The sequence below is a fragment of the Promicromonospora sp. NPDC023987 genome (assembly GCF_040639055.1).
Lineage (GTDB): Bacteria > Actinomycetota > Actinomycetes > Actinomycetales > Cellulomonadaceae > Promicromonospora.
In genome coordinates this window covers 1-41166 of sequence record NZ_JBEZZF010000054.1, presented here as the reverse complement: position 1 = coordinate 41166, position 41166 = coordinate 1, and the positions used below count along the sequence as shown (strand labels likewise).

Annotated in this window: 33 protein-coding genes; 21 read left to right on the top strand and 12 right to left on the bottom strand. The window is 70.2% G+C overall.

The genetic code is table 11. From position 1 onward, the window contains the following. Nucleotides 1–209 precede the first annotated feature (209 nt). The 7 genes from AB0F40_RS20505 to AB0F40_RS20475 all read left to right on the top strand — a co-directional run bounded on the left by AB0F40_RS20505 (nt 210) and on the right by AB0F40_RS20475 (nt 10851). Complete coding sequence (locus AB0F40_RS20505) at nt 210–914, top strand: hypothetical protein (RefSeq protein WP_357471770.1); 705 nt, start codon at nt 210–212, stop codon at nt 912–914. After that, a complete protein-coding gene (locus tag AB0F40_RS20500; protein WP_357471767.1) occupies nt 911–1804 on the top strand; it encodes a neutral zinc metallopeptidase in 894 nt (297 codons plus the stop codon). The genes AB0F40_RS20505 and AB0F40_RS20500 overlap by 4 nt, the downstream gene beginning before the upstream one ends. A gap of 163 nt (nt 1805–1967) precedes the next feature. Further along, on the top strand, nt 1968–3407 hold the full coding sequence (locus tag AB0F40_RS20495) for a threonine--tRNA ligase (RefSeq protein ID WP_357471764.1): 1440 nt from the start codon (nt 1968–1970) through the stop codon (nt 3405–3407). Nucleotides 3408–3613: 206 nt separating this feature from the next. Next, nucleotides 3614–4450, top strand: coding sequence for an ABC transporter ATP-binding protein (locus AB0F40_RS20490; protein ID WP_357471761.1), 837 nt, complete (start codon nt 3614–3616; stop codon nt 4448–4450). Continuing rightward, a complete protein-coding gene (locus tag AB0F40_RS20485) occupies nt 4450–7071 on the top strand; it encodes an FtsX-like permease family protein (protein ID WP_357471759.1) in 2622 nt (873 codons plus the stop codon). Before AB0F40_RS20490 ends, AB0F40_RS20485 begins: the two co-directional genes overlap by 1 nt. 307 nt (nt 7072–7378) lie before the next feature. Next, a complete protein-coding gene (locus tag AB0F40_RS20480; RefSeq protein WP_357471756.1) occupies nt 7379–8227 on the top strand; it encodes an ABC transporter ATP-binding protein in 849 nt (282 codons plus the stop codon). Continuing rightward, a complete protein-coding gene (locus tag AB0F40_RS20475; RefSeq protein WP_357471753.1) occupies nt 8227–10851 on the top strand; it encodes an FtsX-like permease family protein in 2625 nt (874 codons plus the stop codon). Before AB0F40_RS20480 ends, AB0F40_RS20475 begins: the two co-directional genes overlap by 1 nt. A 123-nt stretch (nt 10852–10974) precedes the next feature. On the opposite strand, the gene AB0F40_RS20470 is transcribed toward AB0F40_RS20475, so the two are convergent. Next, nucleotides 10975–12396 (bottom strand): serine hydrolase domain-containing protein, encoded by a 1422-nt coding sequence (locus AB0F40_RS20470; protein WP_357471750.1) that lies wholly within the window; start codon nt 12394–12396, stop codon nt 10975–10977. A gap of 47 nt (nt 12397–12443) precedes the next feature. Here AB0F40_RS20470 and AB0F40_RS20465 point away from each other — a divergent pair, with 47 nt between their 5' ends. After that, entirely contained in the window at nt 12444–12806 is a 363-nt protein-coding gene (locus AB0F40_RS20465; RefSeq protein ID WP_357471747.1) for a hypothetical protein, read from the top strand. 5 nt (nt 12807–12811) lie between these two features. On the opposite strand, the gene AB0F40_RS20460 is transcribed toward AB0F40_RS20465, so the two are convergent. From AB0F40_RS20460 to AB0F40_RS20440, 5 genes are read right to left on the bottom strand one after another with little or no spacing between them, the layout of a single operon-like run. After that, a complete protein-coding gene (locus AB0F40_RS20460) occupies nt 12812–14281 on the bottom strand; it encodes a TIGR02679 family protein (RefSeq protein WP_357471744.1) in 1470 nt (489 codons plus the stop codon). Continuing rightward, nucleotides 14278–18477, bottom strand: coding sequence for a TIGR02680 family protein (locus AB0F40_RS20455; RefSeq protein ID WP_357471741.1), 4200 nt, complete (start codon nt 18475–18477; stop codon nt 14278–14280). Before AB0F40_RS20455 ends, AB0F40_RS20460 begins: the two co-directional genes overlap by 4 nt. Beyond that, a complete protein-coding gene (locus AB0F40_RS20450; protein ID WP_357471738.1) occupies nt 18474–19751 on the bottom strand; it encodes a TIGR02678 family protein in 1278 nt (425 codons plus the stop codon). The genes AB0F40_RS20455 and AB0F40_RS20450 overlap by 4 nt, the downstream gene beginning before the upstream one ends. Then, nucleotides 19748–21481: a TIGR02677 family protein gene (locus AB0F40_RS20445; RefSeq protein WP_357471735.1), complete on the bottom strand. Its 1734-nt coding sequence runs from the start codon at nt 21479–21481 to the stop codon at nt 19748–19750. Before AB0F40_RS20445 ends, AB0F40_RS20450 begins: the two co-directional genes overlap by 4 nt. A gap of 49 nt (nt 21482–21530) precedes the next feature. Further along, on the bottom strand, nt 21531–22184 hold the full coding sequence (locus AB0F40_RS20440; RefSeq protein ID WP_357471733.1) for a DedA family protein: 654 nt from the start codon (nt 22182–22184) through the stop codon (nt 21531–21533). A gap of 129 nt (nt 22185–22313) precedes the next feature. Here AB0F40_RS20440 and AB0F40_RS20435 point away from each other — a divergent pair, with 129 nt between their 5' ends. The 3 genes from AB0F40_RS20435 to yidD all read left to right on the top strand — a co-directional run bounded on the left by AB0F40_RS20435 (nt 22314) and on the right by yidD (nt 24549). After that, the gene (locus AB0F40_RS20435; RefSeq protein ID WP_357471730.1) at nt 22314–23555 is read left to right on the top strand and encodes a histidine kinase; all 1242 of its coding nucleotides are present in this window, start codon (nt 22314–22316) and stop codon (nt 23553–23555) included. Then, nucleotides 23546–24184, top strand: a complete 639-nt coding sequence (locus tag AB0F40_RS20430) for a response regulator transcription factor (protein ID WP_357471727.1) — start codon at nt 23546–23548, stop codon at nt 24182–24184. Before AB0F40_RS20435 ends, AB0F40_RS20430 begins: the two co-directional genes overlap by 10 nt. 68 nt (nt 24185–24252) lie before the next feature. After that, on the top strand, nt 24253–24549 hold the full coding sequence (gene yidD / locus AB0F40_RS20425; protein ID WP_357471724.1) for a membrane protein insertion efficiency factor YidD: 297 nt from the start codon (nt 24253–24255) through the stop codon (nt 24547–24549). Nucleotides 24550–24610: 61 nt separating this feature from the next. On the opposite strand, the gene AB0F40_RS20420 is transcribed toward yidD, so the two are convergent. Beyond that, nucleotides 24611–25744: a serine hydrolase domain-containing protein gene (locus tag AB0F40_RS20420; RefSeq protein ID WP_357471721.1), complete on the bottom strand. Its 1134-nt coding sequence runs from the start codon at nt 25742–25744 to the stop codon at nt 24611–24613. A gap of 136 nt (nt 25745–25880) precedes the next feature. After that, nucleotides 25881–26927: a nuclease-related domain-containing protein gene (locus AB0F40_RS20415; RefSeq protein WP_357471719.1), complete on the bottom strand. Its 1047-nt coding sequence runs from the start codon at nt 26925–26927 to the stop codon at nt 25881–25883. Between the two features lie 93 nt (nt 26928–27020). Here AB0F40_RS20415 and AB0F40_RS20410 point away from each other — a divergent pair, with 93 nt between their 5' ends. Further along, nucleotides 27021–27353 (top strand): hypothetical protein, encoded by a 333-nt coding sequence (locus tag AB0F40_RS20410; protein WP_357471717.1) that lies wholly within the window; start codon nt 27021–27023, stop codon nt 27351–27353. A gap of 85 nt (nt 27354–27438) precedes the next feature. On the opposite strand, the gene AB0F40_RS20405 is transcribed toward AB0F40_RS20410, so the two are convergent. Beyond that, on the bottom strand, nt 27439–27951 hold the full coding sequence (locus AB0F40_RS20405) for a hypothetical protein (protein ID WP_357471714.1): 513 nt from the start codon (nt 27949–27951) through the stop codon (nt 27439–27441). A gap of 626 nt (nt 27952–28577) precedes the next feature. Between AB0F40_RS20405 and AB0F40_RS20400 the strand changes: the two genes are divergently transcribed. From AB0F40_RS20400 to AB0F40_RS20390, 3 genes are all read left to right on the top strand, one after another. Then, nucleotides 28578–31910 carry a helicase-related protein gene (locus AB0F40_RS20400; RefSeq protein WP_357471711.1) on the top strand — a complete coding sequence of 1111 codons (3333 nt, stop codon included), beginning with the start codon at nt 28578–28580 and terminating at the stop codon, nt 31908–31910. A gap of 41 nt (nt 31911–31951) precedes the next feature. Next, a complete protein-coding gene (locus AB0F40_RS20395) occupies nt 31952–33928 on the top strand; it encodes an AAA family ATPase (RefSeq protein ID WP_357471708.1) in 1977 nt (658 codons plus the stop codon). A 90-nt stretch (nt 33929–34018) separates the two neighbouring features. Continuing rightward, the gene (locus AB0F40_RS20390; protein ID WP_357471705.1) at nt 34019–34285 is read left to right on the top strand and encodes a hypothetical protein; all 267 of its coding nucleotides are present in this window, start codon (nt 34019–34021) and stop codon (nt 34283–34285) included. A 42-nt stretch (nt 34286–34327) separates the two neighbouring features. On the opposite strand, the gene AB0F40_RS20385 is transcribed toward AB0F40_RS20390, so the two are convergent. Continuing rightward, a complete protein-coding gene (locus tag AB0F40_RS20385) occupies nt 34328–35737 on the bottom strand; it encodes a hypothetical protein (protein ID WP_357471702.1) in 1410 nt (469 codons plus the stop codon). A 428-nt stretch (nt 35738–36165) separates the two neighbouring features. Here AB0F40_RS20385 and AB0F40_RS20380 point away from each other — a divergent pair, with 428 nt between their 5' ends. The 5 genes from AB0F40_RS20380 (at nt 36166) to AB0F40_RS20360 (ending at nt 39100) form a co-directional block, all read left to right on the top strand. Then, nucleotides 36166–36579 (top strand): hypothetical protein, encoded by a 414-nt coding sequence (locus tag AB0F40_RS20380; protein ID WP_357471700.1) that lies wholly within the window; start codon nt 36166–36168, stop codon nt 36577–36579. A gap of 28 nt (nt 36580–36607) precedes the next feature. Next, entirely contained in the window at nt 36608–37198 is a 591-nt protein-coding gene (locus tag AB0F40_RS20375; RefSeq protein ID WP_357471697.1) for a hypothetical protein, read from the top strand. A gap of 97 nt (nt 37199–37295) precedes the next feature. Further along, on the top strand, nt 37296–38120 hold the full coding sequence (locus tag AB0F40_RS20370; protein WP_357471694.1) for a hypothetical protein: 825 nt from the start codon (nt 37296–37298) through the stop codon (nt 38118–38120). A 191-nt stretch (nt 38121–38311) separates the two neighbouring features. Beyond that, nucleotides 38312–38923, top strand: a complete 612-nt coding sequence (locus AB0F40_RS20365) for a hypothetical protein (RefSeq protein WP_357471691.1) — start codon at nt 38312–38314, stop codon at nt 38921–38923. A 36-nt stretch (nt 38924–38959) separates the two neighbouring features. After that, entirely contained in the window at nt 38960–39100 is a 141-nt protein-coding gene (locus AB0F40_RS20360) for a hypothetical protein (RefSeq protein WP_357471688.1), read from the top strand. Between the two features lie 23 nt (nt 39101–39123). Here the strand turns inward: AB0F40_RS20360 and AB0F40_RS20355 are convergent, their stop codons facing one another. Beyond that, nucleotides 39124–39414 carry a helix-turn-helix transcriptional regulator gene (locus AB0F40_RS20355; RefSeq protein WP_357471685.1) on the bottom strand — a complete coding sequence of 97 codons (291 nt, stop codon included), beginning with the start codon at nt 39412–39414 and terminating at the stop codon, nt 39124–39126. Nucleotides 39415–39737: 323 nt separating this feature from the next. Then, nucleotides 39738–40583: an HAD family hydrolase gene (locus tag AB0F40_RS20350; protein WP_357471682.1), complete on the bottom strand. Its 846-nt coding sequence runs from the start codon at nt 40581–40583 to the stop codon at nt 39738–39740. 205 nt (nt 40584–40788) lie between these two features. Here AB0F40_RS20350 and AB0F40_RS20345 point away from each other — a divergent pair. Further along, nucleotides 40789–41166: hypothetical protein (locus AB0F40_RS20345; protein ID WP_357471679.1), on the top strand; the 378-nt coding region annotated here is incomplete at its 3' end.

Sequence of the window (41166 nt, the reverse complement as noted above, 5' to 3'; positions counted from 1 at the left end):
TCCTCCCTCCCCCCCCCGGGGCGCCCGGGCCCCGGGGGCCCCCCCCCCCCCCCCCCCGCCGGCGCGGCCGCCGCCCGCTCGGGCGCCGCCAGCTCGGGCCCGGTGTCGGCGGGCCCCGCGCGGTGTGGGCAGGCCCGGCGCGGGCGGAACCGACCGGCACTTCACCCGCAGAACGCGCGGACCCGCCATCTCGGACGTACCGTCCGGTCATGGGCACTGACTCCCCGAGCGTCCCCGTCACCGTCTCCGACGCACTGCCGAACCTCCGCACCGGCCGCCTGGCCCGGGGAGACGACCTGACCAACAACCGGCCGGCGAAACACCTGATCGCCCGCCGGCGGGCGTACCGGCGGCAGCACCTCGGTTCGCTGGTGCGGGGGCGGCTGCGCGGGCAGTACGACCCGAAGCACCGCGCGCTGAGCCGCCGCATCGTCGGCGTGCGGGCCGTCGCCGGCGAGCTCTGGGACCTCGTGGCCCAGCGGCCGATCTGGCGCGTCATCCAGTCGATCCAGGTTCCCTCGTCGGGCTCGGGACACCTGCGCGGGCCGGGTTCGGCGCACCACGGCGGAGCCCTGGAGCTCGACCAGCTGGTGATCGGGCCCTCCGGCGTCTACACCATCGAGTCCGTCTTCCGGCCCGTCCAGGACGTCACCGCCGACGCCGCCCGGAACGCCGCGCGCCGCACCCAGGAGATCCTGGGCCGAGCGACGCGGGTGCCCGTGACCGTGCAGGCACTGATCGTGTTCGTGCGGTCGGACCAGCCGCGGGTCGAGGGCCCGCGCGACGGCGTCGAGGTGCTCACCGTGGACGAGCTGGTGCCCTGGCTCGAGAGCCGGCGGGCGACCCTCACCGACCGCGAGCTGGAGATCGTGCATCTCGCGGCCCGCGACCGGCGCACCTGGGCCGGCGCGTGACCTTCAGCGAGGGCGGCCAGTTCGAGGGCGGCCGGGTCCGCAAGGGCGGTGGCGGACGCCGAGGCGCCGTCATCGCGGGCGGTGGCGGCGGCGTGGCGATCGTCGTGGCGCTGCTCTACATGCTGGTGACCGGCAACAGCCCGGCCGACATCCTCGGTGGGACCACCTCGGACTCCGGGGGCACCGGCGAGCAGGGCTACGTCGGCGAGTGCACGGCGGAGCAGGCCAACGCCGACGCCGAGTGCCGGCTCAGCGGCGCCGTCGACTCGCTGGACGTGTACTGGGCAGCGACCCTCCCCGAGCAGGGCGGGGTCGAGTACGAGCTGCCGGAGGTCGTCAGCTTCACCGACGCCGTCGACACCGCCTGCGGGTCGGCGACGTCGGCCACCGGGCCGTTCTACTGCCCCGCCGACACGACCGTGTACGAGGACCTCGCGTTCTACGAGCAGCTCTCCAGCCAGTTCGGCGCGGAGGGCGGGCCGCTGGCGGAGATGTACGTGACGGCCCACGAGTTCGGGCACCACATCGAGAACCAGCTCGGCCTGTTCGAGCGGGCCGACCGGTCGGGCACCGGCCCGGAGTCCGACTCCGTGCGCATCGAGCTGATGGCCGACTGCCTCGCCGGGATGTGGGCGGGCAACGCCGCGACGACGAAGGACCCGGACACCGGCGTGACGTTCCTCGAGCCGATCACGAAGGACGAGCTGAACCAGGCGCTGTCCGCTGCCGCCGCCGTGGGCGACGACAACATCCAGCGCCGGTCCGGCGGCGACGTACGCCCCGAGGCGTTCTCGCACGGCAGCTCGGAGCAGCGCGTCAGGTGGTTCACCATCGGCTACGAGGGCGGAACCATCCAGGACTGCAACGCGCTGGACGCGTCGTCCCTCTGACATTACGGTGGGCAGCATGCACCTCAGCGCACGCACGACGACGCCGGACCCCTCCGGCGCGCGCTGACCCTGCACTCAGCAACCCAGGCCCCGGAGCTCGCTCCGGGGCCTTTGTCATGCACGACGGCGGACCGGGCGGCTCCCTCATCGAAGGAGCACCACCATGACCGCACCTGTCCGCTCAGATCACCGCGACCTCGGCCGTGACATGCGGATCTTCGCCTCCAGCCCCCTGGTCGGGCCCGGCCTGCCCCTGTGGCTGCCCGCCGGCGCCGCCGTGCGGTACGAGCTGGAGCAGTACGCGCGGGAGGTCGCGCTGCGCACCGGGTGCGAGCCCGTGTACTCGCCGGTGCTCGGCAAGCGCTCGCTGTTCGAACGCTCGGGACACTGGGCCAAGTTCGCGGACGACATGTTCCCACCCCTGGACGTCAGCAGGTCCGGACCGGCCGCGAGCGACGGTTCCGGCTCGCGCCGACCGGACGGCCTGGACGGCCCGGACGGCTCGCGCGGCCCGGACGGCGGTCCGCACGAGGAGGCCGCCGACGTCGACCCGCTGGTGCTGCGGCCCGCCAACTGCCCGCACCACGCGCAGATCTACGCGTCGGAGCCGCGGTCCTACCGCGACCTGCCGGTGCGGTACTCGGAGCTTGCCCCGATGTTCCGCGCCGAGCGGTCCGGGGTCCTGTCGGGACTGAGCCGGGTGCGGCAGATCAACCTGGACGACGCGCACGTCTTCTGCCGCCCCGACCAGGTAGGGGCAGAGGTGCGGACCGCGCTGGACGCGATCCTCGAGGTGCTCGCCACCCTGGGGATCGAGGTGTCCCACCTGCGGCTGTCCGGGCGGGACGCCTCCGACAGGTGGCTGGGGTCGCCCGAGCAGTGGGCTGCCGCGGAGCAGGTGCTGGCCGAGGTGCTGGATGCGGTGCTCGACCCGGCGCCGGACGCGGCGTCGGCCGGTGTGCGCTGGCAGGCCGAGCCGGGCGAGGCCGCGTTCTACGGGCCCAAGATCGACGTCCAGGTGCTCGACGCCGGCGGTCATGAGGAGACCCTCGCGACCGTGCAGCTCGACTTCAACCAGCCGGAACGGTTCGACCTGACCTACATCGCGGCGTCCGGCGAGCGGGAACGGGTGGTCATGATCCACCGCGGCACCGTCGGCGCGATGGAGCGCATGGTCGCGTTCCTCCTGGAGCGGCACGACGGACGCCTGCCGTTCTGGCTCGCGCCCGTGCAGGTCTGCCTGCTCCCGGTGACCGGCCCCAGGTCCGGGGCCGACGGCAGTGGCGCGGCGGACGACGGCGGTGGCGCGGCGGACGACGGCGGGCACGACGTCGACGACGAGGTGGACCGGCTGGCGGCCATCCTGCGCTCCCGCGGCATCCGGGTCCGCGTGGAGCGGGACGGGTCGCTGGGTAACCGGATCCGCCTGGCCCGACGTCGGCGCGACGCCCTGCTCGGCGTGCTCGGCCCGCGCGAGGCCGAGGCGGGCGAGGTCGCGGTGACCGATCCGGGATCGGGCGCCAAGGCGTCCGTGCCGCTCGCCGAGCTGGCGGACCGGCTCGCGGAGGCCGCGAAGAACCGGGTGCCGCGCGTCCTGCTCTGAGCCCGGCAGCCGGCGAACCAGTACGACCAGGGGATGACGCCCGCGCCAAGAATCAGGCCACGGCCTGATGCCCCGGCCCTCGCCGAGTCCATAGGTTGAGGACTGCCGGCCCGCTGGCCCGCCCACCTGCCGTCCTCGGCGGCAGGGGCGGAACCAGTGGCCGGACCACTTTCAGAACCCACAGCATCGACTCGAGGAGCAATCTCGTGGACACCACCGTGTACGTCCCGGCGGACCAACCGGCCCCGGCGCAGGGCGAAGCCGCCCGCGCAGTACGGGCCCGGAGCCTGACGAAGACGTATGGCAAGGGTGAGGCCACCGTGCGGGCGCTGGACGGTGTGGACGTCGACTTCGAGCAGGGCCGCTTCACCGCGATCATGGGCCCGTCCGGGTCCGGCAAGTCGACCCTGATGCACCTGCTCGCGGGACTGGACTCCGCGACCAGCGGTCAGGCGTTCCTCGGTTCCACGGAGATCACGGGGCTGAACGACAAGGCCCTCACGAGGCTGCGCCGCGACCGGGTCGGGTTCGTGTTCCAGCAGTTCAACCTCCTGCCGATGTTCACCGCCGAGCAGAACATCACCCTGCCCGTCGAGCTCGCCGGCGGCACGGTGGACAGGGCCTGGTTCACCACCCTGGTCGAGACCCTCGGGCTGGCCGGGCGGCTGACGCACCGCCCCGGCGAGCTGTCCGGTGGGCAGCAGCAGCGTGTCGCGATCGCCCGGGCCCTGATCGCGCAGCCCGACGTCGTGTTCGCCGACGAACCGACAGGCAACCTCGACTCCCGCTCCGGGGCCGAGGTCCTGTCCTTCCTGCGCCGCTCCGTCCGCGAGCTGGGCCGCACGATCATCATGGTCACCCACGACCCGTCGGCCGCCGCGTACGCCGACCGTGCCGTCCTGATCGCCGACGGCCGCATCGCCGGCGACATCACCGACCCCACCCCCGAGTCCGCGATGGCCGGCCTCGACGCCCTGCGCACCCTCGAGCCCGCCGTCACCACGGGTTCCGCCGCCGGCACGGCCACCGGGACCGGTGCCTGATGGCCGTCTCCTTCCCCGCCGCACGTCTCACCCTCGGGCAGATGCGCCGCAGCGCGGGCCGCCTCGCGTCCGCCGGCGTCGCCATCCTGATCAGCACGGCGTTCGTGACCGTGACGCTGCTGGCCGGGACCGTCATCCAGGAGACGACCCGCGACGTCGTCGCGGCGGGATACGCCGACTCCGACCTCGTCGTGTCCGCATCGGACGAGTCCGCCGAGGAGTCGGACAGCTCGTTCACCGACGAGGACGTCACGGCCGTCGGCTCGGTCGACGGCGTCACGGCCGTCCAGCCCGTCACCAGCTGGTCGGGCAACCTGCGCAACGGCGGCAAGGGTGGCCGCCAGATGTTCACCCCCGTCCCCGAGGACCCGCGGCTCTCGCCGCTCGAGCTGACCGACGGCGCCTGGCCGGCCGCCGACGACGAGGTGGCGCTGACCACCCAGGTCGCCGAGCGCCTCGAGGTCGGCCTCGGCGACACGCTGAAGCTCTCCCGCACCGTGTACCCGGAGGGCTGGGCCGAGAGCGAGGCGGAGGACCCGGCGGACGAGCTCGGCGAGCCGGAACGGGTCGTCGAGACCCTGACCGTGACCGGCCTCGCCGCCGACCCCTACGGCGCCTACACGATCTCCGGCGGGGTCGCCGCGGTCCCGTCCGCCACGCTCAGCGCCTGGACCGCCGCCGAGCCCTTCCCGACGTCGGTCAGCCAGCTGCTCGTCACGCTCGACACCCCGCCCACCGGCACCAGCGTCCCCGCGGCGCTGCGCACCGCGATCCAGGACGCCGTCGGCGCGGATGCCGCCCAGGTGTCCGTCGAGACCACTGAGGCGGCGGCGACAGCGAAGGCCTCCGGACTGACCGGTGGTGAGGACCTCATCTTCATCGTGTTCGTCATGGCGTTCGCCGCCATCGCGCTGCTCATCGCCGCCATGGTCATCACGAACACGTTCCAGGTGCTCGTCGCCCAGCGGACCAGGACGCTCGCGCTCCTGCGGTGCATCGGAGCGGGGACCGGCCAGGTCTACCGCAGCGTCCTGCTGGAGGCCGCGATCCTCGGCCTCATCGCGTCCGCGGTGGGCACCCTGACCGGCGCGCTGCTCGCCCAGGCCGCGCTGCTGATCGTCCCGAGCTTCGACCTCGGGGTGCCGATCCCGACGACGATCACGCCGACCGTGCAGTCGATAGTGCTGCCGCTCGCCGTCGGCACGGTCGTGACCGTCCTGGCCGCGCTCGCCCCGGCCCGTTCGGCGACCCGGGTCGCCCCGCTGGCCGCGCTGCGGCCGTCCGACGCCCCGACGCTCCGCGCCCGCACCGGCCGGGTCCGGCTCGTGTTCGCGATCCTCTCCCTCCTCGGCGGCATCGCGCTGCTCGGCCTCGGCGTCGCCCTCGGGAGTGCGAGCTCCCTGGGACCCGGTGTCGCCGCAGCGGTCGGCGGCATCGCCTTCACGTTCTTCGGCGTCGTGCTGAGCGCGGTGCTCTGGCTGCCCCGCGTCGCGGCCGGCCTGGGCGCCCTGGTGGCCCGCACCGGTCCCGCCTCCCGCCTCGCGGTCGCCAACACGCTGCGCAACCCGCGCCGCACGGCGGCGACCTCCACGGCGCTGCTCATCGGCGTCACCCTCGTCACCATGATGTCCACCGGCGCAGCCAGCGCCCGCGCGACCTCGGAGCGCGGCCTCGACGGGGCCTTCCCGTACGACGTGAGCGTGTCCACCACCGCACCCGAGTACGTCGAGGGCCTGCGCGACGCCGTCGCCGGAACCTCCGGCGTCTCCAGCGTCACGGTCGTCACCACGACGACGGGCACGATCGCCGACGACAAGGAGACCTGGCTCAATGCCGCGGACCCGGACGAGCTGGTCGCCGTGGTGAACGTGCCGGAGGAGGCGGAAGGGCTCGCGGAGGGCTCGATCCTGCTGACCCAGGACACGGCGGACTGGTTGTCCCTCGACGCGGGCGACAGCACCCCCGTCTCGGGCCCGAACGGCTCGGTCGACCTGAAGGTCGTCATCACGGGCTCCACGCAGCTCGACCGGACCGTCACGCCCGCGGACCTCGCCCGCGTCGCCGACGCCGATCCCTGGACCGAGATCTGGGGGGACATCTCGGGTGCCGACACCGGGGCGGTGCTGACGGCCGTCCGGGACGCCGCCGCACAGGTCGACCTCGACGCCAGGGTCGTGGGCCCCGCCGCTCAGGCCGAGCAGTTCCGGCAGATCGTCGACGTCGTCCTCGGCATCATGGTGGGGCTGCTCGCTGTCGCCGTGGTGATCGCCCTGGTCGGCGTGACGAACACGCTGTCGCTCTCGGTCATCGAGCGGACCAGGGAGTCCGCGACCCTGCGGGCCATCGGCCTCAGCACGGGCCAGCTGCGCGGCATGCTCGCCGTCGAGGGTGTCCTCATCGCCGGCGTCGGGGCGGTCGTCGGCATCGTGCTCGGGCTGATCTTCGGCTGGGCCGGTGCCGCCACCACGCTGTCCCTCATGGGCGACGTGCAGTACGCCGTCCCGTGGGCGGAGCTCGCGATGTGCCTCGGTGTCGCGCTCGTCGCCGGACTCCTCGCGTCGGTCATGCCGGCGCGCACCGCGGCCCGCACCTCGCCGGTGGCGGCGCTCGGGGCGGAGTGAGGGGTGTGGGGGTGGCGCTGAGTCGCTGAGGCGGCGCCGAAGACGCTCGTGAGCGGGCTGTGTCGCGGATAGTAGACGTTGTCTACTGTCCGCGACACAGGCCGCGGCTCGGGATCTGAGCGGGCCACCCCGGGCCGGTCGAACGCCGTGACCTGCACGGTTGCAGATACAGATCCGTACAACCGTGGGATGACACGTCCGGAGAATGATCAGGCCCTGGCCTGACGCCCCGCCGCCCTCGAATCCGTAGGTTCGTTCTTGCCAGCCTGAACGGGTCTCGGCAACAGCGATTCGAGGAGCAATTTTCGTGGACACCACCGTGTACGTCCCGGCGGACCAGCCGGCCCCTGTGCCGGGCGGCGCCGCCCGCGCCGTGCGGGCCCGGGGCCTGACCAAGACCTACGGTAAGGGCGAGGCGACCGTGCGGGCCCTGGACGGTGTGGACGTCGACTTCGAGCAGGGCCGGTTCACCGCGATCATGGGCCCGTCCGGCTCCGGCAAGTCGACCCTGATGCACCTGCTGGCGGGTCTGGACTCCGCGACCGGTGGTCAGTCGTTCCTCGGTACCACCGAGACCACCGGTCTGAACGACAAGGCGCTGACCCGGTTGCGGCGTGACCGGGTCGGGTTCGTGTTCCAGCAGTTCAACCTGCTGCCGATGTTCACCGCCGAGCAGAACATCACCCTGCCCGTCGAGCTCGCCAGCGGCACCGTCGACCGCGCATGGTTCAACACCCTGGTAGAGACCCTGGGCCTGAAAGGAAGGCTGACGCACCGCCCCGGAGAGCTCTCCGGCGGACAACAGCAACGCGTCGCCATCGCCCGCGCCCTGATCGCCCAGCCCGACGTCGTCTTCGCCGACGAACCCACCGGCAACCTCGACTCCCGCTCCGGCGCCGAGGTCCTGTCCTTCCTACGCCGCTCCGTGCGCGAGCTCGGCCGCACCATCATCATGGTCACCCACGACCCCTCCGCAGCCGCCTACGCCGACCGCGCCGTCCTGATCGCCGACGGCCGCATCGCCGGAGACATCAGCGACCCGACACCGGAGTCCGCCATGGCCGGCCTGGACGCCCTGCGCACCATCGAACCCGATGTCACCACCGGAACGTCCGGCACCACCGGTACCGCCTCCACTCCCGGGACCGGTGCGTGATGGCTACCTCCCTCCCCACCGCGCGCTTCACCCTCGGGCAGATGCGCCACAGCACCGGGCGCCTCGCGTCAGCCGGCATCGCCATCCTGATCAGCACGGTGTTCGTCACCGTGACGCTGCTCGCCGGCGCCATCATCGAGGAGACGGCCCACGACGTCGTGGCGGCGAGCTACGCGGATTCCGACGTCATCGTGTCCGCAGAGCAGGCCGAGGGACAGTACCCCGACGAGGAGAGCTCGTTCTCCACCGATGACGTCGAGGCGGTCGCTGCCGTTGACGGCGTCGGGACCGTCCAGCCTCTCATCAGCTGGTCGGGCACCCTGCGCAACGGCGGCAAGGGTGGCAGCCAGCTGTTCGCCCCGGTCCCGACGGACCCGCGGCTCTCACCTCTCGAGCTGAGCGACGGTGCCTGGCCGGCCGCCGCCGACGAGGTGGCGCTGACACCCCAGGTCGCCGAGCGGCTCGAGGCCGACATCGGCGACGAGCTGAGGATCTCCCGCACCCTGTACCCGGAGGGCTGGGCCGAGAGCGAGGCGGAGAACCCGGCAGCCGAGCTCGGCGAGCCGGAGGAGATCTTCGAGTCACTGACCGTGACCGGCCTCGCCGACGACCCCTACGGGGTCTACACGGCCTCCGGCGGGGCCGCCGCGGTCCCGTCCGCCACGCTCAGCGCCTGGAACGCCGTCGAGGTCTACCCGTCGTACGTCACCGATCTGCTCGTCACGCTCGACAGCCCGCCCGCCGACAACAGCGTCCCTGCGGCACTGAGCACCGCGATCCAGGACGTCGTCGGCACCGGTGTTCAGGCGTCCGTCGAGACCACCGAGACGATGGCGACGACGAAGACCTCGGGACTGACCGGTGGCGACAACATCATCTTCTTGGTGTTCGTCATGGCGTTCGCCGCGATCGCGCTGATGATCGCCGCGATGGTCATCACCAACACGTTCCAGGTACTCATCGCCCAGCGGACCCGGGCGCTCGCCCTCCTACGTTGCATCGGCGCGGGGGCCGACCAGGTCTACCGCAGCGTCCTGCTGGAGGCTGCGATCCTCGGCGTCGTCGCCTCCGCGCTGGGCACCCTGATCGGCGCGCTGCTCACCCAGGCCGCGCTGATGGTGGCGCCCAACTTCGGCCTCGGGGTGCCGATCCCGGAGACGATCACGCTGACCCCGCAGTCGATCGTGCTGCCGCTCGCCGTCGGCACGGTCGTGACGTTCCTGGCCGCGCTCGCTCCGGCCCGCTCGGCGACCCGGGTCGCACCGCTCGCCGCGCTGCGGCCGTCCGACGCCCCGACGCTCCGCGCCCGCACCGGCCGCGCCCGCCTCGTGATCTCGGTCCTCTGCATTCTTGGCGGCATCGCGCTGCTCGGCATCGGCACCTCCCTCGGGAATTCCGGTTCGCTGGAGGTCGGTATGGTCGCGGCCGTCGGCGGCGTCGCCCTCACGTTCTTCGGCGTCGTGCTGAGCGCGGTCCTCTGGCTGCCGCGCGTCGCGGCAGGCCTGGGCGCCCTCGTGACCCGCTCCGGCCCGGCCCCCCGCCTCGCGGTCGCCAACACGCTGCGCAACCCGCGCCGTACGACGGCGACCTCCACGGCGCTGCTCATCGGCGTCACCCTCGTCACCATGATGTCCACCGGCGCCGCGAGCGCCCGTGCGACCTCGGAGCACAGGCTCAACGAGGCCTTCCCGTACGACCTGAGCGTGTCCGTCACCGTGCCCGAGTACGTCGAGGACATGCGCGACGCCGTCGCCGAGGCGTCGGGCGTCTCGGCCGCCGCGGCCGTCACCCACGCGTCGGCCGCCATCGGTGACACGGAGGACATACAGCTCAAGGCCGCCGACCCCGACAGGCTGGTCGCCGTGGTGAACGTGCCGGACCAGGCGGAGGAGCTCGTGGAGGGCTCGATCCTGCTGTCCCAGGGCACGGCGGACTCGCTGTCCCTCGGCGCAGGCGACAGCACCCCCGTCTCGGGCCCGAGCGGCACGGTCGACCTGACGGTCGTCATCACGGGCTCCATGGCGCTCGACCAGACCGTCACGCCCGAGGATCTCGCCCGCGTCACCGACACCCATACCGGGACCGATATCTGGGGCCACATCTCGGGCGACGACGCAGAGGTGGTGCTCGGGGACGTCCAGGAGATCGCCACGCAGGTCGACATCGACGCCCTGGTCGTGGGCCAGGCCGCGCAGGCCGCGTCGTTCCGGGAGGTCGTGGACGTCGTCCTCGGCATCATGGTGGGGCTGCTCGCCGTCGCCGTGGTGATCGCCCTGGTCGGCGTGACCAACACGCTGTCCCTCTCGGTGATCGAGCGGACCCGGGAGTCCGCGACCCTGCGGGCCATCGGCATGAGCAAGGAGCAGCTGCGCGGCATGCTCGCCGTGGAGGGCGTTCTCATCGCGGGCGTCGGTGCGCTCGTCGGCATCGTGCTCGGCCTCGGGTTCGGCTGGTCCGGGTCGGCCACCGCCCTGTCCATGATGGGCACCGTGCAGTTTGCCGTCCCGTGGACGGAGCTCGCGCTGATCCTCGGTGTCGCCCTCGTCGCCGGCCTTCTCGCGTCGGTGCTCCCGGCTCGGGCCGCGGCCCGCACCTCGCCGGTGGCGGCGCTCGGGGCGGAGTGACGGCGCTCCGTCGCTGAGGCGGCGCCGGGAAGGTCACGTGAGCGGGCTGTGTCCGCGGAGAGCTGGTCTGCTCTCCGCGGCGCAGCCCGCTCATGCTGTGTCTGTGCGGCGTCTACGTGCGGCTCAGCGGCTCGGCCGGGCTGTCGCCCGCGCCCGGAACTCGTCGATCGGCCACGACGTCAGGGCGCCGACCCGGACGGCGGTGACCGCGCCGGCGTCGTCCCGCTCGACCTGGACCGGCTCGCCGACCGTGGTGAACCCGGCCACGGGCTCCTGCACCAGGCGGCCGTCGACCACGACCAGGCGTACCGCTACCTCGTCCGGCCGCGGGAAGCGCGGGTTGATCGAGTGCAGGATCCCGCCGAGGTCCACGACGTCGGCCACTCCCCACAGGTTGGCGAAGCGTCCCACGGGGGCGTCGTCGGGGACGGGCGGCACGGGTGCGCCCCCGGCGGCGGACGCCGCGACGTCGTCCGCCGCGGCGAGCGCCAGGTTGATCAGGTGGATGACGCCGGTCGCGATCTGGTCGGCGATCCCGTCGACGGCGTTGGTCAGCGAGGACACGACGAGCCCGTCGTCCGGGTCGATCCAGGTGCGCGTGATGTGCCCGGGGTAGCCGCCGGAGTGCCCGACGACCTCGCGGTCGCCGATCTTGCCGAGCGCCATGCCGACGCCGTACCGGCCGCGCTCCGCTCCCCGGACCACGACGCGGGACTCCTCGCGCTGGACGAGGCGCTTGCTCTTGTCGGTGAGCAGCGTGGTGTCGCCGAACACGTGGGTGGCGCCGTAGCGGACCATCTCGAGCGCGGTGGAGTACCAGCCGGTCGCCGCGGCCATGGCGCGGGTGTCGACGTGCGGGACGACGCGCCGCGCGTCGCCGTGCGTGATCCGGCCGGTGTGCCCTGCGGCGTACTCGGCGGCGCGGGCGGGGTCCAGCTCGGTGCCGGTCCGGGTCAGCCCGAGCGGTTCGACGACGGCGGCGCGCGCCATCTCGTCGTACGTCTTGCCGGTGACCTCCTCGATGATGATGCCGAGCACGCTGTAGCCGATGTTCGTGTACTTGAAGTGCTCGTTGGGCTCGAACACGATGCCCTCGGTGCGCACGCACTCCAGCACCTGCGCGCGGTCGAGGAAGGGCCGCTCGTGCTGCCAGAAGTCGCCGTCGGACGAGTCGCGGATGATGCCCGCCTGGTGACCGAGCAGCTCGCGGACGGTGATGTCGGCGGCCCGCGACCCGGCGAGCTCCGGGACGAGCTCGCCCACGGTGTCGTCCAGGCGGAGCTTGCCGTGCTCGACGAGCCGCATCACGATGACGGCGGTGAACGTCTTGGAGTGGGAGGCGACGCGGAACAGGTGGTCGCTGGTGAGGTCCTCCCCCGTCTCGAGGTTCGCCTTGCCCCAGGCGAGGTCGACGAAGACCTCCCCGCGGCGGCCGACAGCCAGCTGCAGGCCGGGCAGGCCGTGGTAGGCGGCCTGGAACGAAGCCCAGTCGGCGAGGTAGGGGGCGATCGAGCGGAGGGTCGTGGCGGTGCGGTCGTCGGTCACGGGTTTCCAATCGGATCGGTAGCGTCAGGCAGCATCATGCCTGCGCGGTGACCCGCGAGGGCAAGTGGTGGATCGGTGAGGTTGCGGCCGTCCCCGGTGCCACTACCGAGGTCACCCGCCTCGCCGACCTGCAGACCGAGGTACGCGACCTGCTCGGCGGGCTGCTCGACATGGACGACGACGCGTTCGAGCTGACCTGGGACATGTCTGCGGTACTCGGCCCCGAGGGGCAGGCGATGTGGGAGAAGTACCTCACAGAGCGTGCCGAGCTCGCCGAGCGTCGTGCCCGGTTCGAAGCGGACCGGGCCGACACCGTACGCCTCCTGCACGATGCCGGTGTGTCGGTGCGAGATTCCGCAGCGTTGGTCGAGCTGTCCCACCAGCGCGTATCACAGCTGCTGAACTCGTAGCTCGTTCACGGTCGGGATCCGGTCAGGTTGGAGGCCAGCAGGTCCACTACCGCTTCTTCCTCGATCGACTGTCCCCGGTCGAGCATCGCCGCGCTGAGCGCCTCGTCCCACGGCGACGCCGCCGGTGTGCCGGACAGCTTGAGCGACGGTCCGCCGTCGCGCACCGCGGCCTCGTAGTCGGCAGCCGTGTACCGCCACGGCACCCATGGCGCCCTTGGCGCCCTGCGCCGGAGCCCGTCGGCGATGCGGAGGCCCGCCCAGTCGAAGTCGCCGTGGTACTTCAGCAGCGCGCCGTCCTGCGTGAGCACCTGCACCAGCTCCACGACAGCCGTGCTCGGCTGCCCCGAGGTGCACACGAGCACGAGCCCCGGCCGCGTACCAGAATCCTCGACAGCCGCCCACCTCGCCGCGACCACCTCGACGACGGTCGGGTTCTCGCAGACGTGCACTACCCCGCCCGGCCCGAGCGGGTCGACACCGCCCGAGCGGACCTGGTCCAGCGTGAGGACCACCGGCATACGGGCACCGCGCGCCTCCTCCAGGATGCGCGCCGTCGCGGTTCCGCCGATGCCGCTACCGCGAGTGCCTGCCGCCCCAGGCACACCCAGGGACAGCACGGTCGACGCGACGTTCGACATGACGACGCCGGCATACGCCCACGCCGCGCGCTCCGAGGTTCGTTCCTGCGCACCGTTCGGGGGCGCCGACGGACCGAAGGCCGCACCCACCACGGCGGCCGCCGTCCGGCCGAGCGGCCGGGAGGCGTCCAGCCCGTGCGCGTCGCCCACCGTCCGACGCGCGAGGACGGCGATCGGCTCGTCGGAGACGGGCAGCGCCTCCAGCACGGTGCGCACGCGACCGACGAGGCCGACGGCGACGTCGGCCGCGTCTGGTCCGCCGCTCGCACCGACCGGCACGGGCCGGTCAGCAAGTCGTGCCAGCTCCGCGCGGGTGGCACGCTTGAGGTTTCCGGCGGCACACCAGCCCGCCCACCAGGCAGCGAGCCCGTCGAAGCGCGCGAGCGCCGGCTCCAGCTCCGACCGAGCCCGGTCCCATGCCTCGGCCGCACGAATCCGGTCCCCGCGCCGGTCCGTCAGCGGGCCGGTCAGCGTGATCACGGCGTCGGCGAGCCCGGCGGGCCACGGCCCTCTGCGCAGGATCTGCTCCACCACCGCGAGGTCGATGGTCACCCCGGCACCGGCCTGGCGCGGGCGACCGACCAGCCGCACCACCGCGTCCCGCTGCTCGGCCGTTGGACCGGCCAGACGCACCGACCCCGACAGGACCGGGAGCTCACCGGTCTCCGGGCCCGCGCCGGCCGAACCCCCACTGTCGCGCTGCCCTGAGCCTGTCGAAGGCTCGGACTCCAGCCGGCGGCGAACCCGCTCCACGATCCATCGTGCACCTGGACCGCCGAGGAGTGACTCGATGGCACCCCGGTTGCCCTGTTCCTCCTCATGGGCCGGGACCGTCATGCGTCGAACAGGCTGCGCTCGGTCTCCGCACCACCATCCGCGCCGCCCGCGCCGTCCGTCGCTGGGGCCGCAGCCGACGCATCGTCGCCGACCTCGGCCTGCTTGTTCCGGCGCCGCCCGTCCCACCGCCACCTCGTGATGCCCACGGCGTCGATGCCCTCGACCCGCGAGAGCTGGGCGATCGCCAGCCCCGGCACCTGCGGGTAGCAGCCCCACTCGCGCTCGCTGGTCATGACCACGTCGAGATCGAAGGTGGCGAGCAGGCCCAGCGACTTGGCGCGGGAGTCGTCGTCCACGCCGGCGAACGCCTCGTCCAGGAGGATCAGACGCGGCGCCTGCGGGCTCGCGGAGTTGTAGTGCGAGGAGGCAGCGGCGAACAGCGGGACGGACATCGCCAGCACCCGCTCGCCGCCCGACGCCGGACCGGTCGCCGACCGCCACTGCCCGTTCTGCCGACGCTCCACCCCGAAGGTGTGCCACTGGCGGTAGTCGAGGGCGCGCTCAAGGTGTTCCTGCCAGCCCGCCGTCGGGTCCGCCTCCCGCACCTCCGCGATGCGGGCCTGCAGGAACTCACCGATCGCCGCCCGGTCCCGCTTGGTCCAGGTCGCGTCGGCCCGGGTCATCAGGTCGCGTGCACCGGCCAGGCCGGCCGGTCCGTCCGCCCGTTCGCGCCAGACCACCCGGAGCTGCATCCCGGTGGAGGTCTTGCGGTCGGCCAGCTCCCGATTCATCCGCTCGATCTGGCCCTGCGCGGTCAGCAGTAGCTCGTGCAGGTGCCCTGCCACCTCGTTGACCAGGTGGTTCTCCAGGATCTCCCGCTCCCGGGCGCTGAGCAGCCGCTCGCGCTCGACGATGTCGTCCTCAAGCCGCACGGCGAGCTGGTCCACGTCCAGGTCATCCGTCACGTAGCGCACGCGCGCGACCAGCACGTCGCCGTGCTGCTCCACATACGCGTTGTGCCCGTGCCGGCTCATCTGGGCGGACAGCTCGTTGGACGCGCTCGACACGTGCTGCTGCGCGCGGCGCCAGGCCTCGTCGGACTCGTCGACCGACGCGAACTCCTGCTCCACCGTGCGCGCGAGGGTGAGCGTCGAGGTGACGGTCCAGGCCTCCGGCTCCTCGGGGCTGGGCGCCGTGACGTCCCGCAACGCGACGCGGAGCAGGCCCGTCGCCGCGAAGACCCGCAACGCCTCGATCGCCGCCGACCGGGCGACGCCGGCCTCGTCGCGCCGGGCGGCGAGATCAAGCTTGCGCTCCTCCAGCCGGCCGTGCGTCGCCGCGGCCTCGAGCTGCGCCTTCGTGACTGCCTTGAGCTCGCGCACCAGCTTGGTCTTAGCCTCACCGATCGCGGCCAGCCGCCCCTGCAGCTCCGCCACCGAAGCACCGACGGTGTTCTGCAGGGCATTCGCAGTGGCCCGGAGCCGGGTTGCCTCTCCACGCTGGTCACGCAGCGCGGAATCGCGCGCCTCAAGCACAGACCGCGCCTCGGCAACCCGCTCCACGGCAGCGACGTGCGCCTGTGCGAGACCCGTCACCGCACGGGCCGACGTCCGCACCTCGACGAGGGCCTCGGCGTAGGCGCCCACGGCCGTCAGGTCCTGGTCCAGCCCCTCAGCGGTAGCCCGCACCCCGAGCTGCCCAGCGGTCTCGGCGAGCTCGGCCTCGGCTTCCCTCGCATCGCCGTCGGCCCACTCCCAGTCGGTGCGCAGGCGCGTCAGGATCTCGCGAGCCTGCTCCAGCTCCCGGACCGCCTCGGTGACCCGCGCGTGCAGGGCGGCGAGCGCTCGTTCGGCCGAGGTCGGGTAGGCGTCCCGCTCGGCAGCGACCTGGTCGGCCTGCCGTTCGGCCTCCCGCATCTCCGCCCGCGCCGCCTCGACGCCACGCGTCAGGTCCGCAGCCTCGGCGGCGAGCCGAGCGAGCACCGCCCGGCGGTTCGCCTCCCGCGCCCCGGCCCCGATGTAGGCGGCGGTGTCCTTGGCCCACGACCCTCGTGCGGGTCCGGCGCCCCAGCGCCCCGAGGGGTCCACCCAGAGCACGGCCCCGGACGCCTCGCCCAGTCCGATCCCACCCAGCACCGCCGCAACGGCCGCTTCGGGAACCTCGGCATCCGGCCCGACGGCGGGCACCAGCACCTCGGCCAGCGTCGGTCCCCCCGCCGTCGAGCCTCGATTCCTGCCGGCGGCTCCGCTCAGGACCACGTCGCCGTCCGCCTGGACCGTGCCGTCCGGGAACACCCACGCGTCCAGCAGCCCGGCCGACTGCAGCGCGGCCTCGATGCCGGCCCGCCCCTCGTCGACCACCCCGGGGACGAAGTCCGTCAGGCGCCACAGGGGCGCGCCGGAAGCCGACACCCGCACGCCCGCCTCCCGCCCGGGCGCGGCAGGCGGCAACGGGTCCCGCCCGGACTCCAGCTCCGCGATCCGGTTCCGGACCCCCGCCAGCTCCTCGGACAGCAGTGACGCCTCGTGCTCAGCCTGGGCTCTGCTGCGCTCCAGGTCAGCGAGCCGCGCCCCTGCCGCGGCGTCGACGGCGACCTTGGCGGGCGGCTCGCCCTCCAGGGTCCGCGCCCAGTCCTCCGCGCGCACGGCCTGTTCGTCGAGGTCACCCGCCAGCTCGATCGCGCGCAGCCCGCCCAGGTAGGCCCGCACGTAGTCGCGGTACTGCCCGACCCGCGTATCGACGTCCAGCTGCGCCTGTCCGGCGGACTCCTGCCGGCCAGCCTCGGCCGTCGCGGCGTTGTCGACGGCCTCGCTCGCCCGGTCGGCCCGCCTGCGCACGTCGTCGGCCTGCTTGAGCAGGCCCCGGACGTGCGAGATCTGCTCCCGCCGGCGGTCCACGGCCCGGCGCGCTGCCGTCTCGTCGCTCGCGTGCGCCTCGAAGTCGAGGCCGGCGGCGGCGGCAAGGCGGGCGGCTCGCGTCGCGTACCGGTCCGCCTCCTGCGCCGCCGCGTCGTGCGCGTCGGCAGCCCTCTCCTGCGCCGCGGCTTCCCGGTCGGCGCGCTCGCGGGCGGAGGTCGCCTCGGCCTCCGCGGCTCCCGCCCGCCCCTCGGCGTCGGCCGCGGCCTGGCTCGCCTGGTCGAGCCGCTGGGCGTTCCGCATCTCGGGGCTCTCGCGCAGCGCCGACTCCTCGCCGGCCAGCGCACCCTGCTGGTCCTCGGCCAGCACCTGGCGCTCGGCAAGGTGCTCGACGTCGGCCACGGCGGCCGTGAGGTCCGCCTCGACCTCACGCTGGTCGCGCCCCACGTGCTCATAGTCGCTGTTGGTCAGGCGTACCGACGTCGTCGCCCGGCGGGTGGCCACGCGGGCATAGCCGCGGTAGTGGTCGAGGAACCTGTTGGCCGCGGCGAGAGTCGCGTTCTGGGCGGCGATCCCCTCGCGTTCCTCCTCCAGGGATCGGAACGACTCCGCGACGTCGGACACCACTGCCTGGTCCAGCGGCGCCAGCGCCTCGGTGAGCGCCGCCGACAGAGCCTTTTCGTCCGGCCGCTTGGACAGCTGCGGCTGCCGCAGCTGGATGAGCAAGTCCACCAGCGCCGCGTACCGCTCCTCGCCGAGCCGGAACAGCTTCTCGTCGACGGCACGCCGGTAGGACTCCTGCGTGCTGAACACGTGTCCGGCACCCGTCGGCTCGATCGCGTCGCGCAGCCGCTCCTGGCTCAGGACGGTCCGCGACTGGTCCATCAGGCGCAGGTCGCCGATCCGCTGCTCGGTGACGAAGTACCACGACTTGGCGATCGCCCGCCCGGTGGCCGCCTTGAGCCCGATCCCGAGCGTGCAGTAGTGCTCGGTGCCGTCGGCGTCGAGGCGCCCGAACTCGACCCACGAGTACCCGGTGCGTTCGTGGTGCGGGTGGGCGCCGCCCAGGAGCAGGTTCCACTCCATCCGCTTCTTGGGGTCGGCGTCGGGCTCCACACGGCGCGGGAGGATCGACCCGTCCAGCAGGAACGGCAGCGTGAGTGCCAGCACCTTGGACTTGCCGGTGCCGTTGTTGCCGCGCAGCAGCAGCCGGCCGTCGTGGAACCAGAACTGCTCGTCGTCGTAGTAGAAGAGGTCGACCAGCCCGAGCCGCAGCGGCTGCCAGCGCGGTGTCGTGGGCCGGGGCAGGTCATCGGACGGCGTAGTCCGGCCGGGGCGCTGCCACTCGGGGTGTGGTCCCCCGGGGTGCTGCGCCGGGGTGTCGTCGGTAGCCGTGGTCATCGGGTCTTCCTCTCACGAATGGTGGGGGCCGCCACGGCGAACCGTCGCAGCGCGGGCAGCGGGTGCACGACGGCGTCCGCCGGGTCGCCGCCCGCGGGCGGCCCGGCAACGTGGGCCAGGCCTAGCCCGACGAGCCGGTCGAGCGCGGCGTCGACGATGGCGTTCTCCGCACCGGGCTCGCGCGTCGTCTTGCGCCAGTAGGACGCGTGCTCCTTCGCCAGACCACGCACGAGTCGCCGCAGGCTTGCAACGGAGGCAGGGCCCGACGACGCCAGCTTCTCGGCCAGCAGCAACGTCGCGTGCCCGTCGGTGCCGGACTCGGGCATCCGCACGTCGGTGAGCTGGTCGTCCGGGTCCACGAGGGCGACGCCCTCCGCGCGCAGCTCCGGAACCAGCCCGGTCGCCTCGGCGAGGCGAGCTGTCACGTTCACCCGCTGACGTGTGAGGTAGACCCGCTCGTCCTCGTCGAGCTCGTCGTAATAGACCACCGGGTCCAGCAGCAACCGGCGCGAGACCCGCTGACGCAGGCGCAGATTGGTCTCGTCCTCGGTGTAGGCAGGTGGCTCCTCGTGCAGCGCGGCCTCGATGTCCCCGATCTGGATATCCCGGGTTGCGGGCTCCGCACCCAGACGGCCGGCGGCCAGCCCGGGCGCGTGCGCCGTGGACAGCATCGTGGACAGCACGCGCCGGTCGACGTCGTACAGCGCGTCGCCGCCTGAGGACACGTAGGACTCCTCGTCGCCGGCCACCCGGGCCAGCACGCCGTACCCGAGCAGCAGGCGGATCGCGGCCACCAGGTCCGACCGCTCCTCCCGGCCGGTCAACGTGAACTCGACGCTCGCCAGGCCTGGCTGGCGAGCGATGAGCACTATCGAGTCGGCCAGACGGTCAAGCGACACCTGCGGCTCGGACCGTTCGAGGACCGCGAGCGCCAGGCAGAACAGCACGTACCGGCGGCGGGTGAACGGCGGGTCGCCCTTGCGGGCACGCGCCGGGTGGCGCTCGGCCACCGCGGTCGCCGTGGGGCCCTGCGGAACGTGCGAGACCAGGAGCCGGACCGTCTGCGACTCGACCACCAGCCGCCACCCGGTCTCCTTGTCGAACCAATGGCGCAGCTCGTCGGCGTGGCGGCGAGCCAGGCGGAACAGCTCGCCGTCGGTCTGCGCGCGCAGGACGGGTCGGACCAGCAGGGCCCGCACGGCGCGCCGCCGACCTTCCGCTCCCTGGTGTTCCAGCGCGCCCGAGATGTGTGGGGCCAGGTCAACGCGGCTCATGCGGACACCTCCGCGACGAGCGCGGAAAGGAGCACGCGGTCGCCGGCGCTCTCGTCGTCCCGGTCGGCGGCTCGTTCGACCCCGTCGGTGGGTTCGCCCGGCTCGGCGGGTCCGCCCGACTCCCGCGGGCCGGCGTCCGCCCGGACCGGCTCCGCGACGGCCGAAGCGATGTCGACGAGGTGATCGGGACCGGACAGCTCGCCGTCCGGGGTACGGAGCACGGCGATACCCGCGCCGGGGACCTGGGTGAGGATCACGGTCAGCTCGCCGTCGGAGGTGTGGATCTGCGCCGTGGTCGCCTGCGGGCCCATGGCGGCAAGGCCGTCCCCGAGCAGACCCAGGAACAGGCGGAACGCCTGCGGGTCGAGCTCGCCGAACGCCGACAGCGGCTGCGGGCCAGTGGTCAGGATGCGGCGTCGGGCGGCCGCCGTCTGCTCCGTCTCCTGGCGGGCCTGCGCGACCAGGACGGCCTTGGCCGCGCGACGGTCCTGCACGCGGTTCGCCTTGCCGCGCCGCTCGTACGAACCGGTCCGGCGTAGCTGCGGGCTGATCTCCAGCGGCGGTGCGTCCGCCCACGGGGTGGAGTTGCCCAGCTCCGTCGCGTCCCAGGCATCCATGGTCTCTCCGGTCACGGTCAGGTGCCGTGCCGACGACAGCCCGAACGCGGAGCGCCAGAGGCGGTGCCGCGCGCCGTCGTCCGGCAGGTCGGCGAACCACCGGGCCAGCGTGAGGAAGTCCTGCGTGCGGTCGGTGCGCCCGCCGGCCCGGTCGTGCAGCGCACGCACCACCGCGAGGAGCGCAGGGATCGCCGCACGAGCGCGGGAGCGCAACAGTTTGGCCTCGCTCTCGCGCTCGGGCGAGCTGACGAACCAGTCCGCGAGCCCCGCCCACTGTCGCAGCCACGTCTCCCTTGCTGCCGTCGCCGCACGCTCGGCCTCGCCCGGCGCGGCATCCCGCGCCTCACGTCCGGCGGCGACCGTCGCCAGGAGCTCGACGGCGTCCGCCGGGATCTCGGCCAGCAGCGCGGCGATGTGCGCGCCCCGGGTGACGAGGTCGTCGATGAACCGCTCCAGGTACTCGATGAGCTGTTCCTTGTATGCCAGGAAGGCGTCGACGTCGGCGTCGTGCAGGTCGATGGTGCGCTGGATCGACCCCATGAAGGCCACCGCGTTCTCGGCGAGCTCCGTGAACCGGTCACGCAGGCTGCGCATCGCCTGGTGGGTGCTGGCGGCGTCGACCTCGCCGGGCGAACCTACGTGCTTGCGCGCGGTGTCCCGGAGGTGCGTCAGGAGAACCACGATGTCCTCCAGCGCGACTGCCTGGAGGGCGCCCCGGGTGCCGAGCGCGGCGTCGTACTGGGTCAGCGCGCGCTCCGCGGCCTCGCCCTCGCGGGACAGTTGGAACAGCATCCGCCGCCGGTAGAAGTCCTCCAGCGCGGTGACCCGGCTGGAGTCCGGGAACGCGAGCAGGTTGCCCCACGAGGGCTGCGCGAGCCGCTCCAGCGCCTCGGCCACAGCCTCCTCGGTGACCGGCTCCCCGCCGTCCGACCGCAGTTCCGCGTGCACCTGCTCAGGACGGACGTGGACCGTGAACCGCTCCTTCTGCGCCATGAGCGCGCGCATGGCCCGCCGGTACAGGGGCGCGTTGGGCGTGCTCAGGTAGGCGAACGGGGCGTAGGCGCCGGGATCCGCTTCCCGCGCTGTGTCGGGCTCTGGGGCAGGGCTGGTCACAGCGCCTTATCTTTCCACGGCACACTGACACACGTGGCCCCGCTCGTGGTCAGCGCTTCCGCACGTGCCGGGGGGTGTCCTGGTCCTGGCGCCGTCGCACGATCTTGACCACCCACCACACGAGCAGCAGGGCGACGACCACGATGACGACCTTCTGGAACACGCCGACGCTCTCCTCGACGACGTGCCACTGGTCGCCCAGCAGGTAGCCCGCACCGACCAGGAGGGTGTTCCACACGCCGGAACCCAGCGTCGTGAACGCGAGGAAGCGCCAGATCGACATGCGCTCCACGCCCGCGGGGATGGAGATGAGGCTGCGCACGATCGGGATGAGCCGGCCGATGAGCACCGCCCAGTCGCCGTGCCGGGTGAACCAGCTCTCCGCCTTGTCCACGTCCTCCAGCGACACGAGCGGCATCCGGTCGACGATCGCGCGCAGGCGGTCGCGGCCGAGCCACGCGCCGAGCCCGTAAAGGAGGATCGCGCCGACCACGGAGCCCACCGTCGTCCAGATCAGGACCTGCCACAGGATCAGGGAGCCCTGTGAGGCCGTGAACCCGGCCAGCGGCAGGATCACCTCGCTGGGCAGGGGCGGGAAGAGGTTCTCGAGGGCGATCGCAACGCCTGCACCCGGTGCGCCGAGGGTTTCCATCAGCCCGATGGCCCAGTCGGCGACGGTCGAGGCGAAGCTGTGTGTCGTCATGGGCCCTACGCTATTCGTCTTTGGGCGTCGGACGAACTGCGCCCATCCGTCCGGCCCGGTGAGGCAGGCCGCAGGTCGGGTGTGGTTTTCCGCAGTTCGCGCGGCCGACGTCGTCCCTATCCTGGCGAGGTGGATCCCTCCCCCGCCGTCTGGCGCAGCACTCCTGCCCGCATGCTGTGGGGCGCCGCGCTCGGCGCGCTGACCTGGCCGGTGGACCTGGTGGGGGCGGTGTTGGCGCTGGTGCGGCGGGGCTCGTCGCCCGGGGGCGTGGGTTCTCTGGTCGCGTGGCACCGGCGTCGTACCGTGCGCTTTCTCGGGTGGGCCGACCCCGGGGTCCCCGCACAGCTCCGCGGCGAAGCAAGGACTGTGTGGGGCGAGGGCGGCGCCGCGCTCACCTCTGGCCGGGCCGCCCGGTATCTCGGCGCGCGGGTGGGCGTGGGCCTCGTGGGAACGCTGGTGCTCGGGCTGCTGGGGTACGGGCTGTTCGGGGTGGTGGTGAGCCTGGCGTCCTGGCTGTTCGACGTGCGGCTCACCGTGGACGCGTCGTTCCAGGGTGACGGGCTGGCGACGTCGGACGTGCTCATGCTGGTGCCGATCGGCGCGGTGCTGCTGTACCTGAACCTCATGGGGCTGGTGGGCGTCGGGCTGCTGGACCGGTCGGCGGCCGCGCGGTGGCTGGCGCCGAGCCGGAGCGAGCGGCTGGAGGCGCAGGTCGAGTCGCTGACGGTGAGCCGGGCTGAGCTGTTGGCGGCCCTGGATGCGGAGCGAGGGCGGATCGAGCGGGACCTGCACGACGGGGTGCAGCAGCGGGCCGTGGCGCTCGGGCTGCTGGTGAACCGGGCGCGGCGGGCCGTTGGTCCGGGGGCTGCTGGGGCTGTGTTGCTGGAGCAGGCTGGGTCGGAGGCGGAGCGGCTGGTGACGGATCTTCGGGAGGTCGCGTGGCGGGTGCGGCCCACCGCGCTGGACACGCACGGGCTGGCGCCGGTGCTGGCGGAGCTGGTGTCGCGTGCGGGGGTGCCGACGGAGCTGGAGTGGGACTCGCCTGGGCGGCTGCCGGCAGGGGTGGAGACGACGGTGTACTACGTGGTGGCGGAGGCGCTGACGAACGTGGCGAAGCATTCGGGGGCTGGAGAGGCGCGGGTGGGCATCCACGTCGGTCGAGCTCCCACTTCCGCTGGTCGAGCTTGTCGAGACCCCCATCCCGAAGTCCACGTCCTCATCGCAGACAACGGCGTCGGCGGCGCTGTCCCCCACCCCGGCCACGGCCTGGCCGGCCTCGCCGGCCGGGTGGCCGCCGCGGGCGGCACGCTGGCCGTGCACAGCCCGGCCGGCGGGCCGACCCGGATCGAGGTGACGCTGCCGTGCGCGTGATGCTGGCCGAGGACTCCACGCTGCTCCGCGAGGGCATCCGCAGCCTCCTGACGGACGAGGGGCACGACGTCGTCGCCGCCTACGGCTCCGCGGACGGCCTGTTGGCACGGCTGGCGGCCGAGCGGCCCGACGTCGTCGTGCTGGACGTGCGCATGCCGCCCACCCACACCGACGAGGGTGTGCGCGCGGCGGTGGAGATCCGCGAGCGCTGGCCGGAGGTGGGGATCCTCGTGCTGTCGCAGTACGTGGAGCGGGAGTTCACGCAGGTGCTGCTCGGGGACGACGCGCGCGCCGTCGGGTACCTGCTCAAGGACCGGGTGATGGGCGTGGACGACTTTCTCGATGCGCTCGGGCGCGTGCAGGCTGGTGGGCTGGTGCTGGATCCGGACGTGGTGCGGCAGCTGTTCCGGGACACGTCGCATGCGCTCGGGGTGCTGACGGAGCGGGAGCGAGAGGTGCTCTCGTTGATGGCCGAGGGGCGGACCAATGCGGGGATCGCTGCGGCGTTGTACGTGTCGACGTCGGCGGTGGAGAAGCACTCGAACGCGATCTTCGACAAGCTGGGGCTGGTTGCGGAGGGCGGGTACAGCCGGCGGGTGCTGGCGGTGTTGCGGTACCTGGATTCTTGAGCCTGACGCAGTCACCACGGCAGACACCGGCGCGCGCGAGCGGTCCGGAACGACCGTACGGTGTCAGAATGAGCCCAGCGGCCAGAGCTGTCGATCGTGCGATCGCCACGTACCAGCTGCGGATCTCACCGCGCAAGGGCTGGCGGTGCGCCCACGGCGTCCTGTACGGCGGCGACGGATGCTCCGGCGCAGTGCGGGACCTGCTCTCCCGAAGAGGCCTCGTGCGGGGCGCCGTGCCCACGGCCGTGCGTTTTCTCGCGTGCTACCAGGCCGCCAGGACGTTAGCCCTGGCCGACGTGCGAGGCGTGTGCTGCTGCGGGCCCATCCCGATCCCGTTCGGCTGGAAGTCGCCTCGCGGCAAGTGATCGCCGCCTGACCGACCAGGGCTCGTACCGGTCCGGCACACGCCCTGGCCCGACCGACAGATCACGTCAGGCAGTACGCCGCACCTGTGGCAGCCACGAACGGGAGGAAGCCGTCGCCCTCGCCAGAGGCGAGGAGCATGGTGAGGCTCCGGCCGCCGTCGCGCCGGTAGGCGTAGGTGACGTAGCCGAGGAGCTGTCCGCCGTGTCCCCAGAGCTGGCCACCGCAGGGCAGGTCGAAGCGTTCGAGGCCGAGCCCGTAGTGGAAGCCCATCCCCATCGGCACTGTGGTGCGCATCTGGATGAGTGAGTCCTCGCTGATCAGGCTGCCGCCGAGGAGGGCGTCGAAGAACGTCTGCAGGTCGCGGGTCGTCGAGATCATCTCGCCGGCGGCCCAGTCGAGGGAGACGTTCTGGGCTGTGACGTCGACTTCCTTGCCGTCGTCGAGGGTGGCTGTGGCGTGGATCGCGGGGTTCGGGAGGCTCGCGTCGCCGCCCGGGAAAGACGTGCCGGTGAGCGCGAGCGGCCGCAGGATGCGGCGCTCGATCGCGCTGCTGTACGGCTGGCCCGTGACCGCCTCGATGAGCTGGCCCGCCACGATGTAGTTGGTGTTCGAGTAACGGAAGTCCGTACCTGGCGCGAAGTACGGCTCGTGCCTGAACGCTTCGGCCAGGAGCTTTTCGGGCGAGTACGTCGTGAAGCGTCCGGCACCGCGCCAGCGGTTGGTGGACCAGCCCTGGCCCTTCATGTAGTCGTACAAGCCGCTGGTGTGGTTGAGGATCTGGCGGACGGTGATGTTCGCGCCGTTCGGGACCGTGTCGGGCAGGTAGGTCTCGATGGGGGTGTCGAGCTCGACCTTGTTCTCGTCGACGAGCTGCAGGATCGCCGTGGCGACGAAGGTCTTGGTGATGCTGCCGATGCGGAAGTGTTCGGTGCCTTGCGGTCGCGTGGTGCCTTCGGGTTGCTCGGTGCCTTCGGGAGTCGGTGTGCCATTGGTCCAGGAGCCGGCAGGGCCCGGTCCGGTCACCGCGAGGAGAGTGGCCGATGTCGAGGGTGCGGTGCCGGCGGTGACCGCCTGGAGAGTCTGAGCGCGTGCGAACGTCAGGCCGAGTGCGGCCGCTGTGGTGAGGGCGATGGCGCTGATGAGGACGGCCGCGATGATGCGGCGGGTGCGACGGAATCTGGTCGTCGTGGGCATGCCACTCAACGTAGGAAGGCGGGGGCTGGAGTGGACTGGGGAAAGCCGTAGAGACCCTACGGAAACCCTCGGGCGTGGGTAGGGCCGCCGCACTGCTCAGTGGCGTGCCTCAGTGGCGTGCCGAGAGTGCTGGGCGTTACAAGGTGATCCACGTCCGTTCCCAACGAGCGGCCTCGTAGAGCTGCTCCACCTCCCACGGCCGCACCGTCTCCCCCAGTGCGTTCAGCCAGCTGGAAATCTCGGCGACGGAAAGCACCACGACGTCTTCGGGTGTCTTCGTGCCGCGGGAGAAGCGGCTGGACCCCGTGATGACTACGACTGGCGTGACGGGACGCGGCGTCGCACAGGCCGCGTCGAGGACCTTCTTGACCGCCTTGGCTTCTGATCGAGCCGCGAACACGTGCCTGGTCGCCGTCCGGCCAACTACCACTGCGTGCTCGCCGACCCAGACCTTCTTCCCCTGATGGAACTTCGCGTTGATCGAGAAGATCCCACCCGGCCCGATCAGCAGGTGGTCGACGTCGGTGCCGCGCACGTTTCGCTTGATGCCGTGCAAGAGGCGCCAACCGTTCCTGCCGGCGATGGCCTTGTCCAGGGCCCGCCCGACTTCCCGCTCGCCTCGTACGCCTTGACGCCAAGACCAGTCGTCTCCGGTCTGACGTCCGGTGAGCCGCTTGAAGAGGTTGGTCAGGGGCGCCTCGCGGAACTTTGCACGGGCCGTCACGCGGATGCCTTCACCCGCCTTGTTCAAAGAGAGATCGCGGCCGCGGTCGGCTGGCAACGGTTGCGGCGTGGGTCTCGTCGAGGCGGGTCTCGTCAACGAACTCGGTGCGGGAGTCTCGGGCACGGCTGGCGTCGTGGCTGGAGCGGACACTGGCGCTTGCGCTGTTCGCATCGGCTCCGCCGTGGCCGCTTCCTTGCGGGCCGCGGCGCGAGCCTTCTTCTCCCGCCGCTGATCTTGGCGGACGTGCCACGCCAGCGCTGCGGACTCGATGGTCGCGAGGTGCTCGGCAGCCTTCTGGTGTCGGGGATCATCGAGAACCGCGACCTTGGCTCCGATGTCCCAGTGGCCGATCCGCTCGCCGTCGACCGTCACGTGCAAGGTCGGTGGCCTCTTACCGTAGGCATTCGAGAATTTGGTCGTGATTGTCGGCCCGGCGTCGCGTTCCTGGTCATCGGCCATGAACGGAAACTAGCGGGGCTGGGCATGACGGCCTATCACTGTGATGGAGCGACAAGCGGCTGAACGTCAGATGCTCCGCCTACGCTGCGGGCTATGACGACGGAGATCGAATTTCCTGGCCTGGTCTGGGTGAAGGACCCGGTGAACGCGACCACTGGCGACCTCACCGGCGAGCGCCCGCGGCGGCACCATGAGGACTGCTGGCATTGGTACCGCGACGAGCGGGGTGGCCTTCTTGGCCCGCAGCCATACCCAGCGAGCGACGAGCAGATGCGGGAACTGCCGCACTGCAAGACCTGTGCCGCCGACTTCACCGAGCGCACGATGAGCACGAACGTGGGGGCCGTAGCCAGCAGTCACACGGGTACCTGCGAGACGTGTGGGATGACGCGGTCGTCGTCGGGGTCTTGCTACTGCGACGAGTGATCCGTCACATGCCCGTTTTCCCAGGTGTCTGGTCTTGTCAACGCCGCAGGCGCTCTGAGACGAAGAGGCCACCCGGGTGAGGCTGTCACGTGTCCCGGGTGCCTGTCGTGTCATCGCCGCGTTGAAGTGCCGCCCGGCCACCGGCAATCGCGACCCCGGCAGCGACGACGATGCCTGCCACGGTGACGGTCTTGCCGAGCAGCCCGTCGAGGAACCGCTTGTTCTCGGAGTCCTTCTCGAACTCCTTTTGCGCCGTCTCCTTCGCGGCTTCGTGGTAGTACCGCCGCTCCTCGGAGCTCAGGTCTTCCCTCTTGAGTTCTTCCTTGGCCATCTCCCGAACCTCGGCAAAGCCATCGTGAACACGGTCCTGGCTGTGCCGGTTCGATCCCAGCGTGGAGTCGTGAACGTTCCTCACGGACTCCATGACATCGAGACCGAGCCTGGCGTACACCGGAAGCTGCGCGACGATCGCTTGGGCGACATCCTTGTTCATGTCCGGCCGCATCGCAGCGAACTTGACCACGTTGTCCTTCGACAAGTTCCTCCACGACGTGATCCCGAGCGCCGCCTTGACCTCGTCCTCGCTGTCAAACGCCATGCGGAGCCTCCATCGTCGTCAATGCAAGTTCCCGCGGACCCGGTTGCAGGGGCGACCGCCCAGGGTCTGGCCCGGGCAACGGTGCGAGACCGAGCCAAACCCTTCCGGGATGCTACTCCCTCAGGCCCCGCGAGCAGTGGATCAGGCGTCCCGCGTCAAGCTGCTGTCAGAATTTCGGTCGCGGGAAGCTGTGAAGCAAGGGGGGCGGCGCAGCCGAGGTGGACGTCCAGTGCCCGGTTCCCGGCGATGACCTCGCACCCCGGCCCGGTAGGCGTCGGCGCTCGACCAGAACCAGACGACGATCTGGGATGTCACCGGCTGCTCGACCGTTGGTGCATTTGACGACTACGGCTCGCCGGGCGAGCCGCCGACCAGGAGCCCGCCAAGACACCTCACGAGAGTCCGGTGCCTCACCCGGTAGTTCACCCCGTGCAGCGTTCATGGCTATGACCTCTACCAATACCATCAGGTAGCCGCTATCCTGATCGGCTCGCCTCTGGTGTGGGCCTTGACCATGTCGCTCGCCCGGGAGGCAGCCCCATGAACCACAACGCCCGCCGCTCCATCGATCGCGGGATCGCCGAGAGCGAGTGTGTCCAGCGCGCGCTCTTCGGAGAGCCGGCCTGATGGCCAGCAGTGACCAGACCTTCGGGTACCACCCGGACTTCGAGAGCTTGGCCGCAGCGCTCGACCGCGGCAAGTTCTCGCGGGCACTGGTCGTCGGTCTCGCCGCCGAGCGCATCTTCGAGGCAGTAGCATCGTGCCGAATTCTGTGGGACCCCGAGGTCGATCTGCCAGAAGGGCTGTACTGGTTTCAGGGCCTCGACAACGGTGACCTGCTGATGCAGGTGGGTCAGGGCGCGCGGCCCGGCGACGCCGCGATCCGAGCGATCGACAACCTGCCCGACGCTGACCCTTTGCTCGCCGCATGGAACTGGGCCGAGGCGCTATGGGAAGTGTCCAAGGATATTCCCGCCCCGCGGTTCCGTCTCCACGATTCCGTGATCACCCAGCCGGGAGGTCACGACACCGTGGTCCGGACACGTAACTACCCAGGCAGTGAATGGTCATACTCGGTGGTCGTCGACGGACGCACAGAGAAGGTCCTCGAGTCCCGGCTCGCCCCGCAGGAGCATGACGACGATCCCCAGTCCTGGGTGCAGGGAATTCCGACCCCTGCGGGACGGTTCGGGGCCACTCTCACCAGGGCCAAGCTCCGTGGAAAATTTGCCAATACGTTGTTCTCATTCCGAGCGACACGGACCACGTTTCGGCCGTACCAGTTCAAGCCCGTCCTGAAGTTGCTGCAGACCGGCAAGGCGCGTCTCCTTATCGCGGACGAAGTCGGGCTGGGCAAGACGATCGAAGCCGGCCTCATCTGGACGGAGCTGGAAGCACGAGGCGAGGCCGACCGCGTCCTCATCGTCTGCCCGTCGGGCCTCGTCGAGAAGTGGCGCGACGAGATGGCCGATCGCTTCGAGTTCGAGCTCACCGTCCTGGACAACGCCAACCTCGCGCAGTTTCTCGAGCGCCATCAGAGCAACCGACTGCCACGCAGGCACGCCTACATCGCGAGCCTGGAGAAGCTGCGGACGTGGTCAGGCCTTGAAGAGTTGGGGCAGCACCCTCCGTCGTTCGACCTGGCGATCGTGGACGAAGCCCACGCTATGCGGAACTCCGACACCCGCAGCTATGCCCTGGGTAGCGAGCTCGCGGAGTGGGCGGACAACCTTGTCTTCCTGTCGGCGACGCCGATCAACCTTCGCCAGACGGACCTGCTCAATCTGCTTGAGCTCATCGCCCCCGAGGACTACGGCGACCTGTCGGATCTTGAGTTCCGACTCGAACCGAACCGAATCATCAACACGGCGACAGCGCGCCTCGGCCAGAAAGGCGTCAGAGGCACACAACTTCTCAGGGACCTTGAACGTCTGCGGGATACACCGCTCGGAGCGCTGGTGATGAATCGGCCCGACTACCCCATGCTGGCCGAGCTCCTGTCGAAGAATCACATGACGCCGCGCGACGTCGTCGACGCCAAGCGGTACTTGGCCGACTTCAACACCCTCTCTACCGTGATCACGCGGACGAAGAAGGTCGAGGTCGACGACCGCAAGGCCAAGCGCTCCGAAGACCGGCAGGACGTCGTGTGGACCCCTGAGGAGTTCGCGTTCTACTACGAGTACGTCTCCTGGTGCCAAGATCGCGCACGCGAGATGGACAGCCCGCTCTACTTCGCCATGCAGATGCCGCTCCGGCTCGCGAGCGCATGCCTGCCGATGGCGCGACGTGCGGTCCTCGATCCTGAGGGATTTGGCGATCTGCGGGATGCGGACGACGGAAATTCATCCGCCGTCCGCCTGGCACCCCACGCTGCACTCGTCAAGGCGGCACGAGCGCTCCCGGACGGCGCAGATACCAAGTTCGCTGCACTGGCACGAGTGCTCCGCCGACTCCACGGTCAAGAGCGTCAGGCGCTCCTGTTCACCCACTCTCGACCGACCCTCGCCTACCTCGCAGATCGCCTCGGCCAAAATTTCCGTGTCGCTGTCATGCATGGTGGCGTCCCAAGAGAGAAGCGCCGAACGATCATGGCCGAGTTTCGGGCCGGCGCCTACGACTTCGTACTCGCCAACCGGGTCGCGAGCGAAGGGCTCGACTTCGAGTTCTGCTCGGCGGTCATCAACTACGACTTGCCGTGGAACCCGATGGAGATCGAACAGCGGATCGGCCGAATCGATCGCATCGGTCAGCGCGAGGAGACTATTCTCGTCGTCAACTTCGTCAACGACCAGACGATCGACGAACGGATCCTGGCTCGCCTGCTCGAGCGCATCGAGATCTTCGAGAACTCGATCGGTGCGCTGGAGCCGATCATCAGCCAGGCCGCACCCCAGCTACTCAAGGTCGGGTTTGACTTCACACTGTCTCCCGGGCAACGCGAGCAGAAGGTGCACGAGGCACTCACCGCAATCGAGGAACAGCGTCGTGGTCTCCAGGACGTGACCGATGCGTCGAGCACGCTGCTGGTCAGCAACGACGTGGACGTCGCCGGCTTGGAAGACGATCTGCTACGCACCGGTCGCTACGTCGGCCAGCGCGAGCTGGCCCTCCTTCTCGACGACTGGGCGCACACCGACGGGGCTGCTCCGGTGACCTTCGCCCCCGACGGGATGACTGCCGAGCTGCGAGGCAATCCCGCAATGGCTACACGCGTCGATGCCCTCGTGCAGAGACAGTTACGAACCCGGGCAGAGACCCAGGCGCTCGCTTCCGGCTTGCGCAGCGAGCTACCTGTGCCGCTGGTTCTTGATCAGGAGCTCGCTCGCACCAAAGGTGGAACTCTTCTCACCGCCACGAGCCCACTGGTCATGGCCGCGGTCTCTGTGCCTGGCCACAGGCACGCAAGGTTCGCATCGCTTCGCGTGCCAGGAAGGGACGGAGAAACCACGCCGGGCTTGTTCGTCGTTGTCTTGGCGAAGGCGATCACCGGTTCCCGAGGCGGCGACGAGATCTGGGGTGCGGCGGTAGACGTCGACGGACAACGCACCGACGATGCGCCAGTCAATGCTCTGCTCGCGGCACTAGCGGAGGGGCAGTTCGAGGACATGCCGCTGCCCACGATCGAGCGGTTGCCCCGGATGACCGGGCGTGCCGTGTTCATGCTGGAGCGTCGGCACCAGACCGAGCAGGCGCGACGGGACCAGGAATTCGAGGCACTGCAGCAGGCCCGCCTCCTCACCCTTGAACAGCAGCACCACAGAAAGATCGCCACGCTCGACCGGCGCATCCTGACCCTGGTTGCCCGTGGGCGCGGGACACGGATGGTCGCGCTGTTCGACGCACAGAAGCGCCGAGCACGCGACAACTACGAGCGGCTCTCTACAGAGCTCCAGAACGCAGCACCCCAGTCGCTGCACCTGGAGCACATCGCGGCCTGTGTCGTCGAGGTCATCTGAGCAAGTTGCCTACCGCACCCAGGAACCACCCCGAGGACGAGATGGATCCCCAGAAGAAGACACTCGAGACCGAGAACGAACGCGCAGCCGAGAAGCGCTACATCCAGATGCTCAGCACGAAGGCCCGACGCCCCGTTCACTTTCAGGCCGCACGGAACACGATATGGACCGGCGACGGCCTACCCGCACTGCCTGAAGTCCCCGTCGGATTCCTAGTGGGCAGAGTCGCGCTCGTCGGCCCCCGCGCAGAGCTGGACGGCGCGAGCGACTTCTACATCGGCGAACGCCACCTGAACCTCGACGGCCAGGAAGTCTTCAGCTGGGCGGCACCGGTCGCATGTGCCTACTTCCGCGGTTTCGATCATCACGAGTTCTGCGGAGAGGTAGCGGTTGTCCGTAGCTTCGCGCACGGGAGCGATGGCATCGACGACATCGCTGACGACGTCCTAAGACCCGACGCCCCCGGTGAGCCATTCCGACGGCGAGGGCTCTCGGTTCCCGCCCCACCGACCACAGGACGCGGGCGGCCTGGCGCCTTGCGAAGGCCCGGCGGCGCCCAGAAGACCTCGCAGACCGTGGGTACAACAACTGATGCTGAGGTCGAGTCGCCCCCGGCCAGCCATGCAGCAAGGTCGACCAGTGCTCCCGCTGGCGAACGAGCAAAGTCTCAGGGCCCCGCACTTCGAGCCGAGTCGTTGCTGCGGTCTCGGCTGGCTGCCCCACGCACCAGGAGCCTTGCACCCGTGCTCTCGACTCTCCAACCGGACCAGTACACCCTGGTCACGCTGCCCGCTATGGAGAGCGTCGTGATCGAAGGACAGCCCGGTACGGGGAAGACCATCGTGGCGTCGCACAGGGCTGCCTACATGATCAACGACGACACGCCGCCAGAGAACTCTCTCGACAAGAATGTGCTCCTTGTCGGGCCTACCGACGCGTACAGCGACCACGTACGGGGCGTTGTGGAAGCACTGTCCGGCGTCTCGGACAGGGTCATCGTAAGATCTCTGCCCGCGCTCTTGGCCCGGGTCCTGGAGCTGAAGGTGGAGCCGAAGGGCCCGGCGTCCCGGACGTGGCGGGACGTCGACGAAGACCTGGGAAAGATCGCCTTCAAGGTCATCTTGGCCGAGCGCAAGCGCAAGGGCATCACGCCAACGACGCAGCGCACCTACGAAGCGCTCCGCCTTGGGCTCGCCGCACCAGACGTCGAGTGGGCGACCTACCTGCGGAAGCTCCCGGCCTACGACGTAGCGCTCACCCTGCGCGCGCACATCCCACTGCTCGCGTTCATCCGTTGGACCGTGGCTCCGGTACGAGAACTGCAGGGCATCGAACACGTCATGGTCGATGAAGCTCAAGACGTCACCGCTCTGGAGTGGATGCTGCTCGCAGCCTTGAACGAAGCGGATGCATGGACGATCCTCGGTGATCTCAATCAGCGCCGATCGGACCACACGCTCGCGTCGTGGAGGCACGTGTACGAGGTCATCGAATACCCCCATGTCGAACCACGGCTCGAGCGGCTCGAGCGGGGCTATCGGTCAACCCTCCCCATCCTGGAGTACGCGAACAGGCTTCTGCCCAGGAAGGAACGCGCACTCCTTGCTTTCCAGAAGGAAGGACCGGTCCCCGTGGTCACTCGCGCTGGGCGGGAGGACCTGGCCGCCACTGTGCGCAGGGAGGTCGACCGGCTGTTGAGCGCCTACCCGGAGGGCACAGTCGCAGTGATCGACGTCGATCCTTCTCGTATCCGATCGCTGTTCCGGCGTGAAGGCTGGCAGGCGCGGCGGGGTGACCAGCGCTTCTGGGAGAAGGGCGAACGGCAGGTCGTCGTCATGCAGCCCGACGAGGCTCGTGGTCTCGAGTTCGACGGCGTCGTAGTCAGCGAACCCGCTGACTTTCCGGAAAACTTTGGTCGCCGCGGGCCGCTGTACACGTCGCTGACGCGCCCCAACCGGGAGCTGGCCGTCGTGCACACCAGGCCACTCCCGGAAGAACTTCGGCCGCGGAAGCGATAGCCGCTGATCACAGCCGGCCCGACGGATCCTGTTCGTCGGGCCGGCACACAGGGCCCCGGAGCCTCAGTCCTGCGGTCGAGGTCGCCCGCAATGGTCTACGCCGAGATCTACGGGCTGCTGCTGACACAGTGGGCGCTGGCGAGGCTGATCTGCGAGGCCGCAACCGAGACCGACACCGCCCCCGACCGCGTGAAGTACCTACGCACCATCCGAATCGTCCGCCGCCACGCCATGAGCGAGGCGACCTTCCCCCCTGACCGCAAAGAACGGGCATTACGGGCGGTCAAGGCCGACCTGGTCGGCCGTCGCGGGCTGAACCAGCCCCGCAGGCACCGCTCCTACTCGCGCGTCGTCTAAGTGGCATTGTGCCCCTGCTCCGCCTTGGACGGGACGGAAGAATCAGCGAACCGGGCTCTCGCTGTAGTAAACCGATAACGGATGCATCGCCGTTTCAAACCACTCCCACGTCTCCTCGTCCGCGTCGGAGCTTGACCCCTCGCTGGAAGAGAAGGTAGTGACATGCAGTAGCCAGTGCCATACCGCCGGAACGGAGTCCTCTTCCTCTCGCGCCTCCTTCGTCGCTCCTTCGACGGACTCGGCCGCCAACTCCTCGCACTCGTCACAGTCGCGGTTGGGTATCTCGCCATGCTCCGAGCACTCGACGTCCTCATCCTCGTCGTTCGGTTCCCAATACGAACCAGGCGTCCAGAGGTATCCCTCTGGCGGCCAAGCGATCTCGCAATGCTCATCTACTTCGAGATTGTCGACGTTGGCCGCGAGATAGTCATGGATCGCCTGTACGTGCGCTCCTTCTGAGAGGAAGCCCATCTCCGGAGGGAGCGCGTGGTCCTCGGGAATCATGGGCGGCTCGACCCAGCCATTCCGGCTCTCCAAGGTGTCCCATGGCGATCCCACGCCTTGTTGCGGCTGGGGACGATTAGTCGGAAGGCCACGCGGCGGCCATTCGGCAGGTTGGTCGTATCTGTCAAGGCTCTGGCGCAATGTCCGCGTGATCCGGGCGTCCGGCCAGACGAACTCAGTCCACGGACCAGCGGGTATCCCAAGGTCCCGTGCGCCCGCGATGACGACGTTCAGCATGGCGCCATCCTCGGGGCTCACCGTCAGAGCCATCGGCGGCTTCCAAGGCTGCCGCTGGGCGAGCGTCTCGCGCCGAGACCGCTCAGCTCGTCCGATGTCGCCCAACTGCATCCCAGCACGCGCGTAGGTGAGGACGAGTTCGACCGGCATGCCAGTCTCGGCCCAGGCAACGGCCTCAGGCAGACCTACCTGGGCGCCTGTGGCCATCCGACGGAGCAAAAGGAACAGACAAGCGATTGTGGACGACCACCCGGCATTGAGCAGGCGGCCGATGTCTCGTAGGTCGATCTCGAGATCACCGAACACATCCAGTTCGCCGAGCCACTCTCTTCCGAGGTCGGCATCGAGTTCGAGCGCACACCATTCACGCGCGAAGACCGGAACGTTGACACTCGCAGTGTGCCCGGCTGTGGCCTCGCACCATTTACCGGCTTCTGTCGGGGAGAATCCGCCGCCCCTCCAGAGCGCGGCCGACATCGGGAGCATCGAGGCGTAGAGGCCCTCCGGATCGTCCTCGCGCACCTCGATCTGCATCGACCGCACGAGCGCCTCGCGCCACGCCACGATCTCGCTTCCCGTAAAGCCCCAGGTGTGCCACTCCCGCAGCTCGGCCGCCGTCGCCCGCGGCCAGACACTGCCTCCCGCCAACGGATCATGGCGCAACCAGTCCAGGCGTCCAATATCAACAGGGTCGGGGCTCAGCCATGTCACCGCGCAACGATACCGAGCGATTCGCGTCGAAGGTACCGGTTCTCTCGCAGGGTTCCGATCCGCGTTCCGTCGAGTCAGATAGCTCCGACGTCGCCGGAGACACTTTCGACAGGGACGTTTGACACAACGCTGCGGCAATCGGTGCTCTATCCGTCACCGCGAGAGCCGGTGAGACCACCCGGCCCCAGTCCGGGACACGCACCCGGGGCCGATATCCCGGGTTCTCAACAACCGCCGTGACCGCGCGGCTCAATCAGGTCGATGCTCCGTACATGAGCCTGCTGCCGCCGCCCTCGCCCGAGACCCGGTCTCTCCCCACCACGAATCGGTCCCACCCCGACGGCGGGTCAGACAGCTCCACTGGGCCAGACGTTGATCATGAAGTCCAGTCCGCCACAGGGTCAGGCCCTATACGCCATGCCACCACGATGGCGATCGCATTGGGAGCGTTCGTACTGGGTGCCGTCGTCGGCATCGCTCTACCCGTCGCCGGCTCCAGCACCGGAGGCGTCGAGCACTCAGGATCGCCGTCGCCGACGGCGACATCGGCGCCCCTCGCCGATGCCTACGACCTGTGCAACGCCGCAGACACTGGCGGTGAGATCGCGGACGAGCAGACCACCCTGATCTTCGACACCCAGGGAGAGGACGACGCCACCGGCGTCGACTACACAGCTGTCGTGTGCGTCCTGTCCCAGCTCGACACGCCGGAGCGCGTCACCCAGGCCATGGAATCGACCCGGGCCCTGGACGGACGAGTCACCGACTCGTGGGACTCCTTCACCGCGAGCTGGTCGTTCCACCCCGACACGGGCCTCGACCTCGTCGTCTCGACCCCGTAGCGCTGTGCCAAACCTCGGAGAACACATCATGCGCCATGACCTCACCGCGACCGCCCCGACCAGCCCGAGTCGCGGATCATTCGTCCGCCGCCACGGCACCACGATCGGGCTCAGCATCCTGCTGGTCTGCGCCGTGGCGTACGGCGTCGACGGCAAGCAGGACAACGACATCTTGCACGCCGCGAACGACGCGCTCAGTGGCGACCTCGCAACCGTCACCGGCCAGAAGGACGACGCCGAGTCTCGCGCCACCACTCTGGAGCGTGAGGTGGAGACGTACGGCGACCGAGAGACCGAGCTCCAGGAGCGTGAGGACGAAGTGGCCGGCCTCGAAGCGGATGTCGCCGCCCGCGAGAAGGCAGTCACGAACGTCGAGAAGGAGATCGAGGCGTCGCAGGTCACCGACGGCACCTGGTCGGTGGGCTCCGACGTCCAGCCCGGCACCTACCGCACCAAGGAGGCCGTGTCGTCCAACTGCTACTGGGAGATCACGGCAGGCGGCAGCAACGGGTCGGACATCATCGAGAACGACATCCCCGGCGGCGGCTATCCCGTGGTGACGGTGCAGGACGGGCAGGTCTTCACGTCGGCGAGGTGCGGGACCTGGGCCAAGCAGTAGGGATAGGGGTGGCCCGTGCGTCCACGCGGCCACCCCTTGGTAGCGGTCGAGGCCGCCAGGTCCCGATCGACCGAATCAATGAGAACCGAGGGAACCCGTGAACTTCAACATTGCCGCTGACACCTACCGTGCCGAGTTCGTCGTGGTCACGCCTGACCTCGCCGAGGAGTGGCTGACCAAGAACACCCACAACAGGAATTCTCGCCAGCGCGTCATCGACGGATACGCGACCGACATGGTGGCAGGAAAATGGAAGGACAACGGAGCCGCCATTGTCTTCGCCAAGGACGGCACGCTACTGGATGGACAGCACCGCCTCTTTGCCATCATTCAGGCTGAGGTGATGGTGCGGATGCTCATCGTCCGCGGCGCAGAGAAGGACGCTCAGGACACGATCGACGGCGGCGCCAAGCGCAAGCTGTCAGACGTCCTGCACCTGCGCGGCGAGGCACATTACACCGCTCTGGCAGCCGGCTTGCGGCGCATTACTGCCTACGAGCTGGTCGGTGACAACGCGAGCGGCTGGTCTTACACGCCGACGACTCAGCAGTCGCTCGGCACTCTGGACAAGTACTCCTGGCTCCGCGAGTTCGCGCCCCGCACAGGGCCCCTCTCGCGACGCGGCATCCCGTCCTCAGTTGCCATCTACCTGTGGTTCCGGTTCTCACAGATCGACGGCGACGACGCGGACTACTTCTTCAAGGTGATCGAAGACCGCGCCCCGCTCACCGACGGCGACCCGGTCCATGTCCTGCTGCGGGCACTGGACAACTCGGTCAGCGTGCGCGGTGCACGCAACGCCCGGTGGATCACCGCGCTGTGCATCAAGGCGTGGAACAAGTACCGCGCCGGCGAGTCGGTCAAGAACCTGTCCTGGCGACCGGGCGGCGCTGCCGCTGAAGCCTTCCCTGAGCCGAAGTGACCTGCTCGACTAGCTGTACCGACCCGGGACGTTGGTCAGCCGGCTGACTAACGTCCCTGGACACCCCACCTAGCGCACCTTCCGCGCACACCACCTGGTCGGGGAGAGCCCCGAAGCGCGCTCCTGTACCAACCGTCGGCGGCAGAAGCCAGGCCGGAAACATGGGCGGCCTCCGCACTAAGGTCGGGCCCGTGCAGCGACGATTTCGTGCCTACTGGCCCGACCAGGACGAGTGGCACTGGTTCGAACTCGACGACCAGGGCTATGCCGCCCGCCATGTAGTCCTGCGTTCTGGCGAACCGATTGTCGCGGCCCGCCTGGATGAAATGATCGCATTGCGGGATCGGGCCGGACTGCTCGGAGTTCAGCTCTACGAAGCCGTCTATGGCGTACCGGCTGAAGGTCTCGTGGAAGTCCCCGCGGGTGCGATCTTGGTCGAGGCCGACGAGTTCGACCACGTGTTCCGCAAGGCCATCAACCATCGGAAATTTGCCCCGACGACGACAGGCCCGTTCCCCGACGGATCTCTTGTCCAGGGGACATTCGGCTCCGATCCGTCGCCGCCAGGTGTCACAGGGACCTACGTCGACATCGGGCATGACCCTGTCCATGGCTTCGTGGACGCCATGTGGTTCTTTCAGAATCAGGTGTCCTGGCCAGAGCCTGGCATCGAGGCTCAATTCCGAGTGGTCGGCATCCGTCCCCATACGCTCCAGCTCCGTCTCGAACCGAGTAGCACTCGCCACGCCAGGTCGTCATGGCCTCAGCGTTTCGACTGGCCGCAGCGGGAATTCAGGCGCTAGCGGCTACTTTCAGAACTCTGCCCGTACGCTCCAGCCATGAATGACAACGAAGCGATCCGCCGAGGCGCGAAACGAGAGTTCTGGTGGATCGTCAGCACGATCGCGGTCCTTCTCGTACTCACGGCCGCGGTCCAGATCGCGCTGCCGTTCCTGTCAGCGCTTGCCGCGAACTCCTGAAACACGGCCTAGCTGACGTCCGACTACGTCACGTGGTCTGCTCCGTCCGTGTCGACGCGGTGCCGCACCACGACACTGAGGGCTCGGGCGTACCGTCGCACCGTAGACAGATGCGGGTCGTTGCCCGCCCGCTCGAACAGACTGACCGCGGCCTGACTCACGCCCATGCGCTCTGCCACCGCTGATTGCGACAGCCCGAGCGCACGACGCCGCATCACGAGTGTGTGCAGAAGGTGCTGATCTTCCTGCGCGGGCACCTCGGCGAGGACTGTCTCGGGAGCTACCAGAAGGGCATCCATCTCATCGGGGGTCATCGAGCCACCTCCTTGTACAAGGTTAACCTTTTAGGGAGCAGCCGCAGACGTAACTCGTCGGCTCGCTCGGTACTTCGATGGCCGGCCGCAATGTGCGGGATGCTCGTCCACGCCGACCGCATTCCACGACATGACGCGCGGACGCAGGCAGCCGGCGTCGGCGGGTGCGTAGAGGCTGACGGCTCCCGCGCACCTGTGTCCTTTCACCAGGTAATGGTGAAGCGGCAGGACGGACCACTGACCTTCCATCCGTTCTCGTGCGGAGCCGTGGTTCCGGAGCACTGATCCCCGGGCCGTCCCCGCCGCGGATGCGACGAAGTCCGCTACCCGACGCGCGACGCGGTCGTCGGCGACGGGAGATGAGGTGCAACTGGGGTGGGCACGAGTGCGCGCAGCACGGGCACCAGGCCTTGCTCGTCGATGGTCCCGGTGACGTGATCGGCAGCCTCGATGACCACGGCGCGGGCCTGCCCCATGGCCACGGCGTAGGCCGCCCAGGCGAACATAGGGAGGTCGTTCAGCCCGTCCCCGACCCCGACCGTGAGCTCCCGCGCGACACCCAAGGTGTCGCGGACGTGTTCGAGTGCCGACGCCTTGGACACGCTGCCGGGGGTGACGTCGAGCCAGTCGCCGTCGGCGGGTGTCGCGGTCAGGCCGAGGCGGCGCAGGTCGCCGGCTAGGTCGAGGATCGCGGGAGCGCGCAGGATCATCCGCGGGGTGCGGTAGCGGGCGATCTGGTCGACCGTCGCGATGCGCTGGGCGCCGTTCACCTCGCCAGCCCCGAACAGGCGGGTCACGTGGTACCCCCACCCGACCTCTTCGACAGCGATCTGCACACCGAGGAGGCACTTGCGGACGAGAGCGATCGCAGAGCCCGCGGCGAACGTGAACGTCTTGGTGACCTCATACCCACCGGGCAGGGCAGGGTCGAGGCGCACGGTGACGGCGCCGTTGGAGCAGACCACCGTGCCCGTGGTCAGGCCGAGCGCTCGCGTGATCGGCATCGCGCCCACGAGGGACCGGCCGGTGCACAGCACGACGTGGTGCCCGGCCGTGACGACGTCGCGCACCGCTCGGGCGGTGTCGTGCGGCACCTCTACGCTGCCGGACGGCACGATCGTGCCGTCGATGTCCAACGCCACAAGGCGGGTCTCGGTGGTCGTGCTCATGCCATCTCCCTGGGCCGGAGCGTGCTGACGTCGTTCAGCCTGCTGGCCGGCTGCGGCGCCCGACCCCGGGGTTCGTGCATCCTTTGCTTGCAGCAGATGCAATTTCCTGTCGCCGACGAGCCAGAACTGGGGCGTTTCACGCACGGTTGCGGACACGCGCGGCTACCGTTGGCACGGGCGCAGACCACGCCGGGAGGGGGCCACGGTGGCACGCAGCGCGAAGGCCGAACGCGAACGGCTCCGCGAGACGTGGTTCACGGTCGGCAAATCGATGGCCGAGGTCGCCGGGCTCATGGGGCAACACTTCGGGGTGCGTCCCCGGACCGCCTGGCGGTACGCGGCTGGGTGGGACCAGTGGAAGCTGGTCCAGCAGTACCGGACGGCCAACCCGGACGCGCGGATCGACGAGAGCCGCATCTCACGCTGGGAGTCCTGGCCGTTCGGCGGCTCTCGCCCAAGCTTGGAGGCCCTGGCCGGGATCGCCCTCACTCTCGGGCACGGCTGCACACTGGCCGACCTGGTCGACGACGCCGACCGGCAGCACCTGTCCGCCGCAGAGGTGGCGGTGATCACCGCCACCACC

Bases quoted from the DNA above. Each gene is read 5' to 3' on its own strand.
- AB0F40_RS20505 (WP_357471770.1), top strand. From the start codon at position 210: ATGGGCACTGACTCCCCGAGCGTCCCCGTCACCGTCTCCGACGCACTG.
- AB0F40_RS20495 (WP_357471764.1), top strand. From the start codon at position 1,968: ATGACCGCACCTGTCCGCTCAGATCACCGCGACCTCGGCCGTGACATG.
- AB0F40_RS20485 (WP_357471759.1), top strand. From the start codon at position 4,450: ATGGCCGTCTCCTTCCCCGCCGCACGTCTCACCCTCGGGCAGATGCGC.
- AB0F40_RS20475 (WP_357471753.1), top strand. From the start codon at position 8,227: ATGGCTACCTCCCTCCCCACCGCGCGCTTCACCCTCGGGCAGATGCGC.
- AB0F40_RS20460 (WP_357471744.1), bottom strand. From the start codon at position 14,281: ATGACGGTCCCGGCCCATGAGGAGGAACAGGGCAACCGGGGTGCCATC.
- AB0F40_RS20455 (WP_357471741.1), bottom strand. From the start codon at position 18,477: ATGACCACGGCTACCGACGACACCCCGGCGCAGCACCCCGGGGGACCA.
- AB0F40_RS20450 (WP_357471738.1), bottom strand. From the start codon at position 19,751: ATGAGCCGCGTTGACCTGGCCCCACACATCTCGGGCGCGCTGGAACAC.
- AB0F40_RS20440 (WP_357471733.1), bottom strand. From the start codon at position 22,184: ATGACGACACACAGCTTCGCCTCGACCGTCGCCGACTGGGCCATCGGG.
- yidD (WP_357471724.1), top strand. From the start codon at position 24,253: ATGAGCCCAGCGGCCAGAGCTGTCGATCGTGCGATCGCCACGTACCAG.
- AB0F40_RS20420 (WP_357471721.1), bottom strand. From the start codon at position 25,744: ATGCCCACGACGACCAGATTCCGTCGCACCCGCCGCATCATCGCGGCC.
- AB0F40_RS20415 (WP_357471719.1), bottom strand. From the start codon at position 26,927: ATGGCCGATGACCAGGAACGCGACGCCGGGCCGACAATCACGACCAAA.
- AB0F40_RS20410 (WP_357471717.1), top strand. From the start codon at position 27,021: ATGACGACGGAGATCGAATTTCCTGGCCTGGTCTGGGTGAAGGACCCG.
- AB0F40_RS20405 (WP_357471714.1), bottom strand. From the start codon at position 27,951: ATGGCGTTTGACAGCGAGGACGAGGTCAAGGCGGCGCTCGGGATCACG.
- AB0F40_RS20400 (WP_357471711.1), top strand. From the start codon at position 28,578: ATGGCCAGCAGTGACCAGACCTTCGGGTACCACCCGGACTTCGAGAGC.
- AB0F40_RS20395 (WP_357471708.1), top strand. From the start codon at position 31,952: ATGGATCCCCAGAAGAAGACACTCGAGACCGAGAACGAACGCGCAGCC.
- AB0F40_RS20390 (WP_357471705.1), top strand. From the start codon at position 34,019: ATGGTCTACGCCGAGATCTACGGGCTGCTGCTGACACAGTGGGCGCTG.
- AB0F40_RS20380 (WP_357471700.1), top strand. From the start codon at position 36,166: ATGGCGATCGCATTGGGAGCGTTCGTACTGGGTGCCGTCGTCGGCATC.
- AB0F40_RS20375 (WP_357471697.1), top strand. From the start codon at position 36,608: ATGCGCCATGACCTCACCGCGACCGCCCCGACCAGCCCGAGTCGCGGA.
- AB0F40_RS20360 (WP_357471688.1), top strand. From the start codon at position 38,960: ATGAATGACAACGAAGCGATCCGCCGAGGCGCGAAACGAGAGTTCTGG.
- AB0F40_RS20355 (WP_357471685.1), bottom strand. From the start codon at position 39,414: ATGACCCCCGATGAGATGGATGCCCTTCTGGTAGCTCCCGAGACAGTC.
- AB0F40_RS20350 (WP_357471682.1), bottom strand. From the start codon at position 40,583: ATGAGCACGACCACCGAGACCCGCCTTGTGGCGTTGGACATCGACGGC.